Below are 57,671 nucleotides of genomic sequence, written 5' to 3' on the forward strand. Positions count from 1 at the left end.
GAAGTTAAGCCCTCCAGCGCCGATGGTACTGCACCGGGGACGGTGTGGGAGAGTAGGACACCGCCGGACAATCTTTATACCGAAGGCCCCGACCACTTGGTCGGGGCCTTCGACGTTTCCAGGGGGAAATTCTTGAGCCCGGCCGATGACGGCCGGGCTTTCGGCGTTTCACGGGAGAGCTCGCGTGCCGGGGTTCGGTGTTTTTGAGGCCGTGAGTTCAGCTGAGCTTTGGCGCTTCACGGGCAAGTGCCCCGTCTGCCCAGGTGCTGGGCTTTGGCGTTTCGCGGTGAAGTACCAGCCTGCCCACGCGCTGAGCTTTTGATATCTCTCCAGGAGGTATCACGCCCGGCGTCCGTGCCGGGCTTTCGTGTTTCCGGGGGTGGTTCCGGAGCTCTGGTAGCGATGGGCCTGGATTCTCAGGAGCATCTGCCGGACTCGGCCATCGTGCCGGGCCTTTGGCGTTTCGAGGGGTCCTAGGTCCGGCCGTGGGGGACGGGTTTCGTATTTCCCGGGTGGTTTCGGAGGTGTGGTTGCGATGGGCCTGGGCTACTTGGGAGCGTGTGGTGGGCCCGGCTGGGCACCGGGCTTTCGTTTTCTAATGCGGTGACGATCGGCGTTGGCTTGGCAGGGTTCTCGTGTCTGGAGTGTTGCGGGGCCGGTGACTGCGGCTTGGCTTTCCGTAGGTTCCAACGTTGGCTTCCGGGCCTAGGCGTGTCGAGCTTGGCTCGATCAGCCGGGTTCTTCGTGTTGCTGGAGTGGTTGAAGCCCGGCCGGATTGGCCGGGCTTTCGTCGTTTCAGGGACCGTCGGTTCGGCCTGGCCAGCGATGCCTTCTTGCTGATGGTGATCTGGTCGGCCGAGGCTCACTTGCCGAACGGGACCATTGGCGGGATCGCCGTCACGGCCGGTCGTTCGGAGGGCTGTCGGCTTGGTTGCAACCAGAGGGGACCGGCTGGGAGAGCCGGTCAAACGACTCTCTCCGTGTACCCCGCAATCTGTCCAGTTCCCGCCCCCCTCCCGCTACAGAAGTGGCCGGATTGTCTAGGTTGAGCTGCGGATACTTGCTCTTCTGCCGTCCTTCTTGTTGTCATTTGTAGATGTTCGAGGAAGCGCAGTACTTCGCTCCTGTCGCGGCCAACGAGGACGGGTCCGTCACCGTTGAGCTCGCCAAGAGTCACCCGGGGTTCGCCGACCCCGTATATCGGGCGCGGCGGAACGCCATCGCCGGGCACGCCGTCGGTTACAAGCGCGGGGAACCCATCCCGCACGCCGAGTACACCGACGAGGAGCATGAGGTCTGGACTCTCGTGACGCGGGAGCTGGCCGTCAAGCACCGGAAGTACGCCATCACGGAGTTCCTCGACGCCTCCGCGGCGCTCGGGCTGCCGACGGATCGGATCCCCCAGCTCGAAGAGGTCAGCGAGCTGCTCAAGCCCCTCACGGGGTTCCGTTACCTGCCGGCCGCGGGGCTGGTGCCGCTCAGGGAGTTCTACGGCGTCCTGGCCGACTCCTACTTCCACTCGACGCAGTACATCCGCCACCATTCGGTCCCGTTCTACACCCCCGAGCCTGACGTCATCCACGAGGTCATCGGGCACGGCAACACGCTGGCCTCGGAGAGGTTCGCGGCGCTCTACCGGCTCGCCGGGCAGGCCGCCAAGCGGGTCGAGACGCAGGAGGCGCTGGAGTTCGTCTCCAAGGTCTTCTGGTTCACCCTCGAGTTCGGGGTGATGCGGGAGAACCGGGAGCTCAAGGCTTATGGGGCCGGGATCCTCAGCTCGTACGGCGAGATCGAGGAATTCCGGGGGATGGACATCCGGCCTCTGGACGTCACGGCCATGGGCACGACCGCTTACGACATCACGAAATATCAGGATGTCCTCTTCGAGGCGGCCTCGTTCGACCACCTCGAAGACGTCGTCGGTCAGTTCTGGGCGTCCTGTGACGATGACATGATCGCGAAGCTGAAGACTACGGCCTGATCAGCAGCGCGTCGCCGACGGGGCGCTCGGAGCCGTCCGAGGGCCTGTTGACGACCTTGCCCTTGACGACCATGGCGCTGGAGCCGCCGCCGTCGAGGTTGATGGCGTCGCGGGCGCCCAGCCAGCGCATGACGCTGGCGGCCTCGTGGAAGGAGGCGCCGACGGTCTGGCCGGGGGCGCGGCCGTCGACGACGGCCAGGATCAGTTTGCCGTTCTTCGTCACGCCCGCGAGGGTGCGGGGGTGGCGGCGGACGATCATGTTGATGTTGGCCATGCCGTCGGTGGAGGCGGTGATCCAGGTCTTGCCGTTCTTCACCAGGCCGACGCCGCCGCCGACGATGTGGGTGTCGGGCGTCAGCGGAACGGTCCTCCTCTTGCGCAGGTCGGTGACGGTCGTCTTGACCTGCACGGTGCCGCCCTCCTGCGCGTAGGCGGCGAGCCAGTCGGCGGCGGTGCCCGCGCCCTGGAGTACGCGCATGCCCTTCATGATCTTGGCGCCGGGTGAGCGCATCGCCTGGACGACGCCGTTCGCGTCGATGACGACCTCGGTGGCGCCGACCTTCGGGGTGCTGGCGCCGAACTCCTCGGTGTAGAGGACGAGCTCGCCGTCCCTGGCGACCCGGTTGACCCCGGCCACGGGGGCCTGGGCGCCACCGGCGGCCACGGTGACGGAGCTCTTCAGCTCGGTGATGCGGGCGGTGCGGCCCTTCAGGACCACGCCGGTGCGGCCCTCGACGGCCTCGCTCAGCAGTTTGCCGCCGACGACCGAGATGCCCGTCGGGTCGCCCCGGTAGGCGGCGCCGGTGTGGATGTCGAAGAAGCCCCCGTTGACGCCGGCGATCGCGCCCGCGCCCTTGGCCATGTCGCTGACCCGCTCGCGGACGGCGGTCTTCTTGCCGAGGCTGGCGGCGAAGGTGCCCCGGAAGCTCCTCGGGTCGATCATGAGGATCTTCATCGACCACGGGCCGGAGGTGACGAAGCCGTCGTCGCCCGTGTAGTCGGTCTTGGCGCTGACCCCCGCCTTCTTGAGCTCCTTGACGACCTTGTCGGCCTCTTTCCCCTGCTTGAGCGTCCACTGCCCGATGCGGACCATCCAGTAGTCCTGCGTGGGGAAGTCGGCCACGGCGGGGCGGGTGAACTTCACGATCACCGGCTCGAACCCGGCCATCTGCACGGCCAGGGCCTGGTTCTCGGCCGTGCGCTGCGTGTACGCGTCCTTCCCCGCGACCAGCACCGTGACGGTGTAGCCGTCTTTGTTGGTGCCGTGCCGGAGGGTGATGTACTCGATGCCAGGGACGACCATCTTCGACGTCGTCTTCGCTATCCCCGGCACACCCAGCGGAAAGCTCGACGACGGAAGTGCGGTGGTCTTCTGGCTGTCAGCAAAAACCGGCATAACGGGCAAAAGGGTTGCCGCTGCGGTAATTGCGACGGTCAGACGGCCTCTCATATGGTCTCTCCCCAATAGTGGTCGTGAGGGACCATCGTGGCGAGATTGACGCTTTTAGGGGGGGAAACACGCCAATCAGCATGAGATTTATTGGCCGAATTGCCTATTTTGCCTGGTCAATACCCGGTGGTCGCCTGACGGACGAACTCCTGTGCGGAGAGCGCCTCGATGAAGCCGATCCGTCCGTCGTCGAATCGGCGCAGGCCCCAGTAGTGGCCGGTGGCGGAGCCGTACCAGATGCTCCAGTGGGGGAAGCGGGCCGACAGTGCGCGGACGATCGCGCGGTGGTCGGGCGCCGGGAAGGCGCGGGGCGGGGTCTCTGACTCGGTTATCGTCACGTTCCGAGACAACCACATTCCAGAGGGTGAAACCGGTATGCCCGATTCGAGGGGTGGGGCAGGTTTTACACCTGGAGCAAACGCGTCTTATCTGGCCTTGTCGCGGGTTTACACCGCGCCGAGCAGAGCCGCCAGCCGGGCGCCGCCGAGACCCTCGACGGTGAGGCCCCGGAAGCCCGTCATCGTGTCGGCGGCGACGAGCGCGTTGACGATCGCCTCCTCGGTCGCCTCGATGACAGCGTGGTAGAGCGGGTCGAGATGGTCGTCGGCCAGCACGGTGACCGGATAGGTCTTCGGGGTGTCCGCGCCGAGCACGTTCCGCGGCAGGTTCCGGTTGCCGGTGGCGAAGCAGAGGAAGCCGTCGCCGCTGGAGTTCTCGCCCGCGCCGCCGGTCCGCCCGACGCCCAGGGATGCGCGCCGGGCCAGCCGGGCGCACTGGTGGGGCAGCAGCGGCGCGTCGGTGGCGACGATGCCGATGATCGACCCCGCCCCCTCGTGGGGCACCTCCGAGGCGCCCAGGGAACGCCCGACGTTGACGCCGTTCACCGTGAGCCGGTCGCGGTGGCCGTGGTTGGCCTGCACCAGCACCCCGACCGTCAGGCCGTCGACGACACGTGAGGCGGTGCCGATCCCGCCCTTGAAACCGTGACAGATCATCCCGGTCCCGCCGCCGACCGACCCCTCGGCGACCGCTCCGGTTGCGGCCGTCGCCACAGCCTCCTGTACGTGTTCAGCCGTCACATGGCGCCCGGTGATGTCGTTCAGGGAGCCGTCCCAGGTCTCGCCGACCACCGGAAGCGACCAGCCCTGGCCGCCCGGGTCGAGCGAGGCCAGCGTGTCGCGGACCACGCCCACCGAGGCGGTGCTCGTCAGGCCGATCGGTGAGGCGAGCATGCCCAGCTCGCGCAGGTAGGCCATGCCGGTCAGCTCGCCGTTGCCGTTGAGCCAGTGGTATCCGGCGAACACCGGCTCGGCGAAGGGCTCGCCGTCGTGCGGGACGATCACGGTCACGCCGGTCCGTACGGAGTCGCCGGAGATCAGCGTCGTGTGCCCCACCCGGACCCCCGGCACGTCGGTGATCGCGTTGTGCGCGCCGCAGGCGCCCGAGCCGATCACGATCCCGTGGTCGCGTGCCCTCATCGGTTGTTCTCCCGGCGGAACGACTCCAGCGCCAGCAGCGCGACGTGCAGCGACAGGCACGACTCGACGTCGTCGAGGTCGGTCGACAGCACCCGCTCCAGGCGGCGCAGCCGGTCGTAGAAGGCCGGTCGCGACAGGTGGGCGCGCTGGGCGGCGACCGCCTTGTTGCGGCCTGCCTCCAGATAGATGCGCAGGATACGGGTCAGGTCGGAGTTGCGCTGGGCGTCGTGGGCCAGCAGCGCGCCGAGCTCGCGTTCGGCGAAGGTCTGGATCCGGGCGTCGTCGCGCAGCAGCTGGAGCAGACCGCGCAGGCGCAGGTCGGGCAGCCGGTAGAAGGGGCGCCCGTCGGGCTGGCGGACGGCCACGTCGGCGACCTGCTCGGCTTCGAGGAAGCTGCGGCGTACATCACGGAGGGACTCGACCGTCGAACCGGCGGCGAGGACGGCCCCGGCGGCGCGGAGCCGCTCGGCCAGCGTGGTGAGGGCGGTCTCGGCGTTCATCCGGGGCGGGAGGGGCAGCAGCACGCCGACGTGGGTCTGCCCGAGGCTGCCCACCAGGGCGGGGAGGCGGGCGTCGCGGCAGGCGGCGGCGGTGAGGTCGGCCAGGTCGGCGAGCCTGACCTGTTCGTCGAGGGCGCCGTCGCCGGGCGTGGTCGGCCTGATCGCGATGCTGACGAGCTTGCGGCCGGTCAGCGGCACGCCCACCGCTCTGGCGCGGGCGGCGGCCTCGTCGGGGTCGGCGTAGGCGTGGGTGAGGATGCCGGTGAGGATCGTGCCGTGGGCCTGGCGCTCCAGGGAGAGCTGGTGGCGTTCGAGGAGACGTCCAAGAGCGAGAGTGGTCGCGGCCCGTTCGGCCAGCACGATGTCGCGCGGCCCCGGCGGCCGGTCGGCGAGCAGGATCAGCCGGCCCCAGTCCTGACCCCGGGCGCCGACCACGGTGACCAGCCACCCGGCCGCCTCGTCGTAGGCGGTGCGGCCCTCGGGGGAGACGGCCCGCGAGCGGGTCTCCCAGCTGGCCAGCAGTGCGCCGACGTCCTGCCCGGCCGAGTCGCAGGCGAGCACCTGGTGGGCCAGGTTCTCCAGCATCACCGGGCGGCCGGAGAACCGCGCCACCTGGGCGAGCACCTCGGCCGGTGAGGCGCCCTCGACCGAGAGCTCGGTGAAGATCTCGTGGAGCTGCTCGGAGGCGCGCAGCTCCTGGATCTGCGAGTCGATGATCATGTTGTGGACGGACTCGGTGATCTGCACGAACGGCGTCTCGCGGGCCAGTGTGATCAGCGGGAGCCCGTGGTCTTCGGCCGACTTGACCACCGCGGCGGGCAGTTCGCTGACGAACCGGCGGCCCAGTTCGACGACCAGTCCGGAGGCGCCGACCTGGGCCAGGTCGGCCACGTAGTCGGCGAGTTTGTCGGGTTCGGGGGGCAGCGCCACGCCCGTGGTGAGCACCAGTTCGCCGCCGCGCAGCAGGGGCGCGATGTCGGTGATCTCGCCCACGTGCACCCAGCGGACCCGGCCGTTCAGCCGGTCGGCGCCCGCGACCACGGTGGGGTCGCCGCGCCGGACCGTGTCGAGGGAGAGCACGTCCGCGACGGTGGGGAGCATGCCAGCGAGACTAGCCGTTCGATGTGTCAGTTTGTCAGGTGATTTGATGGCATATCTGCACTTCGGGGGAGCCGCCTGGCCAGGCCGTCGAGCATGGAGACCAGTCCGAAGTCGAACGAGAGCTGCCGGTGGGCGAGCGGGTCGATCGTGCTCTCGACCGCCTCCTGGAACCGCGCGTGGATCTCGGGGTGGGCGCGGGCGGCCTCCTCGACCACCGGGGCGAGGTCCTTCTGGGCCTGGGCCATGGTGATGCCCCGGCTCTTGAGCGCCGAGGTGTAGGCGGCCTCGGGCGCGGTGGCCCCGATCGTGTACGACAGCACCGCCGCCCCCGCGTAGTCGATGTCGTGGCCCTGGAACCCCGCGCGGGTCAGGGCGGCGCAGAGGGTGGCCGAGCAGTTCATGGCGTTGGGGCCGAGCGCGGGCAGCGAGCCCAGCACGAACGTGAACCACGGGTGGGCCATGATCGCCGCGCGCAGCCCCCACGCCACGTTGCTGACGACCTCGCGCCAGCTCTCCGACTCGGGGATGCGGACCGCGCCGAAGACCTCGTCCATGGCCAGTTCGAGCAGTTCGTTCTTGTTGGCGACGTGCCAGTAGAGGCTGGTGGCCCCGGCGTCGAGCTTGGCGCCGAGCTTGCGCATGCTGAGCGCCTCCATGCCCTCGGCGTCGAGCAGCTCGACCGTCGCCCGCACGATCTGCTCACGGCTGAGGCCCTGCTGCGCGCGGCGGGGCTTGGCTTCCCGCGTCCACACGCTGGTGAAGCGCTGTTCCGGCATCCGTCCACAGTAATTCGCTCGCACACTGTTCGAGGATCGTCGTACAGTGTGCGAGTGACCTCGAACACTGTACGAGACCCCCGGCGCTGGTGGATTCTCGTCGCCCTCTGTCTGGCCGTGATGGTTCTCGTGGTGGACAACACCGTCCTGAACCTGGCCATCCCGGCCCTCATGCGCGATCTCGGCGCCACGCCCGCCGACGTCCAGTGGATCATCGACGCCTACATCCTGGTCTTCGCCGGGCTGCTGCTCACCGCCGGATCCCTCTCCGACCGCTACGGACGGCGGAGGTTCCTGATCATCGGTCTGGTGATCTTCGGCGCGGCGTCCGCCCTGGCCATGCTCGCGACGGAGCCGTGGCACCTCATCGGGGCCCGGGTGCTCATGGGCGTGGGCGGCTCGTTCATGATGCCGTCGACCCTGTCGATCCTCATCACGGTCTTCGACGAGGACGAACGCCGCACCGCCATCGCCGCCTGGAGCGCGGTCGCCGGCATCGGCGTCATCGCCGGGCCGACGCTGGGCGGGTTCCTCCTCCACAACTACTACTGGGGCTCGGTCTTCCTCCTCAACGTGCCCATCGCGATCATCGCGATCATCGCCGCCGTCGTGCTGATGCCCGAGTCGAAAGGGGAGCCCCGGGGCTTCGACCCCCTCGGCGTGGTGCTCTCGATCGTGGGGCTCAGCTCGGCCGTCTGGGTCGTGATCATGCTGCCGCAGCACGGGTTCAACGTCTTCATGACGGCGGTCGCGGTGCTGGCGATCGGCGGGTTCGTCTGGTGGGAGCGCCGGGCGGCGCATCCGCTGCTGCCGCTGGACCTGTTCCGGAACCGGTCGTTCTCCGGGGCGTCGTTCTCGATCGTGCTGCTGTCGTTCGGCGCGGGCGCGCTCATGCTGGCCCTCACGCTGTACCTGCAGTTCGTGCTCGGGTACGCCGCCCTCCAGGCCGGCCTCGCCCTGGTGCCCTACGTGCTGGCGTCCTTCGTCTTCAGCGGCGTCGGGGCGGCTCTCGGCAAGAAGGCGTCCAACCGGACCCTGATCGTGACGGGCCTGGCCGTCCTCGGCGGGTCCTTCGGCCTGCTGTCCACCCTCGACGTCACCGACGGATACGGCTTCCTCATCGCCTGCCTGATCGTCATGGGCATCGGCGGCGGCCTGGCGGGCCCCGCGGCCTACGCGACCCTGATGGGCGCGGTGCCGCCCGAGCACGCCGGGGTCGGCTCGGCGCTCAACGACACCGTGCAGCAGGTCGGGGCCGCCCTGTCGATCGCGGTGCTGGGGAGCGTGCTGGCGGCGGCGTACACGGCGGGGATGCCTCTGGACGCGCCGGAGGCGGCGCGGGAGTCGGTCGGCGTGGCGGTCAACAGCGGCGTCGCCGAGCTGGTGCGGGCGGGCAAGGAGTCGTTCCTGTCGGCGATGTCGATCGGGTCGTGGGTGGGGGCCGGGTGCTCGCTGCTCGCGGCGGTGGTGGCCCTGGTCGTCCTGCCCAGGAAAGCGCCCGTTCGTGAAGAGGTCACTGTGTAAGGGATGGCGGGGATGGTCCGACATGTTGCGGGTATGGCCAGAAGTTATGAGCCGGGATACTCAAGGCATGTCGGACGACCTTCTTGCCCGCCACCGCGCGGTGATGCCCAACTGGCTGGCCCTCTACTACAACGAGCCCATCGAGATCGTCGGCGGGAAGGGCAACCGCGTCGTGGACGCGAGCGGGAAGTCCTACCTCGACTTCTTCGCCGGGATCCTGACGAACATGATCGGCTACGACGTCGCCGAGGTTCGCGACGCGGTCGAGCGCCAGATCGCCAGCGGGGTCGTGCACACCTCGACGGTCTACCTGCTGCGCGGCCAGGTCGAGCTCGCCGAGAAGATCGCCCGCCTGTCGGGCATCCCCGACGCCAAGGTCTTCTTCACCAACTCGGGCACCGAGGCCAACGAGACCGCCCTGCTGCTGGCCACCTACGCCCGCAAGACCGACCAGATCCTGGCCATGCGCCAGAGCTACCACGGCCGTTCGTTCGGCACGGTCGCGGTCACCTCGAACCGGTCGTGGAAGAACAACTCGCTGTCGCCGCTGAACGTCCACTTCCTGCACGGCGCCGACCGCCACCTGACCCAGTTCCGCGGCATGAACGACGAGCAGTACATCGCCGCCTGCGTCGACGACCTGCGCCACGTGCTGGCCACCGCCACCGGCGGCGACGTCGCGGCCCTGATCGCCGAGCCGATCCAGGGCGTCGGCGGGTTCACCATGGCGCCCGACGGGCTGTTCCGCGCCTACCAGGAGGTCCTCGCCGAGCAGGGCGTGCTGTTCATCTCGGACGAGGTGCAGACGGGCTGGGGGCGTACCGGCTCCGCGTTCTTCGGCATCCAGAACCACGGCGTGACGCCCGACATGATGACCTTCGCCAAGGGCCTCGGCAACGGGTTCGCCGTCGGCGGCGTCGTCGCGCGCGGCGACCTGATGGACAACCTGCACGCCGTCGGCCTGGCCACCTTCGGCGGCAACCCGGTCTCGATGGCCGCCGCCAACGCCACCCTCGACTACGTGCTCGACCACGACCTCCAGGCCAACGCCGCCAGGACCGGCGCGATCATCATCGACGGCCTGCGCGAGGCGGCGCCCCGCCTGCCCGTGGTCGGCGACGTGCGCGGCAAGGGCCTGATGTTCGCCGTGGAACTGGTCGCGGCGGACGGCTCGCCATCGCCGGAACTGGCCGCGAAGTTCATGGAGGAGACCAAGAAGCTCGGCCTCCTGGCGGGCAAGGGCGGCCTCTACGGCCACACGATCCGCATGGCCCCGCCGCTGACCCTGACCGAGGAGGAGGCCCGCGAGGGCCTGGGCATCATCGTGACCGCACTGGAGAACCTGTGACGCTGACGGGAGAAGCCGTGACCGACAAGCGCATCACCCACTGGATCGGCGGTGCCCCCCGGGACTCCGAGCGGTCCGCCGACGTGTTCAACCCGGCGAGTGGCGATGTATCCGCCCAAGTAGCGCTGGCCTCCGTGGCCGACGTCGACGCCGCCGTGGCCGCAGCGAAGGCCGCCTTTCCCGCCTGGCGGGACGCCTCGCTGGTCAAGCGCGCCCACGTGCTCTTCAAATTCAGAGAGCTCCTGTACGCCAACCGCGACGCCCTCGCCGCCCTGATCTCGGCCGAACACGGCAAGGTCCACTCCGACGCCCTCGGTGAGGTAGCCCGCGGCCTGGAGGTCGTCGAGTTCGCCTGCGGCATCCCCCACCTGCTCAAGGGCGGCTTCTCGGAGAACGTCTCGACCAACGTCGACTCGTTCTCGATCCGCCAGTCGCTGGGCGTGGTCGCCGGGATCACCCCGTTCAACTTCCCGGCCATGGTGCCGATGTGGATGTTCCCGGTCGCCATCGCCTGCGGCAACACGTTCATCCTCAAGCCGTCGGAGCGCGACCCCTCGGCCTCGCTGCTGATGGCCGAGCTGTGGAAGCAGGCGGGTCTGCCCGACGGGGTCTTCAACGTCGTCCAGGGGGACAAGGTGGCCGTCGACCGGCTGCTCGACCACCCCGACGTGAAGGCCGTCAGCTTCGTCGGCTCGACGCCCATCGCCCGCTACGTCTACGAGACCGGTACCGCGCGCGGCAAGCGGGTGCAGGCGCTCGGCGGCGCCAAGAACCACATGCTGGTGCTCCCGGACGCCGACCTCGACCTGGTCGCCGACTCGGCCGTCTCGGCGGGCTTCGGCTCGGCGGGCGAGCGCTGCATGGCGATCTCGGTCGTGCTGGCCGTCGACCCGATCGGCGACGAGCTGGTCGAGAAGATCGCTTCGAGGGCCCGCAAGATCAAGGTCGGCCCCGGCGACGACCCGGCGTCGGAGATGGGCGCCCTGGTCACGAAGGTCCACCGCGACAAGGTGGCCTCCTACCTGGACCTCGGCGAAGGCAAGATCGTCGTGGACGGCCGCGAGAACCTCCCCGAGGGCGACGGCTTCTGGCTCGGCCCGACGGTCGTCGACCACGTGCCGCCCGGCTCCCGCACCCACCGCGAGGAGATCTTCGGCCCGGTGCTCTCGATCGTGCGGGTCGCCTCCTACGAGGAGGGCCTGACCCTGATCAACGAGGGCGAATACGGCAACGGCACCGCCATCTTCACCAACGACGGCGGCGCCGCCCGGCGCTTCCAGAACGAGGTCGAGGTCGGCATGGTCGGCGTGAACGTGCCGATCCCGGTGCCGATGGCCTTCTACAGCTTCGGCGGCTGGAAGGCCAGCCTCTTCGGCGACACCCACGTGCACGGTGTCGAGGGCGTCCACTTCTACACCCGTGGGAAGGTCGTCACCTCGCGGTGGCTCGACCCCTCCCACGGGGGAGTGAACCTGGGCTTCCCGACCAACGGCTAACGCGACTTGGGCGCCAGGAAGACCAGCGCCACGACGATGGTGGCGGCCATCAGGCCGGCGCCGACCAGGAAGACCGCGCTGTAACCGGCCGTCGGGGTGGTGAAGGTGGCCGCGACGGTGGCCAGCCCGGCCAGGCCGAGCGAGCCGCCGACCTGCCGGGAGGCCCCCAGCACGCCGGAGACCAGGCCCGACTCCTCACGCCGCACCCCGTTGGTCGCGAGCACGACCAGCGGGGTGAACGCCAGCCCGGCGCCGCCGGCCATCAGGATGCCCGGGATCATGACGCCCAGGACGTAGCCGTCGAGCATGGCCGCCTGGAGCAGCAGCCCGGCGATGGCCACGACGGTCGCGCCGAGCAGGAGCGTGCGCGGGGTCATCCGGCGCAGCAGCAGCGGCGCCAGCCGCCCGGTGGCGATCAGGGTCAGCGCGTGGGGGAAGAACCCCAGACCGGCCTGGAGCGCGGAGTAGCCCAGGTCACCCTGCATGTAGATCGACAGGAAGTACCACATCGCGAAGAAGATGCCGCCGGACAGGACCTGGATGATCGTGGTCCCGGCGACCGTGCGCTGGGTGAGCAGCCGCAGCGGCACCAGCGGGCTCGCCGTCTTCGACTCGACCAGCGTGAACAGCCCCAGCCCGAGCACGCCCAGGATCAGCGGCACCAGGGCGACCGGCGACCCCCAGCCGTGTTCGTGGGTCTCGACCGTGCCGTAGGCGATGGCCGTCAGCGAGCCGGTGACCAGCACCGCACCGGGGAAGTCGAGCCGCGCCGAGCCCTCGGGCCGGTCGCGGGCGATCACCCGCAGGCCCATGACCACGATGGCCAGCCCGATCGGGACGTTGATCAGCAGCGTCCAGCGCCAGGACAGCAGTTCGGTGAGGGTGCCGCCGAGGATGCCGCCCGCCGCGCCCCCGGCCGCGCCGACGGAGTTCCACGCGGAGATGGCGGCGGTGCGCCTCGGGCCCTCGGAGAAGGTCGTGGTGAGGATCGTGAGGGTGGTCGGGGCCAGCACGGCCGCGCCGACACCCTGCAGCACCCGCGCCGCGATCAGCAGCGCCGGGTCGGTCGCCATGCCGCCCAGCAGGCTGGCCAGCGCGAACACCGCCACGCCTGTGAGGAACACGCGCTTGCGGCCGAACAGGTCGGCGGCCCGGCCGCCGAGCAGCATCAGGCCCGCGAAGGTCAGGGCGTAGGCGTTGACCACCCACTGGAGCCCGGTCTCGGTGAACCCCAGGTCGGCGCTCATCGAGGGGAGCGCGACGTTCACGATCGAGACGTCGAGCACCACCATGAACTGGCCCAGACAGGCCAGCACGATGACCGCTATCGCGGCCCGGTCGAGCGGAGGATCGTCGGTGACCCCGGGAGCCGGGGTGACGGCCGCGCTCACGAGGCCCGCCCCGCGAAAGAGATCGCCGAGGTTCGGTGGCCGGGTGAGGGGGAGGAGGTCGGGCTCATGCGGGCGATCCTGGGGTGGTCGGGTCGGTCGGGTCGGTCGGTGTGTCTCGGGTGTCGCCAGGTGCCCGGGAAGGGGTGGAGCTCATGCGCCGACTCTACGGAAGCCCGCCGACAGAACTCACTCGGATATTGGTCCTAGGACCTGCGAGTAGGCTTCCGGGGAGTCGGGTTCCAGGCCGTGGAGGATCGTTGGCGTCACGTCGTCTCACCACTCTCGCCGGGGCCCTCGTCCTCCTGCTGGCCGGGTGCGGTCAGGAGGTCGTCTCCGCGCCTTCTCCGTCGGTTTCGCCCTCGTCCTCGCCGTCCGCGACCCGGTCGCCGTCGGCCTCTCCGTCGCCGACACCCACCCCTTCCGGCACGGGTGAGGGCGCGCTCACGGTCCTGGCGCCGCGGGGGTTCGTCGAGTGGGGTGGCAACGACCGCAAGGTCAACTGGGTCGCGCCGTTCGAGCGGGCGACCGGGTGCCGGGTGACCTACCGGCCGTGGGACTACGTCGCCGGCAACCCCGTCAACGTCGACACCTTCGACGTCGTGGCGGCCGGGCCCGACCTGGCCGGGAAGCTGGTCGCCGAGCAGGGCGCGGCCCGGGTCGACACCGGTGAGGTCGCCGGTTACTCCTCGCTGCCGAAGTGGGTGCGCGAGCTGGTCGGCGACCACGGCGTGCCCTACGTGTGGGACACCACCGTCGTGGCCGTGAAAGACGGCGCCAAGGGCTCGATCTTCGAGACCGACGAGCCCGTGCTGCTCCGCGACTCCCCGCTGACCATCGCCGACGCCGCCCTCGCGCTCGGTTTCGACAACCCCTACCAGCTCAGCCCCGAGCAGCTCGGCGAGGCCGTGGCGCTCCTGGAGAAGAAGAAAGAAGGCCGGGCCTACTGGCGCGACCCGATCCAGGTGATCGAGGGGTTCGCGGGGGGCGCGGCGATGGCCCAGGCCACGCCCTATGTGCTGGGCGGCATGGCGGGCGCCGGGCTCAAGGTGCGCCAGGCCGAGGGCCCCGCCACCGGCTGGGTCATGTCGTGGATGGTCTCGGCCCGCGCCGCCCACCCCGAGTGCGCCAAGAGCTGGCTCGACTACTCGCTGCGGCCCGAGGTACAGCGCGAGGTCGCCTGGTGGACGGGCACCGCCCCGGCCAACACGAAGGCGTGCACGTACAAGACCCCTGAGAAGGAAGCCCTGCCCGACGAGGGCGTCAAGCAGGACCGCATCGCGACGCTGTGCGGCGAGCACCTGAGCAAGGGCGTGGTCTTCGCCACCTTCCCGGCCAAGGACTGCGGCGGCGAAGAGGGCTCGTGCACGGCCTACGAAGACTGGATCAAGGCCTGGGGCGCTCTCAAGGAGCAGTAGCCCCCCAGAGTTCACTGATTGGTGGACCAGTCGAATTCGCCCATCTTATTGAATGGTCGACCAGTCAGCTGTTAGCCTGCATCTCATGCGGATCCTCCTTGTTGGCGCTGGTGGCGTGGGTTCGGCCATGTTGGCCATCGCTTCGCGGCGCAGTTTCTACGACCACATCGTTGTTGCCGACTACGACGTCACCCGGGCCGTTTCCGCATGTGCCCGGATCGAAGACCCCCGGTTCTCGGCGATCGGGCTCGACGCCTCCGACGCCGCCGCGGTCGAGGCGGCCCTGCGGGCCCACGAGTGCGACGTGCTGTTCAACGCCGTCGACCCGCGCTTCGACATGCCCCTCTTCACGGCCGCCCTGAACGCCGGCGCCACCTACCTCGACATGGCGATGTCGCTGAGCGCGCGCCATCCCCAGCGCCCCTTTGAGATCCCCGGTGTGAAGCTCGGCGACGAACAGTTCGCCCTGGCGAAGGAGTGGGAGGACCGCGGCCTGCTGGCGCTCGTCGGCATGGGCGTCGAGCCCGGCCTCGCCGACGTCTTCGCCCGCTACGCCGCCGACCACCTGTTCGAGCGCATCGACGAGATCGGCGTCCGCGACGGGTCGAACCTGTCGGTCGACGGCTACGACTTCGCTCCCACCTTCTCCATCTGGACGACCATCGAGGAGTGCCTGAACCCCCCGATCGTCTGGCAGGACGGCGACTGGCACACCACCGAGCCGTTCAGCGAGCCCGAGATCTTCGACTTCCCCGAGGGCATCGGGCCGGTCGAGTGCGTGAACGTCGAGCACGAAGAGGTCCTGCTGATGCCCCGCTGGGTCGACACCCGCCGGGTCACCTTCAAATACGGCCTGGGCAACGAGTTCATCGAGGTGCTCAAGACCCTCCGCAAGCTCGGCCTCGACTCGCCCGGCACCGTGAAGGTGAAGGGCCTGGACGTCTCACCTCGCGACGTCGTGGCCGCCTCGCTGCCCGACCCGTCGACCCTCGGCGACCGGATGCGCGGCAAGACCTGCGCCGGCACCTGGGTCAAGGGCCTCGGCAAGGACGGCCGGGAGCGCGAGGTCTACCTCTACCACGTGGTCGACAACGAGTGGTCGATGCGCGAGTACGGCTGCCAGGCGGTCGTCTGGCAGACCGCGGTGCACCCGGTCGTCGCGCTGGAACTGCTGGCCGACGGGGTCTGGAAGGGCAAGGGCGTGCTCGGCCCCGAGGCGTTCGACGCGGTGCCGTTCCTCGACCTGCTCACCGACTACGGCTCTCCTTGGGCGCTCCGCGAGCAGTGAGCTGCCGCTCGCCGCGTCTCGGCGCGACCGGGAGAAGGGCTTCGGTGCACTCGTCACAGGCGTGGACGGTGGTGTCGTCGGGCAACCGGCCGACTCGGACGCGGGGGCGGGGCCATTTCTTGTGGCAGACCACACAGGCGTCGCCGTCACGCTGGACGGATGTGAGACCTGCCGGGTCGAACGTCAGCAAACCAGTCCGCCTCCTCGGTCATGTGTCGGAACCGTTATAACGCGACTACCTGGTGTGATCGACTAGCTCGATGCCAAGTCAGGGTTAAATGACTGGCATCTGACAGGTCGTACAACAACAAAACGGGCACCTGGCGACAAGCCGGGTGCCCGTTTTGGGGTAGATCACACCTCGCTGACTACCTTTTCGAGGATGGTCAAGCCCTCGTCCAGCAGGTGGTCCGGAATCACCAACGGCGGGAGGAACCGGAGCACATTGCCGTAGGTCCCTGCGGTCAGCACGACCAGCCCCTCGGCGTGGCACCGCTTGGCGATCTCGGCCGCCGCGGCCGGGTTCGGGTCCTTCGTCCCCGGCACGACCAGCTCGATCGCCGTCATCGCGCCTCTGCCCCGGACGTCCCCGATGATCCCGAAGCGCTCCTGGAGGGCGCGCAGGCGCGGCAGCATGACCTCGCCGATGCCGCGGGCCCGCTCGACCAGCCCGTCTTCCTCGATCGTCTCCAGGACGCCCAGGGCCGCCTCACAGGCCAGGGGGTTCCCGCCGTAGGTCCCGCCCAGGCCGCCGGCGTGTACGGCGTCCATGAGGTCGGCCCGCCCGGTCACGGCGGCCAGGGGGAGACCGCCCGCGATGCCCTTGGCGGTGGTGATGATGTCGGGCACGACGCCCTCGTCCTCGCAGGCGAACATCTGGCCGGTGCGGCCGAATCCGGTCTGGATCTCGTCGGCGATGAACACGATCCCGTTGGCCTTGCAGAACTCGGCGATGCGCGGCAGGAACCCCTTCGCCGGGACGATGAACCCGCCCTCACCGGCGATCGGCTCGATGATCACCGCGGCCACGTTCTCCGCGCCGATCTGCTTGGTGATCATGTCGATGGCCTGCGCGGCGGCCTCCTCGGCCGCGTTCTCGCCCGGCCAGCGGAACGGGTAGGCCAGCGGCATGCGGTAGACCTCGGGGGCGTACGGCCCGAAGCCCTGCTTGTACGGCATGTTCTTCGCCGTCAGGGTCATCGTCAGGAGCGTCCGGCCGTGGTAGCCGTGGTCGAAGGCCACGACCGCCTGGCGGCCGGTCGCCGAGCGGGCCACCTTGACGGCGTTCTCCACGGCCTCGGCGCCGCTGTTGACCAGGAACGTGCGCTTCTCGTGGTCGCCCGGCGTGATCGCGTTGAGCTTCTCGCAGACGGCGACGTACGACTCGTACGGCGTGATCATGAAGCAGGTGTGGGTGAAGTCGGCCACCTGCCGCCGCACGCGCTCGACCACCTTCGGGGCGGCGTTGCCGACGTTGGTGACGGCGATGCCCGAGCCGAAGTCGATCAGGGAGTTGCCGTCGGCGTCGACCAGCACGCCGCCTCCGGCCTTCGTCACGAAGACCGGCAGCGTGGTGCCCACACCGGCGGGCACCGCCGACTGCTTGCGGGCGAACATCTCGCGCGACTTGGGGCCGGGGATCTCGGTGACGAGGCGGCGCTCCTGCGGAAGCCCGGGGCCGCCCTGAGTGGCAGTGGTCATGCCGTTGACGTTACGTCCCCCGGTGCGAAGTCTCGATGCTCCGACGTGGCAGAATCGGGCTTCGCCACGTGCCGGAATGGACAAAGGGGGCCGACGGTGGCGCCGTCTCTGCGCAGGATCACCACGCTGGCCGGGCTCCGGGTCCTGGTCGGGGCGGGCGCGCTCGACCGTCCGGTGCGCTGGGTCGCCGTGAGCGAGCTGGAGGATCCGACGCCGTTCCTCGAAGGCGGGGAACTGGTCCTCACCACCGGGATGCGGACGGCCTCGTGGCGGCCGTACATCAACCGGCTCGTGCACCGGGGTGTCGCGGGCCTCGGCTTCGGCATCGGCCTCAGCCATGAGCGGGTCCCCGGCGAACTGGTCAGAGCCGCCTCGGACGCGGGACTGCCGCTGCTGGAGGTGGCGCAGGAGACCCCCTTCATCGCCATCGGGAAGGCCGTCAGCGACCTGCTGGCCGCCGAGCACTACGAGGAGATCAGATCGGCGTTCGAGGCCCAGGGGCGCCTCACCAGGGCCGCGCTGCGGGGTGACGGCGCGGCGGCGGTGGCCGACCGGCTGGCCAGGGAGATCGGCGGCTGGGTGGTGCTCCTCGACGAGACCGGGACGGTCCGCCACGCCACCCCGCCCGAGGCGGGCGAGCGCGCGGCCGGGCTCCGTGGCGAGTTCGCCCGGCTCAAGAGCGGCGCGGCGGCGGTCGCGCTGGCCGGCCCGGAGGAGAACGTCGTGGTCCAGCCGCTGGGCGGACGCGGCTTCTTCGCCGTCGGCGCGGGTCAGCCCTTCACCCCGATCGGCCACACGATCGTCAACGCGGCGGCGTCGTTGCTGACCTTGGCCCTGGAGCAGGGCACCGCACCCGAGCGGCTGCGCTCGGCGGTGCTACGGCTGCTGATCGCGGGCGAGACCGAGACGGCCCGGGAGGTCCTGGCCGATGTCGGGGTCTCCCTGCCGGATGATCCGGTGGTGGCGCTGGCGGTGGCCGAGAGCGGCCCGGTGCGGGCTTTTCACGCGCCCTACGAGGATCTGACGATCGTGATCTGCGCCGAATCCGAAATTTCGGGATTCGTTGACGCCTTTGACGAGCCGGTCGGGATCAGCCTCCCCGGCCCGCTGACCTGCGTCGCGACCGCTGTCGACCAGGCGGTGCGGGCCTATCGGGCGGGGCGCGGGAAGCTTTCATTCGCCGATCTGGCCGGTCAGGGCCTGCTCGACCTGCTCGATTCGAGCGCAGTCCGCGCCTTCGCCGACGTCTTGCTGGGCCCGCTCGACGCGCAGCGCGGTGACCTGAGGGAATCCCTCCGGGCTTACCTCGCCTGCAACGGGCATTGGGATGCCGCCGCGCAGCGCTTGGGCGTGCACCGGCACACATTGCGTTACCGGATGAAAAAGGCGGCCGAACTGCTCGGCCGAGACCTCGACGACCCAGCGGCGCGGGCCGAGTTGTGGATCGCCCTGAGCGCTCCCAGAGGCATCTGAGCTGAGCATCGAGGGCATGTCGGCGCAGGGGGGGCCGCGGTCGAATCGATCAGGTCGAAGCGGGTGAGATATCGCGCGTGCCGGTGTTCCCGGTGAATCGCGGCCGGTTGGTCGTCGCGCTTGTCAGTGGTCGCGGGTCACCAGGAATTGGTTGATCACGGCGTTGGTGACGACGGTGTAGGTCTGGGCGTCGGGCAGATGACCGGCACGTTCCAGGGAGATGGCGCCCTGGGCCGAGGCCCAGAGGGCGTCGGCTATTCGCCTCGGCTGGGTGGGGATCAGGTAGCCCGCCGAGATGCAGTCGGCGATCACGCGGTCGAAGAGGTTCAGGGCCGCGCGGGCGAGCGTGCGGGCGCGCTCCGACGGGACGAAACCGGGGATCGCCCGCTCGAACATCAGGCTGTAGTAGCCCGGTTCGGCCAGGGCAGCCTCGCGGTAGGCGGGGCAGAGCGACTGGAGGTATTCGTAGGGGTCGGTGCGCTGCGGGACGGCGGCCAGGCGGCGCTGGAAGCGCTCGAACCCCTCGAGGTAGAGGGCTTCGGCGAGGCCCTCTTTGCTGCCGAACATCGTGTAGATGACGGTGGTCGCGCAACCGGCCTCGGCGGCGATGCGCCGCACGGTCAGGCTCTCGGGCCCGGCGGAGATGAGCAGCTCGCTGGCGACGTCGAGGAGTTTGGTGCGCAGCTCGTCGTAGGTACTCCGCTGGCCGAGAGCGTAGGCGCCCTGCAGACCGAGCGGGACCGGCGTGGCCATGAGCGACGAGCCCTTCTCATCAAGGGGCCCTCGCATCGGACCCGAACCTTGACTTAACCACGCCACTCAGTCTTCAAACCGCCCCGCAACGGAAAACATCCTGAAATTGCGGCGCAACCGTGACATGGACTTTGACAACGGACACTTGTCCGCAATGGCCAGGTGATTGCGGCCGATTGTGCGATGCGGAGTAAGGCCCGTCACACGATAGTGGCATAACGTCGGGTCCATGACCGAAGCCATGCCTTTCTGGATCGCCGGCCGTCCCGCGACGGGAGAGGCCGAGCTGACCGTCACCAACTCCCACGACGGGCGGACCGTCGGTGTCACGACCGTGCCGACGGGTGACCAGGTCGAGGAGGCCGTGGCCGCCGCCCACGCCGTGGCGCGCGAGGCCGCGGCGCTGCCGATCCACGTACGCGCCGACGCCCTGGCCCACGTGTCGAGGAGGATCGCCGAGCGGGCCGACGAGATCGCGAAGCTGATCAGCGCCGAGAACGGCAAGCCGATCTTCTGGGCCAGGGGAGAGGTGAACCGGGCGATCTCCACCTTCCGGTTCGCCGCCGAGGAGACCCGCCGGTTCAGCGGCGAGGTGGTGCGGCTCGACACCGAGGCCGCCGCCACCGGCCGGATGGCCTACGTCTCCCGGGTGCCGCGCGGGCCGATCCTGGCGATCTCGCCCTTCAACTTCCCGCTGAACCTGGTGGCCCACAAGGTGGCCCCGGCCATCGCGGTCGGCGCGCCGGTGATCGTCAAGCCCGCGCCCAAGACGCCGCTGTCGGCGCTGGTGCTGGGCGAGATCCTGGCCGAGACCGACCTGCCCGAGGGCATGTTCTCGATCCTGCCGGTGCCCAACGACCGGGCGTCCGCGCTGGTGCAGGACCCGCGCCTGCCGGTGGTGTCCTTCACCGGTTCGGGTCCGGTCGGGTACGCGATCATGGATCAGGTCCCCCGCAAGCACGTCACCCTCGAACTCGGCGGCAACGCCGCGGCCCTGGTGCTGGCCGACGCCGACCTCGACTGGGCCGCCACCCGCATCGCGCTGTTCTCCAACTACCAGGCCGGGCAGAGCTGCATCGCCGTCCAGCGGGTGATCGTCGACGAGAGCGTGGCCGACGCCTTCGAGAGCAAGCTGGTCGCGGCCGTCGGCGCCCTGGTCACCGGCGACCCCGCCGACGAGAAGACCCAGGTCGGGCCGCTGGTCTCGGTGGAGGCGGCCGAGCGCGTCGAGGCCTGGGTGAACGAGGCGGTCGCCTCCGGCGCCACGGTCCTGGCGGGCGGCACCCGCGACGGCGCCACCTACGCCCCGACCGTGCTCACCGGCGTGCGCGGGGACGCCAAGGTCGTCTGCGAGGAGGTCTTCGGGCCGGTCCTCGTGATCTCCCGGGTGTCCGGGCCCGACGCGGCGTTCGCCGAGGCCAACGACTCGGCCTACGGCCTCCAGGCCGGTGTCTTCACCCGCAGCCTCGACCTGGCGTTCCGGGCCAACCGGGAGCTCGAGGTGGGCGGCGTGATCATCGGCGACGTGCCGTCGTACCGGGCCGACCAGATGCCCTACGGCGGCGTGAAGGACTCCGGGGTCGGCCGCGAGGGGCTGCGCTCGGCGATGGACGACTACACGTACGAGAAGGTCATGGTTCTGACCGGTCTGTCGCTCTGACGAATTTTGGGTGACGAAAACGGGCATAGGGGATTGGCCCTCCCTGATTAGGTAAAGGTCCTGGCTATGAAGGCGGACGATGTCGTGGACCTCCTGGGCCGCACCCCAGGGCTCTGGGTCAATGACGAAGACGGCGATGACGATCCCGTGCTGCTGCGTTCGGACGGCAGCCCGGTCGACACCTGGCGTGAGCACTACCCCTACAACCAGCGACTGGAGCGGCCCAGCTACGAGCGGGACAAGCGGCTGCTCCAGATCGAGCTGCTCAAGCTCCAATATTGGCTGAAGGACACCGGTGGCCGCCTGGTCATCCTGTTCGAGGGCCGCGACGCCGCCGGGAAGGGCGGCACGATCAAGCGCTTCATGGAGCACCTCAACCCACGCGGCGCCACCGTGGTCGCGCTGGAGAAGCCCAGCGAGCGCGAGCGTTCCTCGTGGTACTTCCAGCGCTACGTCGCGCACATGCCGGCCGCGGGGGAGATCGTCCTGTTCGACCGGTCCTGGTACAACCGGGCCGGGGTCGAACGGGTCATGGGCTTCTGCACCGACGAGCAGTACGAGGAGTTCATGTTCCAGGCCCCGATGGTCGAGGAACTGCTCGTCCGCGACGGCATCAAGCTGGTGAAGCTCTGGTTCTCGGTGTCGCGCGCCGAGCAGCGCACCCGGTTCGTCATCCGGCAGGTCGACCCGGTGCGCCAGTGGAAGCTCTCCCCGATGGACATCGCGTCCCTCGACAAGTGGGACGAGTACACCCAGGCCAAGGAGCGCATGTTCGTCAGCACCGACACCGAGGACGCCCCCTGGACGGTCATCAAGTCGAACGACAAGAAGCGCGGCCGCGTCGAGGCGATGCGCTACGTGCTGAGCCTGTTCGACTATGACGACAAGGACACCTCGATCGTCGGCACCCCCGACCCCCTGATCGTCAGGAAGGCGGCCGACATCGTCGACGAGGACATGTCCGACGACACGGCCGAGTTCTCCCTCTAAGCCTTCTCGGCCATGTCGAACACCTGCTTGGCGGCGCTGCCGAAGTAGGGGCCGTACATCATCGAGTTGTCGTCGCTGTACTTGAAACTGCTCACCGACGTGACCGTGCCGCGCCCGCTGGCCGCGTCGAACCCCGACAGCCACGGGCCGCCGCTCGCCCCCGCCGTCAGATCACACCGGAGCCCCTGGTCGTGGGTCTGGCTGTGGGGGTCGGGCCTGGCCGCGCCCGCGCAGTACATGAGCCGCTCGCCGTCGTAGGGCGGGTCGGCCGGGTAGCCGAAACCGTGGGTCTGCTGGCCCCGCTTCACCCCGAAACCGATCTCCAGCGCGCCCGCCACGTCGTTGACGTGGCGGCCCAGCTGCTGGTTCAGCGCGACCATGCCCACGTCGTAGCTGTCGTCGGCGGCCCTCGACCACGGTCCGGCGACGAACATGCGGCGGGCCGAGAACGTGCCCAGTGGGCGGGCGCCCTCGTCGTAGCCGGGTACGAACACCCAGTTGCGGGCCCACGCGCCGGTGCCGTCCTTGACGCAGTGCCCCGCGGTGACCACCACGTCGCGGTTGGCCGACCGGACCGACCCCGCCGAGCAGACGAAGTCGACGCCGTCCATGGTCAGGAAGACCCTTCCGGCGGCCCGCCCCACCAGGCCACCGGACTGCCACCGCGCCGACGCCGTCGGCGCCGCCCGGCGGGCCTGCGCGGGCGCCGCCTGCCTGCGCCGTTCCGGGGCGGAACCGGAGGTGAGCTTCTTCACCACTTCGAGGAGCCCGATGGGCAGGGCCTTCGCCATCCGCTGCGGAGTCCAGTAGCCCACCGGCGCGGCCGCCGCCACGTGATGGACGACATCGGGCGGCGACACGGCGGCCGGGCTCAGAGAGGACAGGGCAAGCGTCAGCGCGGTCAGGACGGGGGTCATGGCCCTGAATTCTGGACCACGCAGAGTGTGCAGATGACTACTTTTGGTAAATCAGGTGAGCGAGGTTCGCTGGGCCGCGTTGTAGAGCGCCTGGGCCTCGCCGCCGAAGTAGGGGCCGAACATCCAGAAGCTGGCGAAGTTGTACTTGAAGCTGTTCACCGAGTTCAGCATGCCGGTACCGGTGCGCTCGCTGAAGTTGACGAACCAGGGCCCGCCCGAGGAGCCGCCGGTCATGTCGCAGTCGAGGCCGAGGTCCTCCGACAGCAGGAAGTCGTCGAAGACCCGTCCACTGCAGTAGGTGAGCTTCGAGCCGTTGTACGGCGCCGCCGCCGGGAAGCCGAAGGCGTACATCTGGCGGCCTCGGGGCTGGTTGAAGGCGATGCCCTGGCCGCCGACGACGTCGGTCAGGTACTCACCGTCGAGCGGGGCCACCACGGCCGCCGCGACGTCGTGGTTCATGTCCTCGCTGCGGCTCCACTGCGGGGTGGTGAGCAGGCTGGTGGCCACCCAGGTGCCGAAGGGGCGCTTGCCGTCGTCGTAGCCGGGCACGAAGGCCCAGTTCTTGTGGAACGCTCCAGCCAGGCGCACGCAGTGACCGGCGGTGATGACCACGCTCTTGTTGGCGCTCGTCACGGCGTTGCCCGAGCACGAGGCGTTCTTGCCGGACGCGACGGTGAAGAACACGCGGCCCGTGGTCCTCTCGACGGCGCCGCCGCTCGTCCAGGGGGAGCCGCCGGAGGTGGCCGACGCGGTGGCGGAGTCACCGGCGGCGGCGTCGGCGGTCAGGGTCGGCTTGACCGAGGCGGGCTTGGCGTCCGGCAGGTTCAGGAAGGCGGCGGCGCCACTGGCGAACCGCTGCGCGGAGGCCGGCGGGGCGTCGAGCGGCTTGGCGGCCTCCATCTTGGCCTCGGTCCAGAAGTTCTCCACGGCGCGCTGCTCGCTCTTGCTGTCGGCCGCCGCGACGACCACGGGCTTCGGCTCCGCGCTCTGTGCGACGGCGGGAGCGGACGTCGCGGGCAGCAACGCGGCCACGATCGGGACGGTGACTAAGGGGGCCAGTCGGATCAGGCGGCGGGGCGCCGAGCCTTGCATGCGTACCTCCGGTGACGGATGTCCTGACGGGCGAAATTAGCGACCCAGCTGTCCCTCTTTCTCCTTTATGTACATATGGATATAGCTGGATATGGGCATAGATGGCGGGGAATCACCCTGGGCTCACGCGTACCGTGACGTGGCGCACAATGGTGCGGTGAATCTCCTCCCGCGCTCGATCACCGTGCTCGGCTCGACGGGCTCCATCGGCACCCAGGCTCTCGACGTCATCGCCCGCAACGGTTTCCGGGTGGCCGGGCTCGCCGCCGGCGGGGGCCGTCCCGACCTGCTGGCCCGGCAGGCCGCCGAGTTCGGCGTCCCCGTCGTCGCCGTGGCCGATCCGGCCGCGCTGCCCGCCCTCCGCGAGGCGCTCTCGGCCGCGGGCGTCGCGCCCGAGGTGCTCGCCGGTCCCGACGGGGTGGCCGAGCTGGCGTCGCGGCCGTGTGACATCGTGCTCAACGGGATCACCGGGGCGCTCGGGCTGACGTCCACGCTGGAGACGCTGAAGGCGGGCACGACCCTGGCCCTCGCCAACAAGGAGTCACTGATCATCGGCGGGCCGCTGGTGAAGCGGCTGGCGGCGCCCGGCCAGATCCTGCCGGTCGACTCCGAGCACTCGGCGCTGGCGCAGTGCCTGTGGGCGTCGGGCCCGACCGGCTACCGGCCCGAGGCGGTGCGCAAGCTGGTCGTCACCGCCAGCGGCGGGCCGTTCCGGGGGCGGCGGCGGGCCGACCTGGCCGATGTGACGCCCGAGATGGCGCTCAACCACCCGACCTGGAACATGGGGCCGGTCATCACGATCAACTCGGCGACCCTGGTCAACAAGGGCCTTGAGGTCATCGAGGCCCATCTGCTGTTCGACATCGGGTTCGACCGCATTGAGGTGGTCGTCCACCCGCAGTCGGTGATCCACTCGATGGTCGAGTTCGTCGACGGATCCACCGTCGCGCAGGCCAGCCCGCCCGACATGCGGCTGCCGATCGCGCTCGCCCTGAGCCACCCCGGCCGCTTCCCCGACGTGTCGTCGCCGGTCGACTGGACCCGCGCGAACACGTGGACGTTCGAGCCGCTCGACGTCGAGGCGTTCCCGTCGGTGTCGCTGGCCCGTCACGTGGGGGAGCAGGGGGGCACGGCCCCCGCCGTCTACAACGCGGCCAACGAGGTGTGCGTCGAGGCGTTCCAGAAGGGGGCGCTGCCGTTCCTGGGCATCGTCGACACCGTGGCGAAGGTCGTGGCCGAACACGAGGTCGGCCGGGCCGAGTCGATCGAAGAGGTCCTGGCCGCCGACGCCTGGGCCCGCGTGCGGGCGGCGGAACTGACCGCCTGAGCCTGGCCCCGGTTCTCCGCGGTGCGGGTCGGATCTGGCTTGTTCTCTGCGGCGCAGGCCGGGGCCGGTTCGTTCTCCACAGGGCAGGTCGGGTTCGGCTTGTTCTCCACAGGGCGGCCCGGGGCCGGCGGGAATGTCGGTGCCGGGTGGGACGGTGGTGGCCCCCGGGTGGGAGGGCTGGAAAGCGGGAAAGGCCCGGGGCGGTCAGTGCCCCGGGCCTATCTGATCGCTTTAGATCACGGAGAGGTGCAGGTCAGGGTCGGGATGGGGTTGGTGCCCGACTGGCTGGCCAGGAAGCCGAAGGTCGCGCTGGCGTTCGCCGCCAGGTTCGCGTTGTAGTTCTCCGGTTTCGCGGTCACCTGCCCGCCCGACGTGGTTTGCGTCGCGCCCCACATCTGGCTGATCGTCTGGCCGTTGGCGTAGGTCCACTTGGCGGTCCATCCCTGGATCGCCGCGTTGCCGGCCTTGACCGTCACCGAACCCTGGAATCCGCCCGGCCAGCTACTGGAGATCGTGTAGGTGGCGGTGCAGGCGCCGCCCGGCTGAGGCGTCGGGGTGGGCGTGGGCGTCGGGGTCGGGGTGGGCGTGGGGGTCGGCGTGGGAGTGGGAGTGGGGGTCGGCGTCGGGTTGGGCGACGGGCTGGAGGTGCCGCCGATGCCGGTCACCTGGCCGTTGCCGCCGTCGAAGACGACGTCGGAGCAGCCGTAGAACGTCTCGTTGCTGTCGGAGCGCTGCCACACCGAGTAGATGATGTGACGGCCGCTCTTGCCCGACGGCAGGTTGGCGTTCCAGTAGTAGTAGGCCGACTCGTTGCCCGGCGAGCCGACGCTCGGCGGGTTGGTCGAGGAGTCGAACGGGGTCGACTCGAGGTCGCTCCAGGCCAGCGGACGGGTCGGGCTCCACGAGTCCTTGGTGATGTACAGGCGGAACGTGCCCGGGTGGGCGGCCCACTTGTTGTACCGCATCTGGATGTTGGCGCCCGCCGTCAGGTGGGTCACCGGCCAGTCGTTGCGGGCCAGGTCGAAGCCGCTGAAGTTGTAGACGACCGCCGCGCCGGAGCACAGCGACCCGTCGGGGATGAACCCGGACATCCGGCCCGCGCCGTCGGAGCGCAGCGTCGCGAACCAGTTGTAGAGCGAGTTGGTCCCGCTCTGGTTGACCGCCGCCGCGCAGGCGGCGTTCTTGGGCTGGATGGCGCCGTTCTGGTTCAGGCCGTCCTTCCAGCACAGGTACGTACGGCTGCCCGGCACCATCAGTGCGCCGTGGGCCTGGGCGGGGCTGGAGACCAGGACGGTCACCGCCGTGGCCGCCAGTGCCACCACTGCGGTGGCGATGGCGGTGATCTTGAATCTCAGCGTCGTGCTACGTGGTCCGGCCACGGATGTCCCTTCAGCCTGTTATCGGGCGGCCAAACGCCGCATTGCCGCGGGAGCGCTCACGCGAATCGGAATGTAAACCGGGGATTTCGGGGTGCCCAGGTCACGGCGGTCGAATGCGGCTTTTGCCCAGGTCGGGGATGAACGATTCATCGGAAGCTGGGGCAGCGGGTGGCCGCGCGGGTTTGGGTGATCCGTCGCCTGCCTAGACTGAGGGACGTCAGGGACGACCCTTAGCGCAAGGTGCTGAAATGTCTGTTGATCTCGGGATTCCCTCCCTACCGGTCAAGCCGATCTCCCCCCGGCGCCGCTCGCGTCAGATCATGGTGGGCTCGGTTCCGGTCGGCGGTGACGCCCCGATCTCCGTGCAGTCCATGACCACCACGCTGACCTCCGACGTCAACGCCACGCTCCAGCAGATCGCCGAGCTCACCGCCTCCGGTTGCCAGATCGTCCGCGTCGCCGTCCCGTCGCAGGACGACGCCGACGCGCTTCCGATGATCGCCAGGAAGTCGCAGATCCCCGTCATCGCCGACATCCACTTCCAGCCGAAGTACGTCTTCGCCGCGATCGACGCCGGATGTGCGGCCGTGCGCGTCAACCCGGGCAACATCAAGAAGTTCGACGACAAGGTCGGCGAGATCGCCAAGGCCGCCAAGGCCGCCGGCACTCCGATCCGCATCGGCGTCAACGCCGGCTCCCTCGACCCCCGCCTCCTGGCGAAATACGGCAAGGCCACCCCCGAGGCGCTCGTCGAGTCGGCGCTGTGGGAGTGCTCCCTGTTCGAGGAGCACGACTTCCGCGACATCAAGATCTCGGTCAAGCACAACGACCCGGTCGTCATGATCAAGGCCTACCGGCTGCTGGCCCAGCAGTGCGACTACCCGCTCCACCTGGGCGTGACCGAGGCCGGTCCGGCCTTCCAGGGCACGATCAAGTCGGCGGTGGCGTTCGGCGCCCTGCTCGCCGAGGGCATCGGCGACACCATCCGGGTGTCGCTGTCGGCGCCGCCGGTCGAAGAGGTCAAGGTCGGCAACCAGATCCTCGAGTCGCTCAACCTGAAGAAGCGCGGCCTCGAGATCGTCTCCTGCCCCTCGTGCGGCCGGGCCCAGGTCGACGTCTACACCCTGGCCGACCAGGTCACCGCCGGGCTCGACGGCCTGAAGGTGCCGCTGCGCGTGGCCGTCATGGGCTGCGTCGTCAACGGCCCCGGCGAGGCCCGCGAGGCCGATCTCGGCGTCGCCTCCGGCAACGGCAAGGGCCAGATCTTCGTGAAGGGCGTGGTCGTCAAGACCGTGCCCGAGTCGCAGATCGTCGAGACCCTGATCGAAGAGGCGCTGCGCCTGGCCGAGGAGATGGGCGTCGACGTCGACCTCGACGACGACGACGCTCCCGGTCCGCAGGTCATCGTGAGCTAATGATTCGGTAATCCACCCCGGCGACTCCGTGTAATCGCCCCGTCACCTAGGGGAAGCTGGCCTCTGTCGTGTGAGCAGAGGAGAGAGCGCGTGAAGCGAGTCGTCGGAGTGGTCTCCGGGGTCACGATCCTGTCCACCGGGCTGGTGACAGTACTGATGGCCGAGCCGGAGAAGGCCGATGCCACTCCGGCCGCGCCCGCCATGCGGATCGCCTGGGGGCCGTGCGCCGCAGCCGCACCCAGGCAGGCGCCGCCCGCTACGCTGGCCGAGATCCTGAAGGAGATCACCGGTCCCGGCCTCGGGCAGACCGCCCCGGTGCGCCGCTCGGGGGTCGCCGAGTGCGCCAGCGTCCGGGTGCCGCTCGATCCGGCGCAGCCCGGGGGGCAGCAGATCACCCTCGCGCTCAACCGCATCAAGGGCACCGCGCCGCGTGACGGCAACCACCTGGGGCCGCTGCTGGTCAACCCGGGTGGCCCCGGCGCCTCCGGGCTCGCGCTGGCCCGCCACGTCGCGGCCTCGCTGCCGCCCGAGGTGGCCGCCCGCTACGACGTGATCGGCTTCGACCCGCGTGGCGTCGGCGCCAGCAGGCCGGCGCTGAACTGCGTCGACCCCAAGCGGTTCTACGCGCCGCCGCGGGCCGACAACGTGCCGGCCGACGAGGCCGCCGAGCGGGTGCTGCTGACCCGCGCCGAGACCTACGCCGCGGGCTGCGGCAACAAGTACGCCTGGATGCTGCCGTACATGACCACCGAGAACGCGGCCCGCGACGTCGACGCCCTGCGCCGCGCCCTCGGCGAGGAGAAGATCAGCTGGCTCGGCTACTCCTACGGCACCTACCTGGGTTCGGTGTACGCCACCCTGTTCCCCGACCGGGTGCGCCGCATGGTCCTCGACAGCGTGGTCGACCCCACCAAGGTCTGGTACGACGCCAACCTCGACCAGAACGTCGCCTTCGACGAGCGCCACCGCGACTTCCTGGAGTGGGTGTCGGACAACAACGACCTGTTCCGCCTGGGCCACACCGAGGAGGAGGTCGCCTTCGCCTGGTACGGCATGCGCAAGCGCCTGGCCGAACGCCCGGCGGGCGGCATCGTCGGCCCCAGCGAGCTCGACGACACCTTCACCGTCGGCGGCTACAGCGACGCCGTCTGGGCCACCTTCGCCCGCGCCTTCTCCGACTACGTCCGCAGGGGCGACGTCACCGCCCTGGTGAACGCCTACCGCCAGCACGGCGAGAACGACGCCGCCGACGAGAACGGCTACGCCGTCTACCTCGCCACCCAGTGCCGCGACGCCGCCTGGCCGCGCGACTGGAGCCGCTGGCGCACCGACGCCCGCCGCCTCTACGCCACGTCGCCGTTCATGACCTGGAGCAACACCGTCTACAACCTGCCCTGCGCCTTCTGGCCGCAGGCCGGGGGCACGCCGGTGAACGTCGGCGGGGCCAAGAGCTTCGCGCCGGTGCTGATCCTCCAGTCGCGCCGCGACGCGGCCACGCCGATGCGCGGGGCGCTGGTCGTGCGCGACCGGTTCCCGTCGGCCCGGCTCATGCTGGTCGGCGGCGGCAACCACGGGGTCAGCTTCGGCGGCAACTTCTGCGTCGACCGGCAGGTCGCGGCCTATCTGAAGGACGGCGTGCTGCCCGAGCGGCGGCGCACCGGCGGCGAGGCCGACCTGACCTGTCCGGCCCCCGGGGCCCGGACCGCCACCCGGATGGCCTCGACCGGCGGTGGTAACGATCACGCAAGGCTGACCGAAGTGCTCCTCGGTCGCTGACCAATCGGGGGGTCTGGCGTAGGCTGGGCGGGTGATGCTGCGTACGTCGGCGTCGCGCGTGCTGGACGACAACGATCGTGACGAGGTGCTCCGGATCCTCGACGCCGATCCGGTCGCCAACGTCTTCGTCGCCTCCCGGGTCAGAACGGTCGGTCTGAATCCCTCCCGGTTGGGCGGCCAGATGTGGGGGTTCGGCCCGCGCGGCGGGCTGACCTCCCTCTGCTACGCCGGCGCGAATCTCGTGCCGGTCAACGCCTCCCGTGAGGCCGTCCACGCCTTCGCCGACCGGGCCCGCAAACAGGGCCGCCGCTGCTCCTCGATCGTCGGGCCCTCGCTCGCCGTGGAGCAGCTCTGGGAAAGACTGGAGCCCCACTGGGGCCCGGCGCGGGCGATCCGCTGGGCCCAGCCGGTCATGTCGATCTCCTCCGCGCCGCTCGTCGAACCTGATCGCCTGGTCCGGCGGGTGCGCCCCGAGGAGTTCGGCACCGTCCTCCCGGCGTGCGTGGCGATGTTCACCGAAGAGGTCGGCGTCTCACCCGACAACGGCGACGGCGGCGCGCTCTACCGCTCCCGGGTGGCCGAACTGATCCGCATCGGCCGCTCCTACGCCCGCATCGACGAGGGCCGCGTGGTCTTCAAGGCCGAGGTCGGCGCCGTCACCCCCCAGGCCTGCCAGATCCAGGGCGTCTGGGTCGACCCGCTCTACCGTGGCCGCGGCCACGCGGCGTCGGGCATGGCCACGGTGGTCGAACAGGCCCTCAAGTTCTTCGCCCCCGTCGTCACCCTCTACGTGAACGACTACAACCTCCCGGCCCGCGGCGCCTACCGCCGCGTCGGCTTCCGCGAGGTCGACACGTTCACCTCAGTGCTCTTCTAAGCCCTTTTCTGTACGAATTGAGCGAGCCTGCCTGGCCGTTCCGCTGAGCGTGGCTCGATCGGGCGGCTCCCGCCGCCCGAAATTTCGGCATATCAGCGCCCGGAGATCCTCACCAGTCGGTCGCGTAGCCGATTGAGGGCGGCTTCGGGGTCGTCGGTGAGACCGGCGTGGACTGGACCCGTGCGGATGATCGTCGAGCGGGGGGCGGTGAGCCAGCGGAAGCGGCTGCCGAGTGACTCCCTCTGGAGGGGACCGTCTTCGCCCGTGCAGCTGAGTTCGTAGGCCAGCAGGCCGTGTCTGACCCCCGCCAGGTCGATATCCGGAAACAGCGCGGTAAGGCGGGCGGCGTTCAGCTCGGTGCGGGCGCACAGGTAATCGCGGGGCTGGCAGTAGACGATCACACCGGCGTTGATCAGTTCGCCGCGCTCGATGTCCGGGACGACCTGGATCAGCGCGTACTCGTAGACGTCGCGGGTCATGAGCGCCAGAATCCGCCGATCGTGTTGGTCCGCACGGGAGTCTTCGGTGCCGCGGTCAGGTCGGGGTACCAGGCGGTCGAGGCGGCTCTCGTCAGCAGGTGGTCGACGTAGGCGTCGCGGGGGTCCTCGCCGAGCCACTCGGAGGGGACCTGGGCGACGGCGTGGCGCAGCAGGTCCTCGGTCACGGGCAGCGGGACCAGCTCGGTTGCGAAGCGGGTCATCACGTGGTCGCTCGCGTCGAAGGGGCGCAGCGGGTCGGCGCGGGGCCAGTTGTGGTGGAACCACAGGGCGGCGCCGTGGTCGATCAGCCAGATCGCGTCGTGCCAGACCAGCAGGTTGGGGTTGCGCCACGAGCGGTCGACGTTGTGGATCAGGCCGTCGAACCAGATCAGCCTCCCGGCGAACTCGGGGTCGGGGTTCCAGACCGGCGGGTCGAAGCCCAGCGCGCCCGGCAGGAAGTCGATGGCCAGGTTGTCACCGGCGCTGGCGTTGAGGAGGTCCTGGATCTCCTCGTCGGGCTCGCGGCGGCCCAGCTGCGGGTCGAGGTCGATCACCTTCAGGTCGGGGGTGGCGAAGCCCAGGCCCCGGGCGAGCTCGGCGCAGATGACCTCGGCGACCAGCACCCGGCGGCCCTGCCCGGCGCCCCGGAACTTGACGACGTGGGTGCCGAGGTCGTCGGCCTCCATCACGCCCGGGAGCGAGCCGCCCTCGCGCAGCGGGGTGACGTAACGCGTCGCCGTGATCCGTTCCAGCACGCCGGACAGGGTAGCGGACGGGCGCCCGCAAGGGAGCCGGGCGCCCAGGGGCAGGTCATGCGGGTGGTGCGCCGGGCCGGCCGTGGGGGAGCCGGGCGGCCCGGCGTCTCACCGGTCGGGCTGACGGTCGTGGGCGGGGATCCACCACATGCGGCCGTCGGACACCTCGTGGTAGACGTCGAGCAGGTCGCAGCCGGTCACCTTGCTGCGCGACTCGGCGGCGGCCCAGGCGTAGACCCCCCTGGCCATGGCGCCGCGTTCCTGCTGGACGCGCAGGGCGTACACCCTCGCCCTTATCTCGTGGATCTTGTGGTCGTCGGGCTCCGCCTGGACGGCGAGTTCGGCGAGCTGGCAGGCCAGCCGAAGATCGCCCTCCGCCGCGGCGACCACCGCACGCCCCGCCACGGTTCCGGCCCCCGCCGCCAGGTCGGCGATGGCTCTGGCGAAGACGGCGTCCGGGGCGGGCTTGAGGCTCGCCGGGTTGCCGTCGTGCCAGCCGCCGTGCAGGCGCCAGATGTTGCGCACGATGAACTCGGGCTCGTCGTAGTAGGGCTGCAGATAGGGGCGCTGCGACAACTCCGGCGGTGGCTTCACGGTGTGCAGGATCTCGTCGAGGCGCGCCCCCGCGTTCATCAGGTCGAGCGTCTGCTCGACCAGAGAGTCGAGGTAGTCGGCCGTGTCGATCAGGGCCCGGCGCACCCGCAGGGAACCGGTGATCGGCAGGCCGTGCCCGGGCAGCAGGATCTCCGCGTCGAGGGTGGCCATCGTCCGCAGCGCGACGGCCCACTCGTCGGGGTACCGCTGCACCCGCTGCGGGTTCCCGGCGCTGGGCGTCACCCAGACGAACAGGTCGCCGGTCAGCAGGATGTTCCGTTCGGGGATGTGCGCCCACGTCGCGTCGTCGGTCTCGCCGCGCGCGTGGTGCAGGTCGAAGGTCAGGTCGCCGAGCGTCAGCGTCAGCCGGTCCTGGTAGGTCAGGTCGGGCACCCGGTAGGTGGCCGGCCACTGCATCTGGCCGAACCCGAACTGGCGCTGGTTGATGACCGAGTTGTACCCGGCGGTCCTGGCATAGCGGGCGAACCGGTTCGCCACACCCTCATGTGCGACGACGATGGGCCGCGTCCCTTGCTCGTCATCGAAGCACTCCATTCCCCCCACATGGTCGAAGTGCCCATGAGAAAAGACGGCGTAGCGAACCGGTTCCTCCGACCAGGCCCGGATGGCCTGGTGCATGGCCGGGGCGTCGATGGCGTTGCCCGTGTCGAACAGCGCCAGCCCCGCCTCCCCTTTGATCGCGTAGACGTTGCCGAAGGCCGGCCACATGGCCACGCCCTCGGCGACCTCCTGTACGCCGTCGGCCCGGAGTTCGGCGAGGGGCACCTCGTGCGCCCGCACCGCTCCGCGCCACACCTTGTCGGCGTACTCAAGGATCCCCATGAGGAGGATCCTGGCGTGCTGGCTTCGTTTGTCGCAGTAGGGAGATCCCTACAGCTCCCCGCGCTCCACGGCCAGGGCGACCTCGAGGCGGGAGCGCAGGCCGGTCTTGGCGTACACGCGGCTCAGGTAGACCTCGACGGTCTTGCGGCTGTAGTGCAGCTCGTCGGCGATCTGCGGGTTCGACCTGCCCTCGGCGACGAGTTCGATGACGCGGCGCTCGGCCGGGGTGAGGGTGGCGCTGGGGGTGGGCGCGATGCCGGCCTCGCGCATGTGCTGGAGCGTGCGGTCGCGCCAGGGGGCGGCGCCGAGCGTGCTGAACGCGGTGTGTGCCTTGGCGAGCTGCGCCGGGTCGGCGTACATGCCCAGAAGAAGACGGGCGCGGGCCTCCTCGAAGGGGAGGCCGCGCGCCTTGTCGAGCGCGGCCTGGGCGCGGAGGGGATCGCCGAAGGCCCAGGCCATGCCGAGGTCGGCGGCCATCTTGGTGCGCGGGGTGCCGTTGCGGGCCGCCTCGTCGAGCCGCTCGGCGGCGGGACGGCCGCCGACGGCGTCGCCCGCCACGGCGTGCCAGAGGACCTCCACGGCCAGCGCCCGGTGCACGACCTCGGCGACGCCGGTCGCCTTGGCCCGCTCGATCGAGCGCAGCGAGGCGGCCCGGTCGCCGGTGCCCAGGAACAGCCGGGCGCTGTACATGTGCCGCAGGCCCAGCTGGGTCGCGCTCGCCGGGGGAGGATCGGCCAGGATCGCCCGCGCCTCGTCGTAGCGGCCCTGGTCGAGCAGGATGTCGGCCTCGACGTTGCGCAGCAGCCCGTGGTTCTCCAGCAGGCCCGCCTCGGTCAGCGGCCCGGCCGTGGCGCGGATGTCGGCCAGCGCCTTGTCCCACTCGCCGCTCAGGCGGCGGACCACTGCGGTGGTGCGGGCGTTCTGCCCGGCGATGTCGTGCCAGCCGAGGCCGCGGTGGATGTGCTCGGCCTCCTCCAGCAGCTTCAGCGGCCGGGCCAGCTCGCCGCCGGTGGCCAGCACGTGGGCGGCCGACTCCAGCGCGGCCAGCCGGGCGCCGGGCGGCATCGCGGCGGCGAAGGTCAGCAGGAACGACACGGCCCGTTCGGTCTGCGGCCAGTCGCCCTCGACCAGCGCCCACATGGCGAGCGCTCCGGCGGTGATGACGCGGTCCTCCGGCGGGCAGCTCGGCAGGCCCGCCCAGGCGCGGCGGGCGGAGTCCTCCTGCGGGCGGCCGAGTTCGCCGAGCAGCAGCGCCCGCTGGGCCAGCAGCGCGGTCGGGTCGTCGGCGCGGGGGAGCTGGCGGGCCAGGATGGCGAGCGCGACGTCGTACCAGCCCATCGCGTGGGCGGCGCCGACGGCGACGTAGGAGGTCCGGGTGCTGCGGCGGCCCTGGGGGAGCAGCCCCAGCGCCCGCTGCGCGGAGTTGAGCGCGAACGCCGGGCGGGAGCCCTTCCAGTACGAAAGCGCCTGTAAGGCGAACAGTTCGCCCTTGTCCTCGGTGATCTCGGCGGCCCGGCCGTACCAGTGGGCGGCCGACAGCGGGGCGGTCCAGCGGGTCACCTCGGCGGCCCGCAGCATCGCCGCGCGCGCCTCGTCGGGGGCGCCGCCCTCGGCCATGTGGGTGGCCCATTCGAGCACCCGGCGGGCGCCGCTGAGGCCCTGCCGCTGGAGCATCCCGGCGATCCGGACGTGCAGGCGGCGGCGGTCGCCCGCGTTGAGGTCGGCGTGCAGGGCCTCGGCCACCAGCGGGTGGGCGAAGGCGTAGCCGTCGCCGGTGTCGACCAGCACCTCGTCGCGCAGCAGGGCGACCAGGGCGCGTTCGGCGGCGCGCTTGTCGAGCCCGGCGAGCTCGGCGACCTCCTCGAGCGTGCCGGGGGCGTCGATCGCGGTGGTGTCGCGGGTGCGGCCGAGCGTGGCCAGCACCCGGGCGAGGTCGCGGCCCGCCCGGTCGCGCTGGAAGATGCGGCTCAGGATCGCGCCCCTGCGGGCGCCCGGGTCGGGGGAGCGCACCGCCCCGCCCTGGACGAGCGCGAGCACCGCCTCCTGGACGAACCACGGGTTGCCCTGGCTCTCGGCGAGCACCCGGTCGAGCATGCTGTCGCTGGGCGCCCGGTCGAGCAGCGAGGTGATCAGGTCTCTGACCTCGGCCCGGGACAGCGGGTCGAGCCCCACCGCCAGGTCGACGTCGAGCGCCGGCGGACGGCGCCCGGTCACCACGATCGCGAGGCCCGGACAGGCCCTCGGCAGCGACTTGAGCAGCCGGATCGTGTCGGCGTCCGCGTGGTGGACGTCGTCGATCGCGAGCAGGGTCCGGCCCGGTAGGTCGGCGATGAGCTGGGCGGCCAGCGCGCCCGGCGCGGCCACCGGGTGACCCGACTGGTGGCCCAGCGCGGCCCGGTCGATGGCGTCGTAGAGCTCCCACAGCCGCTGCTGCGCCCGGGGCTCACGGCCGAGCGACTCCAGGGCGTCGACGAGCGGCGCGTAGGCCAGGCCCTCGTCGAGCTCGCGGGCCCGGCCCCTGAGCACGCGAAAACCGGCGGCCTGCGAGGTCAGCTCACCCAGCAAGTGGGTTTTGCCGAGACCCGCGGCACCGGTGATCAGAATGGTGCGCGGCGTTTCCCGCAGAGCCGACTCCAGCTCACGCAGGAGCTGGACACGGCCGAGGCCCCTGTCGACGGGACGTCACCCCCTTCACGTGCGTCACACAACTGACGCGGTGATCCGGTTCAACGTTCACCCGAGGTGTGCAGAAATCGTAGATTGCCACGGCAGTCGTGACCAGAGCGGCAGGCTCACTGTCAGATTCGGCGATTAGTGACATGGCGGACGGGTGCGCCGGAACGTACATGTCGAGTCGTGGCTCACACCGATCTCCAGCTCGGCCTGGCCGCCGTGGTCCGGTCCGCCCTGTCCGCCCCGTCCGCAGCGCCCGAGGCCGGGTGGGAGGCCCTGTGCGGGACGGGTTTCCCCGGCTGCCTGGTGCCCGTCGCCTCCGGCGGGCTGGGGCTGCGGTTCGCCGACACGGTCCCGGCGTTCGCCGAGACCGGCCGCGCCGCGCTGTCGGGGCCGCTGGTGGAGACCTGCGTGCTCGGCCCGCTGCTGCTGCCCGAACGCTTCCACGGCGCGCTCGCCCGCGGCGGGCTGAGGGTGTCCGCACGGATCGGAGACACCGTGTACGCGCCCGACGCCGACTCCGCCGACATCCTCGTCGTGGAGCGCCCCGGCGGCCTCCTGGAGGCCGTTCAGGCCTCTTGTGTACGTCTGACGCCCCGCCCCGGCCTCGATCCCCGGCGCCGCCTGTTCAGCGTGTCGATCGAGACGCCCGGCATCCGCCTGGGAACCCGCGTCGAGGCCCTCCCGGCCCTGCGGCTCGCCACGGTCGCGGTGGCCGCCCAGCTCGTCGGCCTGGCCCGGCACCTGCGCGCGGTGGCCGGCCTGTCTCCCGACGCGGCGGAGTGCGCGGGCGCCCTGGTGGACGAGGCCGCGATCATCGCCGGTGACCATCGCCACCGGCCGGAGAGCGAGGTGGTCAGGGCCGTCAGCGCCGCCAAGGCCGCGGCCGGAGAGGTGGCGGCGGAGGCGGCCCACGCGATCCAGCGGCAGGGAACGCGTGGGCACGACCTCTGGGTGGCACGGGTGTGGTCACTCGGGTCGGCGTACGGAGACACCGGTCTGCACCGGGCGCGGCTGCGGGCCGCGAGCCTGGGGAATCCGGAGCTCTACCGCCGGTGACGGCCTCGATAGTCCTTCGGCGTCGAGGAGAACGCCGGGCGCCGGTGGCTGATGATGAAGGCCACCGCCAGGAGCACCACCAGCAGAGGCGCCACGAGTCCCTGCGCGCTCAGGGCGAGCAGGCCGGCGTGGTGCGTCGGCTGGGACGCGGCCATCGGGAGGGTGCTGATCTCCGAGGCCGGGTTGGACCTACCGATGAGAGGCGACGACGCCGCCATCTCCTTGAGAAGGATCACTTTGGGTGTGGGTGGCTTGTGCACCTCGGCCGGTGCGTCGGTGGCCACGAGCGGACGGCTGGCGGGACAGCCCTCGGTGCACGCCTGTTCGGAACGTTCCCACGGTCTGACGCCGTCCCAGGGGCCGTCGTCGGAGCCGATGCCGGGCCGGTGTTCCGAGCCGCCGCCCGACCTGGTGTCGGACCAGGGCCGGGGTCCCGTGTCGGATCCGGTGCCGGAGCGGGAAAAGGGACCCGTCCCGGTCTCGTTGTCGGATCCGGTGTCGGATCGCAGCCTGGGCCCGATGTCGGCGCCGTCGCCGGTGCCGGATCGGGTGTAGGGCCCGTCGCCGGTCCCGAATCCCGGCCTGGTGCCCTGGCCGGTGTCGGAACGTTCCCAGGGCTTGGGGCCCGGTCGGGGGCCGGGAACGCCGTCGGAGCCGATGCCCGGTCGCGGTCCCTGACCGTGGTCGGAGCCGATGCCCGGCCTGTCGTCCGATCCGCCGCCCGACCTGGTGTCGGAGGGGCCGTCGGAGCTCGTACCGGATCTGGAGTTCTCTTCGTCGGCGGGCGGCGCCGGGGCCGGAGCGGGTTCGGTGCGGCTGAGGATCTTCTCCGGATAGCCGAACCCGACGACCGTCCCCGTGTCGTGAGATCGCTCCGCCACCATGTTGCTCGTGTTGCCCTCGATCGAGGTGAACTCGTCGCCGTCCACCTTGGTCACGAGTCCTACGTGGTCGATGCCATCGACGCTCCCTCCGCCATTCCAGTCGAAGAAGACGACCGCCCCCGGTTCCGGTTCGCGGCCCCAGGCCCCCTGTGCCTGGAACCACTCAGCGTGCGCGACCGTGTAGCTGAACTTCCCGAACCAGTCGCTGTAGCCCAAGTGGTCGGCCCCCCATGAGAGGAACATGTCGCACCAGGGCTGATCCGAGTAGTCACTGTCAGTTTCGACGGCGTTGTACCAGTCCCCGAACTTGGTGTAGCCGCCGGATTGCTCTTGGTAGCCGATCTCCTTCCTCAGCAATGTGATGAGCTTCTGCATCTCTGGGGTCATAGGTGACATCCATTACGCTTCGGGGTAAATCTGCGTGAATGGGATGTTCAAGGACCTTTAAGGCACAGGTCAACTCACTTTACTCAAACATGACCAAACCGGACATGTGAGTGATCGCGCAGGTCAGAGGGCTCGACCGGGCTCCGAGTCCGACGGCGCCGGGGTTTCCGACTCCTCTTCCGTGGGGCAGGGGGCCGAGTTGATCGTGACCGAACCGGAGGCCGAATCTCCCCCGGGCGAGGCCGTCACGCTCACCTCTCGGACGTCCCTCGTCCCACACGGAGCGGCCCGGTAGCCGGTGGAGAACTCCCGGGTGTAGTCCTTCGCACCGCTCACTTCGGCCGACGACTCGGTGACGATCGGCTTCGTCTGCCGGTCGCCGACCCAGATCGTGCGGGTGAACGTCACTCTCAGTGTCACCGGCGCCGTGCTCCCCGAGGTGACCCCGACCGTCGCGGACGTGCCGTTCCAGCCCTGGAGGCTGATCTTCGGCGGGGCGCACTCGGGCCCGGTGATCCGCTTGTGGCTCGACGCGACGCCGTTGGCCGCCTTCGGTTCGGTGGTGATCTGGACCGAGTAGGTCGACGTCTCGCCGCAGGGCGGCTCGCCCAGGTCGGTGCGGGCGGTGAAGGAGTAGTCCTGGTGCCCGGAGAGGGTCGTCGTGGACGTCTTCTCGAACTTCCCGTCCCGCCCGAACCTGGCGATCACCTTGACCGGCCCGGTGCCGGTGGTCTTCAGCCGCACCCCGGCCGCCTTGCCGTCCCAGGTCGGGATCGTGACCTCGTCGACCGCCGGGGGCGGGCACGGGCCGCCCTTGACCGAGACGGTCTTCATCGCCGGCTTGCCCGCCGACGGTGAGGTCTCGGCGGTGATGCGCCGGAAGGAGGTCGTACCGCAGGCGGGAGGGTTGAAGGCCTGCTGCACGACGGGGGCGTAGGCGGTCGCGCCCGCGAGCGGGACCACCTGCGGCGGCAGCGTGTTCAGCGACGAGGCCGAGGGACCCTCGGCGAAGCGGACCGTCAGGGTCACCTGCGCCGGGGTGTTCGCCACGACCCGGACCGTGGCCGACTGCCCGTCGAACGAGTGGACGCCCAGGCTGGACACCTTGAGCGGCGGCGGGGGAGCGGTCGTCGTCGCGGTCGCGGTGACCGTGGGGGTGACGATCGGCGGCGGCTGGACCGTCGAGGGCTGCTCGGTGCCGCTCTCCTCCGCCGACGGCTCCTCTTCGGGGGTGGCGGGGGCGGTCTCTGTCGGTACGTCCGTCGGCGTCTCCTCGGCCGGAGTCTGGCCGGGAACCTGCTCCTGCACCGGAGTCTGGGTGGGCGGCCGCAACGTGGTGCCGCCCGCGACCGGCGTCTGGCCGTTGGCCGCCACCACGATCGCGATCACCACCGCCGCCACCAGCGACCCGGCGATGGCGAACCTCGGCGCGAACCGGGTCACCCGCTGACGCAGGATCGTGCGCGCCAGCGAGGTGTTCACCTGCGGCGTCGGCGTCGACTTGGCCAGCGGGAACAGCAGCGCCATCAGCGTGGCCAGCTCGGCCAGGTGCCGCCTGCCGCGCTCCTCCCAGTCGCGCCCGTAGGCGTTCAGCGCCGCGAGCTCCAGGTCGGCGACGAACTGGTCGGCGGTCGGCGGCCGGGACATCGGGTCCTTGGCCATGCCCCGCCCGACGAGCGCCCGGACCGAGGCCGGCACCTCCATCGTCGGGATCGGCGCGCCCTGGTGCGCCCGCCGCAGCACGCCCACGTCCATCGCGGTGAACGGCCGGTGGCCGGTCAGGCACTCGAAGAACACGCAGGTCGCGGCGTAGACGTCGGTCGCCGGGCTGGCCGGGTTCCCGGCCCACTGCTCCGGGGCCATGTACGACGGCGTGCCCGTCGCCTGCCCCGCCTCGCCGACGTGGCTGGCGATGCCGAAGTCGGCCAGCTTGCTCGTGCCGTCGGCCTGGACGAGCACGTTCTCCGGCTTGTAGTCGCGGTGCACCACGCCGTGGGCGTGGGCCGCGGACAGGCCCAGCAGCGACCCCTTCAGCACGACCAGCGCCGCCTCGGGCGAGGTGTTGCCGTGCTCGGCCAGGATGCGCCGAAGCGACACGCCGTCGACCAGCTCCATCACGATGGCGGCGTCGCCTCTGGGGGACTGCACGTATTCGTACAGCCGCACCACGTTGTCGTTCTCCAGCTCGACCATGAGCCGGGCCTCGCGCTGGAAGCTGGCCAGGAAGCCAGGGTCCCGTCGCAGCGTCTCGCTCAGATACTTGATCGCGACGTAGGCTCCCGTTGTCTCATACGTCGCCAGCACGACCCGGCCGCCGCCCCCGGCACCGAGTTCGCGTACCTCCCGGTAGCCCGGAACCGTCCACGTGCTCAACTGCGAAGCCCCCTCCATCGGGCACCCGGCGCTAAAAGTCACCTAACGCCGCGTACTCATACGAAGGTCTCACCCGGTCGCCAGCTTGTCACCGGACTAGAAATGTCACCTTGTCGCTGCAAACCCGTTGGGCATGACACGTAACCGACTGTGCTTGGCTGTCTGACCTGGGACTTTGGCGCGAAGTTGACGAACGCGGCCCAAGCATTGATGTCCCATGGTGATACTGGAAGGCGTGAGTGACCGGTATGCCCGGTCCGTGTCATGGACACGCGTAAATAGCCGAAAAAGTTCGTCCGGATATCCCCTTGTCGAGGGCCGTATCACGTGTCCAGAATCTAATTTTGGGGGTGGGACACCATGATCAGAGTCGCCGTTGCCGATGATCACCCGCACGCACAGGCCGGGATCCGCCGCCTGCTGAGCCGGATGCCCGAGGTGGGGCCCGTCATCGGCGCCCCGTCCGCCGAGGCCCTGGCCCGCACCGGTGCCGAGGTAGACGTCCTCCTCCTGGCCCTCTACCGGGAAGACCGCCGACCGGCCCTCACCGACATCGAAGAGTGGACGCCCCGCGCCCGCGTCATCGTCTTCTCCCACCCGCTCGGCATGACCGGCGACCCCTCCGACGTCGTCGCGGCCCTCCAGGCCGGCGCGTCGGGCTACCTCCTCAAGAACACCAGCCCCGAAGAGTTCCGCGACGCGGTGCTCCACGTGGCCGCCGGAGGCTTCGTCCTGGGACAAGGCCTGGCGACGGTCCTGCGCGGCCAGTTCGCCCTCGCGACCTCCCTCCTCTGCCTGCGCCCCGCGCTGTCCCCGCGCGAGGCCGAGGTCCTGCGCTTGATCTCCAAGGGGTGTACGCATCCCGAGGCCGCCAAGTCGATGAACATCGACGAGCTCTCCGTCGACCAGCTGGTGGCCCGCATCCAGGTGAAACTCGGCTTCGGCCACCCGAGGGACCTGCGCCGGGTCACGGAAGACTTGGGGCTCCAGAAGCTCTGAGGGTTGCAAGTGGCCTGGGGTCGGAAGACGCTGGGACACAGTGAATTCGAACGAGTACGAGGAGCAGGCCCGCCTGCACCTCGCGGCAATCGCACGTGGAGCGGCCGGCGCCGAGGTGGTTGACGCTCTGCTCGCCCACGCCCGCGTGGCCCGCTCCCCGGCGTCCGTCGACGGAGCCGTCCGCGCCGCCCGAACTCTGTCCGATCCCGGAACGCTGGTGCGGGCCCTGCGCTCCGGAGCCGACACGCTGATCCGGCGGCCGGGCATGGCGCTGCCTCTCGCCGAGGAGGCCGTGTCCCTGGCCCGCGACCTGGGCGGCCCGCCGTTGATCGTGTCGCTGGCGACGCTGTCGCGGGTGCTGCGGGCGGCGGGGAGAGTGGCCGACGCGAAGGCGGCGGAAGCCGAGGCGGAGTCGCTATCGTGACGCGATGACCGTTTCGCTGACCGACCACGTGTTCACTGTGCCGCTCGACCATGGCGATCCTTCGGCGGGGTTGATCGAGGTGTTCGCGCGGGAGGCGTGCGACCCTCGGCGGGTGGGCGAGGACCTGCCGTGGCTCGTCTTCCTGCAGGGCGGTCCTGGCGGGAAGTCGCCCCGGCCGCTGGGGGGTGACGGGTGGCTCGGCTACGCGTTGCGGACCCACCGGATCCTGCTGCTCGACCAGCGGGGGACCGGCCGGAGCAGCCCGGTGACGGCGAAGTCCCTGCCTCGGCCTGATGGCCCTGAGCTGGCTGCTTACCTGCGGCACTTCCGCGCCGATTCGATCGTGGACGACGCCGAGCACATCCGGCGGGCTCTGGGCGTCGAGCGGTGGTCGACGCTGGGTCAGTCCTACGGCGGCTTCGTGACGCTGACCTATTTGTCGAAAGCGCCCGAGTCGCTGTCGGCCTGTTACGTGACCGGTGGGTTGGCGGGCCTGCACGCCGACGCTGACGAGGTCTACTCGCGCACCTATCGCCGCGTGGAAGACAAACTCCGGCGCTATTTCGCGCGCTATCCGGATGACCGTGCCCGTCTCGATGGGCTGCTCGCCTTCCTGGACTCGAACGACATCCGGCTTCCCGATGGTGACCGACTGACGCCGCATCGCTTCAAGTTCCTGGGCATCGAGCTGGGGACCGGGTCCGGGGCGGAGTCCCTGCACTGGCTGTTGACGGAGGCGTGGGTCGGGGGCGAGCTCTCGGATGAGTTCCTGTACCAGGTGATGGCCGACACCTCTTTCGCCGGCAATCCCCTGTACGCGGTCATGCACGAATCCATCTACTCCCAGGGCGCCCCAACGAACTGGTCGGCCGCTCGCCTGGCCCCGGACCTTCCTCTGACGGGGGAGATGATCTACCCCTGGATGTTCGACGAGATCAGGTCGCTGCGGCCGTTCAAAGAAACGGCGGAGTGTCTGGCGCAGATGACGTGGCCCGCACTGTATGACCCCGCCCGCCTGGCTCGGAACGAAGTGCCGGTCGGTGCGGTCGTCTACTACGACGACATGTATGTGGACGAAGGCTTGTCAGCCCAGACGGCACGCGAGGTCGCCAACGTGACGACCTGGGTGACCAACGAATGGGAACACGACGGATTGCGGGTCTCGGGCGAGACGGTCATTCGGAAGGTGCTGGGCTCGATCCAGGCCAGGTGAGCCGATAGCGACTGCCTTCAGCGCGGATGATGCGCCGGGCCCGGTTGTAGAGATGCGGATCGGATGCGGCGATTTTCTCGAAGTCGTTGGCGTGCATCCCGCGTACCAAGCCGAAAGCAACCATTGGAACGGCCGAGGGGTCGATGTCGAGTTCCATCAAGGTCACAGCCGTCAGTAGCGATTCAGCTGGCGTGACATTGAGGGCGTGAAGTAGTTCGTCGATCAAATCTAGGTAATCCTGCGTTCGGGTGGCCAAATATAAAAAGCAGTCGAGCAGCAGGTCCGGTGGATTGGAGCCCGCCCGCAGAGTTCCCTTGCAGATGTGCGCGATGACTTCGGTGGATAGGCGATGTCGCTCGCTCCATACCAGTTCGAGGAAACGACGCTGCATCCATGGATTGCTCGGCTGAGCGAGTTGGAGGGACTCGCTGTCCGAATTGGACGCCAGCCACGCCTTGAGCGGCAGACCTAGGAGCGGGTCTGTGGGCCTATTCTGGTCCTTCCTGAAGGTTGTCGCCGGTTCTGGCTGCTGAGATGCCACTACGTCGGCTGGTGCTCGCAGCGGGTAGCGTTCGTTTCCGGTGTTCCGTGATTTCACGGGCTGCGATCCCCAGATACGCGAGAATTCGCGGCGCTCGTGAGTCCACTCGGTGATCTCGCCGGGGTCGACGATAAGACCGGGAGTCGATTCGTCAAGATGGGTGACGGTGATCTCGTGCTCGAGATTCTCCTCGGTGCGGGTGATGATCAGCCAGTCGTCGACGGCCAGCCCTTCTTCGCTGCTCCAGTTCGCGCGCCATAGGTCGACCAGATTTTGCCATAGAGATACGACGTCTGGGCGCCCACCGAACAATTCTGTAGCCCGGATCGGACCCGTGAGGATAGTGAGCAACAGCAACATATTGGCTGTTTGGCAGGCCGCATTTCTGGCCGCTGAAACCGAGGTGGGCCGGTAGTCTCCTCTATCTGTAGAAGTGCCGAAGTAGGCTACTTGGAACAAGCGTACGAGCAACGGCCGCACATGAGGGTTGTCTTTACGCATCTCGCTGAGAAACCGCAGGATCGGCTCCCGGGTGGCGAGCACTGCGAACGATAATAGTTCGGCCAGGGGTTGGTGGGATTTTGTTTGAAAGTGCCTACGGGGGCTTTCTCCTTCGGTGACTGGCCAGACCAGGTTTCTGATCAGGCGCGCAATCAGATATTCGCCAAAGGTGGCGTGCAGAAATTCATAAGTGCTGACCGCCGCAGAGTCCTGCAACGCCTGCGCCTGGTGGACGAAGAAGAAGCGTCCGAGAACCTTCTGCGCGGTGGTTAACGGTCGCTGGAAGCCGGTGGCGACCGATGTTGGGGTGGGCAGAAGCGCGGAGAGGTCGTGGTTCAGTTCGCTGTGTGTGACCCACTGCTGACCACGGTTGAGCATCGCAAAGGCGGCGACGGAGAGCCGCAGCAGCTCGAATTCGATCGATTCGGTGAGTTCGCGGTCGTTCAGGTCTCTCTGGTGTCTGCGGATCTCCCGGGCGGCGAATCGGCTGAGTAGACGTTCGTACAACTCCGATTGGAGCAGGTGTCCGGTGAAGGCGGTACCGTCGGCGTCGTAGAGGGCGAGCATCAGCAGGAGCAGTGGCTGCCGGGCCAGGTCTGGGTAGCCGAGCACGCTTTGCAGCGACAGGCCGGCTCCGGTGCTTCGGTTCCACGTTTCGACCCAGATGGCGACCTGTGCGTCGGAGAAGGGCTCCAGGCGGAGGGCCACAGATCCGAAGGGCACCCGGAAGCGGTCCGCCACGGCGGTCCGGGTGGTGATGACCACAGCGAGTGGACGGCCCAGTGACGCCTCGCGCTCTTGGAATTCCATCGCTTGACGTAGGTAGTCGGTCCGGTTGACGCCCGTCGCCTGGAGTAACTCGTCGAGTCCGTCGAGGAGGACGACCGGAAGCGCGCCTTCCGCTGAGCGGGCCAAATCAGGCCAGGAGATCGTCTCGCCGGTCGTAACATGGACGCCCGTTTCGATCTGTTCCTGGATGCCGGCGTCGGCGGGTACCTGCCTCAACGGCACTCGAATCGGCAGGAAGTCGCTGCGTGGCAGTCGGGCGGCGAGCATCTGGGTCAACACCGACTTGCCCGCGCCGGGCTGGCCGAAGATGAGCAAGGGCGCCTGTAGCGCTTCGGCCGACGTTAGATGTCCGGCCAGTGTCTGTCCCAGACTGCTACGGATCTCTTCCGCCGCCCACACCGACTCAAGACTCAAATCGCTGCGGCTCGGGTCGGCAATTAGGCGAAAAAGGGGCACCACGTAGCTCTCGCCGAGACTAGGCATTCGCAGGCCGAATTCTTCGTCGCTTTGGCTGATAGGCCGGGTCAGGGCCGCCGCGTTGAGCGCGTGGATGCTTGCCGACTTCGGCGGGGGAACCCGTCCGGCCGTCACCTCCATCAGCATCGCCTGTAGCCCGGCGAGCCCCACCTGTGAGGGCTCGTGAGTGCGCATGTGGGCTCAGAAGGCAAATTCGGGGAAGTCCGAGGCCAACCGGTGATAGAGGTCTTGGTAGCGGCGGACCGCCGCCTTCGGGAGTTCGCCGGAGAGCACGGTCATCAGCGTCTCCCACCGGTCGCGGGAGATGCTTCGGGGGTGGAGACGGTCGATGAGGATGGCGAGTCGGTGGGCCGCAAGCGTGTAGTTTTGCAGCAACTCGTCGAGGTGAAGGGACGTCGGGGTCATCGGGTCGCGCCCGACCAGAGTGGACCGCAACTGCGTGACGCTGGATATCAGCGACTCACCGGCCGGTTCCTCAAGGTGCAGATCCTCAAGCGAGACAGGCAGCTCCAGATCGTCCAAGGCTTCGAAGAACGCCGTGGTAATGATGATCTCGTGGGCGGCGACCAGCCGTTCGGTTCGGGTCGCGCGGGGGAGTTTGCCCAGCTTCTCGCGGAGGCTCCCCAGTAACTGGTTGGCCAGGCGGATCGCCTCGGTTTTCGCGTCGAACAGGCTCAGCGTCAGCGGGCCGCCTGCGAAGAGCGCTACCCCAAGCGCGTTGTCCAGGGCTTTGATCAGTTTCGAGTCGCCGCCGAGTAACTCGACCGCGTCGGCGTAGGTCACGCGCTTGGCCATTCCCTGATCCTAGGGAGCTGTGATTCGGTGGGGGCTATGGCGCGAAATTTGATTCTTTCCGGAGGGGTCGCGCACGACTTTGCGGCCACGTCACAAACCCTGGCCGAGGTGCTCCTCGAAGCGGGGATCGAGTCGGAGATCACCGAGGACATCGCGGGCGCCCTCTCCGAACCCCCTCAGGTCGACCTGATCACCATCAACGCCTTACGGTGGCGCAACCAAACGGGTCACTTCGAGAGCGAGCGCGACTCCTGGTATCTGAACCTCACCCAGGACGCCCGCGCGGTCCTGCTCGACCATCTCAACAAGGGCGGCGGCGTGCTCGCCATGCACAGCGCCTCGATCTGCTTCGACGACTGGCAGGGGTGGCCGAGGGTTCTGGGCGCCTCCTGGAAGTGGGGCAAGTCGCACCACCCCGCCATCGGCTGGACGACCGTCCACGTCAACCGCGACCACGTCATCACCGACGGCCTCCGCGACTTCGACGTCGTCGACGAGGTCTACAGCGACCTCGACGTCCTCCCGGACGTCGCCCCGCTGGCCACCTCACTGGGGCAGCCGGTGCTGTGGGCCCGGAACGTCAGACGCGGCCGGCTCGTGTACGACGCCCTGGGCCACGACACCCGCTCCTACGATTCCCCCGTCCACAGAACTCTGCTGTGCCGCGCCGCGCAGTGGTTGCTACGGCAGCCCGTCGGGATCTGCGAGTAGCCGCGCCGACTCCGACTCCTCGGCCAGGCGACGCACCACGTCCAAGACCCGGCCGTAGAGCACCGTGCCGATCACGTGGGCCTCGACCGCCGTCTCCCGGGGGCCGTCGAAGGGGACCCGGGCCATCTCGTGGTCGCGGACCAGGCCGCCGACGGCCGCCGCGTAGGGGCGCAGGTCGGGCAGGGTCACGTCCTGGCCGAGGCGGCGCAGGGTGACGATGGTCTGGGCGAGTTCGTCGCGGCCGGGGGCGGCGGTGGCGACGCGCCAGCCGCGCTCGCGGATCAGCTCGTCGACCATGGCGCGGGCCTGGGCCCACTCCTCGGTCTCCTCGGGTTCGGTCTTGGGGGACAGCGCGTAGTGGGCGGTGCCGAGCATCTCGTGGACGCCCATCGACTCGTCGTCCACGGCCTCGATGACGGCCCGGATCGCCGAGATGGGCAGTTTGCCCACCTCCAGGAGGGCGCGGATGAGCCGGAGCCGGCGCACGTGCGACTGGGCGTACACGGACCTGGTCGCGGAGACCTGCTCGCCCGAGGGCAGCAGGCCTTCGCGCAGGTAGTACTTGATCGTCGGGATGGGTACCCCGGTGGCGTCGCTGAGCTGTGAGATCCGCACGCTGGATATGCTAGCTATCCAAGCGGGCCACTCCGGCCAGCCCGATCGCCCCGCTCGATGATGTGGTCAATGCCCGCGCCACCGGGTCGTCGGGGCGCCAGTCGGCGATCTGCACCACGCCGGGCTCGTCGAGGGTGAAGCCGTCGAAGAGCGACAGGACCTCGTCGTGGGTGCGGAAGGCGATGCCTCCGGCCGAGCTCTTGGAGTAGACCTGCTGACCCGCGGCCAGGTCGTCGCCGACGGCCTCGCCGGGGCTCATGTGGGAGATGACCAGGTGGCTGCCGGGGACGACCGCGTCGCGGAACTCGGCGACCAGGCGGCGGGCCTCCTCGTCGTCGGTGATGAAGTGCAGGACGGCCACCATGAGGATGGCGATCGGCTGCGAGAAGTCGAGGTGGGCGCGCACTTCCGGGTGGCCGATGATCCAGCCGGGTTCGCGCAGGTCGCCGTCGGTGACGATGGTGCGGCGGTTGTCGGCGAGGATCGCGCGGGCGTGCACCAGGACCATGGGGTCGTTGTCGACGTACACGACCCTGGCTTCCGGGGCGTGGCGCAGGGCCACCTCGTGGACGTTCTCCCGGGTCGGCAGGCCCGCGCCGATGTCGAGGAACTGGGTCACGCCCTGGTCGATCAGGTGGCGGACGGCCCGGCCGAGGAACTCACGGTTGGCCCTGGCGAGTTCCTTCGCGTCGGGCGAGATGGCGTTGATCGCCTCCGCGGCCTCACGGTCCACCGCGAAATGGTCTTTGCCGCCCAGGAAGTAGTCGTACATCCGGGCCACGCTCGGCGTGAGAGGGTCGACGCCGGGAGGTGCCTTTTCGAGGGTCACGCGGCGATCTTAAGCTGGAACAGATCCACCGGTATGGGGAAATCCAGGTAAAAATCGAGCGTCTTGAGCGCGAAATCGTCCCTCAGTTAATTGGTGCGGAATGTCACTGTTGAGGCACTTATGGCCCGGACGACTCCGGAACACCGGTAGCTTTCCTACCCGTGCGCCCACCACGACGCGGCGACCAGCTCGGCCACGAGCGTTTCCGTGAGGAGCGCGACGCCGGGATCTTCGTCGTGCCTGTAACGCACGCCTCCGGCCTGTCCGGCCACCTCGCCGCCGACGGTGACGACCGTCGAGCCGCGCTCGCGCACCCATTCCATCGCCTGCCCGTCGTAGGGCGAGCCGGGGAACAGCAGGGCGCGGTAGTCGTAGGTCTTGGTGAGGTAGACGTCGACATGGGCCCAGTCGCCGGTCTCGCAGGCGGTGGCCTGGCGGCGCGGGCCCTCGCGGACCATCAGCGCCGACTGGTCGGCCGACGACAGGCGCTCGGCGGGGGCGATCGTGTAGACGCCGTGGGGGCCGTCGAGCAGCTCCAGCACCCCGGGCAGCCAGTCGTTCCTGCGGTCGAGCAGGTCCTGTGTGGCCTCGGCGGCGCGTCTGACCAGGGCGGCGTCCACTCCCTGACCGAACATCGCCAGCAGCAGGGCGAGGGTGTGCTGGAAGGTCCGGCACGCCACCCCGCCCTCCTCGGGGCCGGCCAGCATCGGGATCACGTGGTCGGCGCCCTTGGTGACGGCCGAATCGGCCTTGTTGGTGAGCGCGGCCACGTAGGAGACGCCGTGGTGGCGGGCGACCGCGTCGAGCGTCTCGCGGCTGCCCCCGGTGGCGGAGATCGCCACCACCAGGGTCGCCGGGTCGGGCGGGTAGCCCAGGCTCGTCGAGGCGTAGTCGGCGGCGGCGTCGATCCCGGCGGCGCGCAGGCGCAGGGCCGCGACGCGGGCGGCGTACCGGGAACTGCCCATGCCGAGGAACAGCACCCGCCGCACGGTGGTGGGCAGGCCGTCGAACAGGCCGCCCGCGTCGAGCGCGGCGGCCAGCCTCTCCAGCGACTCGGGCTTCTTCAGCAGGTCGTCGAGGAATTTTCCGGCGTCCACCTTGTCAGCCTTTCAGAACCAGGTGCGCAGCACGCCCATGGGGGCGTAGCGCCAGCGGGCCAGGAACCGGCCCGCGTAGATGAGCTCCCGGCAGATCTGCTCGACCTCGAACGGGCGGAGCAGCGAACGGTCGAGCAGGTCTCCCCGCCCGGCTTCGTCGAGCCGTTTCGTGTACGCGTTCTCCAGGCCCTCCCGCGCGCCCCACACCCAGGCCGAGATCGCCTGGGGATCGGCGCCGCGCCGCTTGATCGCGACCTGCCCGGCGTTCTCGACGCTGATGCAGAGCTGGGCCAGGTCGCGGGCCGCCGGCTGGTAGGGCGAGGCGCCGGTCACGGTCGGGTTGCCGTCGAAGTCGATCAGCGCGAAGCCTTCGTCCCATTCGAGGATCTGGCCCACGTGGAGGTCGCCGTGGACGCGCATCACCGAGGTCTCACCGGCCACCTGCAGCGGCGCGAGCTCTCGTCGCAGGTCGGCGACGTGGTCGGCGAGCCAGCGGGCGTCGGTCTCGTCGGTCGTCAGGGCCAGCGCCTCGCCGAGGGCGTGCTCGGCCCTTTCCGACCAGTCGTCGGTGGCGGGCACGACCCGCACCGGATCGGTGACGACGCCCGACGGCGTGGCCATCGCCAGGTGCAGATCGGCGGCAAGGGTGCCGATCTCCGTCGCGAAGGCGGTCCGCCCGGCCACGGCCTCGTCGGCGCACCACTCCCAGCCGTCGCGGGCCCCCGGCAGGTACGCCGTGGCCAGCCCGGCCAGGGCGGTGCCGCAGAAGATCGCCGCGTAGGGCTCCGCCGTGCGGGTGAACCCCGTGTCGGACAGGTGGGTCAGCATCTCCAGACCGGGATGCGGCCCCTCCGCCGGATGGGGGAACCACTTCACGATCACCTTCTCGCCCACGACGACCGAACGGTAGGTCTGGTCGACGGTGATCGGCCGTTCTCCGGCCGGGAAGTCGGGCAGCGGGCGCAGTTCGCGCACCGTGAAGGGCGCCGGTGCGGCACCCAGATTCCGGAGGACCTGCTCGGTCACTCCGGGACCCGCCTCAAGCTCGTCGCCAAGGCGGAGGACGACGTTCCCCGGCAACGTCCAGTCTGCGGTAGCCACCGCTCGCTCCTGAATGTCGATTCAACAGGAAGTACAAACTCCGTGCTCACCCCGTGCGGCACAGTCTTGTCTAATTTGATGTCTCCTGCAACACTCGCCAAACATCAGAAGGGGGGCCCGGTATGTCGCGTGGGCGAGGTTCGATCCTCGCGCGGTTGATCTTCCTCGGACCTGGGCTGATCATGCTGACGCTGCTGGCCGTGGTGCCGATGCTGCTCATGCTCAGCACCATGTTCTTCCAGCGAGGCCGATTCGGTGGGGTGGTCTACGAATTCACCACCGACAACTTCAGCAGGCTGTTCCAGCCGCTCTACCTGAACGTGATCCAGGACAGCCTGGTCGTCGCGGGCGTGGTGACGGTCCTGGCCCTGCTGATCGGCTATCCGACGGCGTACGCCATCGCGCTGCTGCCGTCGAAGTGGAAGACGATCGCGCTGCTGGCCATCATGCTGCCGTTCTGGACGAACTTCCTGATCAGGATGTACGCCTGGACGATCCTGCTGAGCGGCCCGGGTCTGGTCAACGAGGCGCTCACGGGCATCGGTCTGATCGACAAACCGCTCGAACTGCTCTACAACCGGGGCACGGTCGTCGTCGGCCTGCTCTACGGATACCTTTCGCTCATGATCCTGCCGATCTACTCGGCGGTGGAGCGGCTCGACCCGCGCCTGCGGGAGGCCAGCGCCAACCTCGGCGCCTCCCCGGTCCGCACGTTCTTCAGCGTCACGCTGCCGTTGACGCTGCCGTCCGCGCTGATCGGGTCCGTGCTGGTGTTCGTGCCCAGCTTCGGCAACTTCGTGGTGCCCGAGATCCTGGGCGGCGGTAAGGCGATCATGATCGGCAACCTGATCCGCGACCAGTTCCTCAAGGCCCGCGACTGGCCCTTCGGCGCCACGATCGCGCTGGTCATGGTGGCGGTCACGGTGATCCTGCTGCTGGCCCAGGCCGCCGTCTCGCGGAGGACCCGCAGTGTCTAATCACACGGGGCGTAAGAAGTCGTCGCGTCTGGTCTTCCTGCCCCTGTGGCTGGTCTACCTGTTCTTCTACGTGCCCATCGTGGTCGTGGTCTTCATGTCGTTCAACGCGGGCGACAATCCCTACGTCTTCAAGGGCTTCAGCCTCGACTGGTACGGCAAGCTAGCCGGTGACGAGACCATCCTCCAGGGCCTCGGCAACACCCTCGTCGTGGCGGTCGGCACCTGCCTGATCTCGACGGTCGTCGGCACCCTCATGGCGGTGGGCATCGCCCGGCACACCCGCTCGAAGGTGATCGAGGCCATCGCCACGGCGCCGGCCATCCTGCCCGAGCTGATGCTGGCCATCGGCCTGCTCATCTTCTACACCGCGATCAACTTCACGCTGGGCCTGACCTCGATCCTGCTGGCCCACCTGACCTTCGGCATCCCGCTGGTCGCCGTGGTGGTCAGGGTGCGGCTGGCGTCGATGGACACCACGCTCGAAGAGGCCTCGACCGACCTCGGCGCGAGCCCCGTCCAGACGTTCTTCCGCATCACGCTGCCGGGTCTCGCCCCCGGCATCGCGGCCGGCGCGCTGCTGGCGTTCACCTTCTCGCTCGACGAGTTCGTGCTGGCCTTCTTCTCGGCCGGACCGACCGAGCCGACGCTGCCCATCGTCATCTACTCGATGGTCAGGTTCGGCGTGACCCCCGACATCAACGCCCTGGCGACCATCCTGCTGACCGTCAGCGTGGTCGCGGTGCTCGCAGTCCAGCGCATGACCCGACTCACGGAGTCCCTCAAATGACACTGCTTTCCATCGAGGGGGTATCCCGTAAGTTCGGGAACGTCACGGCCCTCGCGGACGTCTCGATCGACATCCAGCAGGGAGAGTTCTTCGCCCTGCTCGGCCCGTCGGGCTGCGGCAAGACGACACTGCTGCGCATCCTGGCCGGCTTCGAGACGCCCGACCAGGGCGCGGTCCGCCTCGACGGCGCCGACCTGCTGAAGTTCGCGCCGCACAAGCGGCCGGTCAACCTGATGTTCCAGTCGTACGCGCTGTTCCCCCACATGACCGTGGCCAAGAACGTGGCGTACGGCCTGGAGCGCGAGAACCTCCCCCGCGCCGAGATCAAGACCCGGGTCGGCGAGGTCCTGGAGAAGGTCGGCCTCAGCGAACTGGCCGGCCGGCGCCCCGCGCAGATGTCCGGCGGCCAGCAGCAGCGCGTCGCGCTGGCCCGCGCCATCGTGAAGCGCCCCCGCCTGCTCCTCCTGGACGAGCCCCTCTCGGCCCTGGACAAGAAGGTCCGCGCGGAGATGCAGCTCGAACTGAAGCGCCTTCAGAACGAGGTCGGCATCACCTTCGTCGTGGTCACCCACGACCAGGAGGAGGCCATGTCCCTGGCCGACCGCATCGCGGTCATGGACCAGGGCCGCGTCGAGCAGATCGACGCCCCCGTGACCCTCTACGACCGCCCGCGCACCTACTTCGTGGCCGACTTCATCGGCGCGAACAACCTGTTCACGGGCGCGATCCGCGGCGGCGTCTTCAACGCCGAGGGCCTCGGCCCGCTGCCCGCCAAGGCGACCACGGCCGACGCCCCGGCGGCGCTGGCGATCCGCCCCGAGCGGGTGCGCCTCACCGAGCCCGCCCCCGGCATGGTGCAGGGCGTGGTCGTCGACGTGAGCTTCTACGGCGGTGTGTCCCACATCGCGGTCGAGGTGCGTGGCCTGGGCCGCAAGGTCCTGGCGGCGACGCAGGGCTCGGCCAGGATCACCCCGGGGACCGTGGTGGGCGTGACGTGGCGCCCGGAGGACGCGGTCCTGATCCCGAACTAGCGGCGCACGTTGAATCCGGCACCGCGCCCTGTGACGCTCCCCAGGGCGCGGTGCCGGCCTGTTTAGGGCTCTGTGTACGTTTTGCGGCGCGGGTCGTTTCGGCCCGTCATCCGGCGTCCAGAGGGCTTGAGGGCGTGTCGCCGGTGGTCTTCCGAGGGCGGGGAGTCCGGGGCGTGCGCGTGGTCTTCGGGCGGGCCGCCGGGGTCTCCTTCAGCGGGTGGCCGGTGGCCATGCGGGCGAAGTCGAGGATGAGGCCCACCGCCTCGTCGGGGCCGATCGAGTGGTGGCGGGCGATGATGCGGTAGCCGTAGGCGTCTTCGAGGGCGACCAGGTTGCGGGCGATCTGCTCGGAGTCGCCCATCAGCTTGAAGACCCCCTGAGCCGCGCCGACCTCCAGGATCGTCTGGTACATCGCCACCTGGCGGTCGTAGAGCGTGGTCAGCAGGGTGCCGTAGACACGGTTGCGCCCGGCCGCGCCGCCGAGCTCGCACAGCAGGCGCACGCCCGCGTCGTCGGGGCTCTCGGGCAGGCCCGACCGGATCGTCGTGATGAGCTTCTGGGCCGGGTCGGCCATGCCGCTGATCTTCTTGACCCGTTGCTCGTAGAACCGTTCCATGCCGGCGTGGTGCGCCTCGATCAGCAGGTCGCGCAGATCGGGATAGTGATAGAGCACGGCGCCCGACGTGAGCCCCGCCTCTTCTGCGATCTGGTTCAGATGAACGCCCTCGGCGCCGTGTTGGATCATCGCGCGCCTGGCCGCGTCGATCAGCTCGACCCGTCGATCTGCCCTGCTCTTTCGCTGAGTCACCGCACCCCGCCCCGTATGGAGGATCTCACAACAAGTGTCGCAGGTCTTGACGTGGTTGCTCGATAAGTATTTGAATCACGATTCAACAAATATCGGTCGGAGGGGATCGTGATTACGGACGCACTGCCGAGGGTCTTCTGGACCGACCGGCCCGGTCCGGCCGCGTATCCGGCGCTCACAGAGGTGACGACGGCCGACCTGCTGATCGTGGGCGGCGGCTTCACCGGCCTCTGGGCTGCTGTGCTGGCCAAACAAGAAAACCCCGCCTGCGACGTCGTTCTGGTGGAAGCCGAACGTATCGCGTTCGGCGCCACGGGCCGCAACGGGGGCTTCATCGCCGACTCGATCACCCACGGCCTGACCCACGGCGCACACCGCTGGCCTGGGGAAATCGATCTTCTGCTGGCGATCGGCCGCGAGAACCTGGCCGCCATCGCCGATTTCGTGACCGAAAACGACATCGACGCCGATCTCCGGCTCTGCGGCAAGACCACGGCGGCCGTTGCACCCCATCAGGTGGCCGAATTGCGGGCCGCCGAAAAGCGCCACCGGGACCATGGCGAAGACGCCACATTCTTGGACGCCGACGAGATGCGGGCCGACGTCCACTCGCCGACCTACCTCGCGGGCCTGCGGCTGCGCGGCACCGGCGGCCTCGTCGACCCGGTGAAGCTGGCGTGGGGGATGCTCCGCGTCGCGGAGAACCTCGGCGTGCGGTTCTACGAGCACACCCGCGTCACCGGCATGGAACGCTCCGGATCTTCCGTACGAGTTGCGTCGGCCCACGGGGCGGTCGACGCCGGCCAGGTCCTCATCGCGACCAACGCGTTCCCGTCGCCGCTGCGGCGCCTGAACAACTACGTCCTGCCCGTGTGGGACTACGTGCTGGTCACCGAGCCGCTCGACGCCGCGCGCCGGGCGTCGCTGGGCTGGGCCGAGGCGCAGGGCATCACCGACGCGGGGAACCAGTTCCACTACTACCGGCTGACCGCCGACGACCGCCTGCTGTTCGGCGGCTACGACGCCGTCTACAACTTCAAGGGCGGCGGCAGCGACCAGCGCCCCGAATCCCACGCCCTGCTGGCCCGCCACCTGCTGGAGACGTTCCCGCAGCTCGAAGGGGTCAGGGCGACCCACAGGTGGGGCGGGCTGATCGACTCGACGAGCCGCTTCACCCCGTTCTTCGGCACCGCCATGGGCGGCCGGGTCGCCTACGCCCTCGGTTACACGGGCCTCGGGGTGGGCGCCTCGCGCTTCGGCGCCCTGGCCGGGCTCGACCTGCTGGCACGGCGGGAGACCAGACGTACCGGACTGAAGATGGTGCGCCGCCGCCCGGTGCCGTTCCCACCCGAGCCCATCCGCTGGCCGGTGGTCGAGTTCACCCGCCGGGCCCTGGCCCGCGCCGACGCGAACGAGGGCAGACGCGGGCCGTGGCTCCGCGTGCTCGACCGCTTCGGCATCGGTTTCGACAGTTAGAAGACGTACATGACGACTTTGATCAACCCCGCGACCGGCCAGGTCATCGACGACGTGGCCGACAGCTCGCTGAGCGACGTGGCCACGAAAGTGGCCGCCGCGCGGGCGGCCTTCGAGCAGTGGCGCGAGGCGACGCCCTCGGAGCGCGCCCGCGTCCTGCTCCGCCTGGCCGACCTGGTCGAACGCGACGCCGACGAACTGACCCGCCTGGAAGTCGAAGAAACGGGGAAGCCCGCGGCGGTCTTCCGCGACGGCGAACTGCCCTTCGCCGCCGACAACCTGCGCTTCTTCGCCGGAGGCGCGCGGTCCCTGGACGGAACCGGCGCCGGACTGCTGAGCAGCGGCTACACGTCGATGCTGATCCGGCGCCCGCTCGGCGTGGTGGGCTCGATCGCACCGTGGAACTTCCCGTTCATCATGGCGATCTGGAAGGTCGGCCCCGCGCTCGCGGCCGGGAACGGCGTCGTCATCAAGCCCGCCCCCCGCACCCCTCGCACCACCCTGCGCCTGGCCGAACTGATGGCCGAGGCCGGAGCCCCCGCGGGCCTGCTGGGCGTGGTGACCGGAGGCGGCGACGTCGGCCAGGCGCTGGTGACCGACCCGGGCGTCGACATGGTCAGCGTCACCGGCTCGACCGCGACCGGCAAGGCCGTGATGCGGGGAGCCGTCGACGGCCTGAAGCGCGTCCACCTGGAACTGGGCGGCAAGGCCCCCGCCCTGGTCTTCGCCGACGCCGACATCGAGGCCATGGCCTTCGGCGTCACGATGGGCGCCACCTACAACACGGGCCAGGACTGCACCGCCGCCACCCGCGTCTACATCGAACGTTCCCGCTACGCCGAGGGTGTCGAGGCACTCGCGGCGGCGCTGGAGAAGGTACGTCCAGGCGACCCCTGGGCCGACGGGACCGACATCGGCCCGTTGATCTCCGCCGAGCACCGGGACAGGGTGCACGGCTACGTCGCGCGCGCGTCGGGCCGGATCGTCCGTGGGGGCGATCCGCTCGACGCGCCCGGCTACTACTACGCGCCGACACTGGTGGCGGACGCGGAACAGGGCAGCGAGATCGTCCAGGGCGAGGTCTTCGGCCCCGTCCTGGTGGCGCTGCCTTTTGACGGGGAGGACGAGGGAGTGCGGTTGGCCAACGACACTCCTTACGGGCTGGCGTCTTCGGTGTGGTCGTCGGACGTGTCGCGGGCGCTGCGCGTGTCACACCGGCTCGACGTGGGGGTGACGTGGGTGAACGACCACCTGCCGATCGCGTCGGAGGCCCCGCACGGCGGGGTGAAGGGAAGCGGCTTCGGCAAGGACATGAGCCAGGAGGCGGTCGGCGAGTATTCGGTGA

General features: G+C 69.7%; 47 protein-coding genes and 1 rRNA gene (1 of these 48 running past the window's edge). 24 read left to right on the top strand and 24 right to left on the bottom strand.

All coding sequences use genetic code 11. The annotated features are described in order from the left end of the window. A 5S ribosomal RNA gene (gene rrf, locus ACYQ78_RS38200) occupies positions 1–69 on the top strand; the annotation flags it as partial. Positions 70–1,096: 1,027 nt separating this feature from the next. Further along, the gene (locus ACYQ78_RS38205; protein ID WP_459805880.1) at positions 1,097–1,981 is read left to right on the top strand and encodes a phenylalanine 4-monooxygenase; all 885 of its coding nucleotides are present in this window, start codon (positions 1,097–1,099) and stop codon (positions 1,979–1,981) included. Here ACYQ78_RS38205 and ACYQ78_RS38210 read toward each other — a convergent pair. From ACYQ78_RS38210 to ACYQ78_RS38230, 5 genes are all read right to left on the bottom strand, one after another. Next, positions 1,971–3,284, bottom strand: coding sequence for a phosphodiester glycosidase family protein (locus ACYQ78_RS38210; protein ID WP_459805881.1), 1,314 nt, complete (start codon positions 3,282–3,284; stop codon positions 1,971–1,973). The two genes, ACYQ78_RS38205 and ACYQ78_RS38210, sit on opposite strands and share 11 nt — an antisense overlap. 263 nt (positions 3,285–3,547) lie before the next feature. Further along, on the bottom strand, positions 3,548–3,769 hold the full coding sequence (locus tag ACYQ78_RS38215) for a hypothetical protein (RefSeq protein WP_459805882.1): 222 nt from the start codon (positions 3,767–3,769) through the stop codon (positions 3,548–3,550). 108 nt (positions 3,770–3,877) lie between these two features. Further along, positions 3,878–4,909 carry a DmpA family aminopeptidase gene (locus ACYQ78_RS38220; protein WP_459805883.1) on the bottom strand — a complete coding sequence of 344 codons (1,032 nt, stop codon included), beginning with the start codon at positions 4,907–4,909 and terminating at the stop codon, positions 3,878–3,880. After that, a complete protein-coding gene (locus ACYQ78_RS38225; RefSeq protein ID WP_459805884.1) occupies positions 4,906–6,510 on the bottom strand; it encodes a PucR family transcriptional regulator in 1,605 nt (534 codons plus the stop codon). The genes ACYQ78_RS38220 and ACYQ78_RS38225 overlap by 4 nt, the downstream gene beginning before the upstream one ends. 26 nt (positions 6,511–6,536) lie before the next feature. Continuing rightward, positions 6,537–7,286 carry a TetR/AcrR family transcriptional regulator C-terminal domain-containing protein gene (locus ACYQ78_RS38230; RefSeq protein ID WP_459805885.1) on the bottom strand — a complete coding sequence of 250 codons (750 nt, stop codon included), beginning with the start codon at positions 7,284–7,286 and terminating at the stop codon, positions 6,537–6,539. 54 nt (positions 7,287–7,340) lie between these two features. On the opposite strand from ACYQ78_RS38230, the gene ACYQ78_RS38235 reads away from it, so the two are divergent. The 3 genes from ACYQ78_RS38235 to ACYQ78_RS38245 all read left to right on the top strand — a co-directional run bounded on the left by ACYQ78_RS38235 (position 7,341) and on the right by ACYQ78_RS38245 (position 11,654). Beyond that, a complete protein-coding gene (locus ACYQ78_RS38235; RefSeq protein WP_459805886.1) occupies positions 7,341–8,810 on the top strand; it encodes an MFS transporter in 1,470 nt (489 codons plus the stop codon). A 67-nt stretch (positions 8,811–8,877) separates the two neighbouring features. Further along, positions 8,878–10,158: an aspartate aminotransferase family protein gene (locus ACYQ78_RS38240; protein WP_459805887.1), complete on the top strand. Its 1,281-nt coding sequence runs from the start codon at positions 8,878–8,880 to the stop codon at positions 10,156–10,158. Between the two features lie 17 nt (positions 10,159–10,175). Continuing rightward, complete coding sequence (locus ACYQ78_RS38245; RefSeq protein ID WP_459805888.1) at positions 10,176–11,654, top strand: CoA-acylating methylmalonate-semialdehyde dehydrogenase; 1,479 nt, start codon at positions 10,176–10,178, stop codon at positions 11,652–11,654. Here the strand turns inward: ACYQ78_RS38245 and ACYQ78_RS38250 are convergent. Next, a complete protein-coding gene (locus tag ACYQ78_RS38250) occupies positions 11,651–13,045 on the bottom strand; it encodes an MFS transporter (protein WP_459805889.1) in 1,395 nt (464 codons plus the stop codon). The genes ACYQ78_RS38245 and ACYQ78_RS38250 overlap by 4 nt on opposite strands. A gap of 257 nt (positions 13,046–13,302) precedes the next feature. On the opposite strand from ACYQ78_RS38250, the gene ACYQ78_RS38255 reads away from it, so the two are divergent. Together ACYQ78_RS38255 and ACYQ78_RS38260 are read left to right on the top strand one after the other, a co-directional pair. Continuing rightward, positions 13,303–14,460: a type 2 periplasmic-binding domain-containing protein gene (locus ACYQ78_RS38255; RefSeq protein ID WP_459805890.1), complete on the top strand. Its 1,158-nt coding sequence runs from the start codon at positions 13,303–13,305 to the stop codon at positions 14,458–14,460. 85 nt (positions 14,461–14,545) lie between these two features. Then, positions 14,546–15,748: a saccharopine dehydrogenase family protein gene (locus ACYQ78_RS38260; RefSeq protein ID WP_459805891.1), complete on the top strand. Its 1,203-nt coding sequence runs from the start codon at positions 14,546–14,548 to the stop codon at positions 15,746–15,748. A 354-nt stretch (positions 15,749–16,102) separates the two neighbouring features. Here ACYQ78_RS38260 and gabT read toward each other — a convergent pair whose 3' ends face one another. Beyond that, positions 16,103–17,449 carry a 4-aminobutyrate--2-oxoglutarate transaminase gene (gene gabT, locus ACYQ78_RS38265; RefSeq protein WP_459805892.1) on the bottom strand — a complete coding sequence of 449 codons (1,347 nt, stop codon included), beginning with the start codon at positions 17,447–17,449 and terminating at the stop codon, positions 16,103–16,105. 96 nt (positions 17,450–17,545) lie between these two features. Between gabT and ACYQ78_RS38270 the strand changes: the two genes are divergently transcribed. Beyond that, entirely contained in the window at positions 17,546–18,922 is a 1,377-nt protein-coding gene (locus ACYQ78_RS38270) for a PucR family transcriptional regulator (protein ID WP_459805893.1), read from the top strand. A 123-nt stretch (positions 18,923–19,045) separates the two neighbouring features. On the opposite strand, the gene ACYQ78_RS38275 is transcribed toward ACYQ78_RS38270, so the two are convergent. Beyond that, the gene (locus ACYQ78_RS38275; protein ID WP_459805894.1) at positions 19,046–19,711 is read right to left on the bottom strand and encodes a TetR/AcrR family transcriptional regulator; all 666 of its coding nucleotides are present in this window, start codon (positions 19,709–19,711) and stop codon (positions 19,046–19,048) included. 193 nt (positions 19,712–19,904) lie between these two features. On the opposite strand from ACYQ78_RS38275, the gene ACYQ78_RS38280 reads away from it, so the two are divergent. Then, entirely contained in the window at positions 19,905–21,335 is a 1,431-nt protein-coding gene (locus ACYQ78_RS38280; RefSeq protein ID WP_459805895.1) for an aldehyde dehydrogenase family protein, read from the top strand. 66 nt (positions 21,336–21,401) lie between these two features. Next, on the top strand, positions 21,402–22,325 hold the full coding sequence (gene ppk2 / locus ACYQ78_RS38285) for a polyphosphate kinase 2 (protein ID WP_459805896.1): 924 nt from the start codon (positions 21,402–21,404) through the stop codon (positions 22,323–22,325). On the opposite strand, the gene ACYQ78_RS38290 is transcribed toward ppk2, so the two are convergent. Together ACYQ78_RS38290 and ACYQ78_RS38295 are read right to left on the bottom strand one after the other, a co-directional pair. Next, positions 22,322–23,242, bottom strand: coding sequence for a trypsin-like serine peptidase (locus ACYQ78_RS38290; protein ID WP_459805897.1), 921 nt, complete (start codon positions 23,240–23,242; stop codon positions 22,322–22,324). The two genes, ppk2 and ACYQ78_RS38290, sit on opposite strands and share 4 nt — an antisense overlap. Before the next feature lie 51 nt (positions 23,243–23,293). Then, a complete protein-coding gene (locus ACYQ78_RS38295) occupies positions 23,294–24,334 on the bottom strand; it encodes a trypsin-like serine peptidase (RefSeq protein WP_459805898.1) in 1,041 nt (346 codons plus the stop codon). A 157-nt stretch (positions 24,335–24,491) separates the two neighbouring features. Here ACYQ78_RS38295 and dxr point away from each other — a divergent pair, with 157 nt between their 5' ends. Further along, positions 24,492–25,661 (top strand): 1-deoxy-D-xylulose-5-phosphate reductoisomerase, encoded by a 1,170-nt coding sequence (gene dxr, locus ACYQ78_RS38300; RefSeq protein WP_459805899.1) that lies wholly within the window; start codon positions 24,492–24,494, stop codon positions 25,659–25,661. A 236-nt stretch (positions 25,662–25,897) separates the two neighbouring features. Here the strand turns inward: dxr and ACYQ78_RS38305 are convergent, their stop codons facing one another. Continuing rightward, positions 25,898–27,040, bottom strand: a complete 1,143-nt coding sequence (locus ACYQ78_RS38305) for a lytic polysaccharide monooxygenase auxiliary activity family 9 protein (RefSeq protein WP_459805900.1) — start codon at positions 27,038–27,040, stop codon at positions 25,898–25,900. Between the two features lie 248 nt (positions 27,041–27,288). On the opposite strand from ACYQ78_RS38305, the gene ispG reads away from it, so the two are divergent. The 3 genes from ispG to ACYQ78_RS38320 all read left to right on the top strand — a co-directional run bounded on the left by ispG (position 27,289) and on the right by ACYQ78_RS38320 (position 31,108). Then, the gene (ispG, locus tag ACYQ78_RS38310) at positions 27,289–28,455 is read left to right on the top strand and encodes a flavodoxin-dependent (E)-4-hydroxy-3-methylbut-2-enyl-diphosphate synthase (RefSeq protein WP_459805901.1); all 1,167 of its coding nucleotides are present in this window, start codon (positions 27,289–27,291) and stop codon (positions 28,453–28,455) included. 90 nt (positions 28,456–28,545) lie between these two features. Continuing rightward, positions 28,546–30,231, top strand: a complete 1,686-nt coding sequence (locus ACYQ78_RS38315) for an alpha/beta hydrolase (RefSeq protein ID WP_459805902.1) — start codon at positions 28,546–28,548, stop codon at positions 30,229–30,231. 34 nt (positions 30,232–30,265) lie between these two features. Continuing rightward, on the top strand, positions 30,266–31,108 hold the full coding sequence (locus ACYQ78_RS38320) for a GNAT family N-acetyltransferase (RefSeq protein ID WP_459805952.1): 843 nt from the start codon (positions 30,266–30,268) through the stop codon (positions 31,106–31,108). A 92-nt stretch (positions 31,109–31,200) separates the two neighbouring features. Here the strand turns inward: ACYQ78_RS38320 and ACYQ78_RS38325 are convergent, their stop codons facing one another. From ACYQ78_RS38325 to ACYQ78_RS38340, 4 genes are all read right to left on the bottom strand, one after another. After that, on the bottom strand, positions 31,201–31,587 hold the full coding sequence (locus ACYQ78_RS38325; RefSeq protein WP_459805903.1) for a DUF3037 domain-containing protein: 387 nt from the start codon (positions 31,585–31,587) through the stop codon (positions 31,201–31,203). Beyond that, positions 31,584–32,342 carry a HipA family kinase gene (locus ACYQ78_RS38330; RefSeq protein ID WP_459805904.1) on the bottom strand — a complete coding sequence of 253 codons (759 nt, stop codon included), beginning with the start codon at positions 32,340–32,342 and terminating at the stop codon, positions 31,584–31,586. The genes ACYQ78_RS38325 and ACYQ78_RS38330 overlap by 4 nt, the downstream gene beginning before the upstream one ends. Before the next feature lie 108 nt (positions 32,343–32,450). Next, positions 32,451–33,779: an alkyl sulfatase dimerization domain-containing protein gene (locus tag ACYQ78_RS38335; protein ID WP_459805905.1), complete on the bottom strand. Its 1,329-nt coding sequence runs from the start codon at positions 33,777–33,779 to the stop codon at positions 32,451–32,453. A gap of 48 nt (positions 33,780–33,827) precedes the next feature. Further along, positions 33,828–36,425 carry a LuxR C-terminal-related transcriptional regulator gene (locus ACYQ78_RS38340; protein ID WP_459805953.1) on the bottom strand — a complete coding sequence of 866 codons (2,598 nt, stop codon included), beginning with the start codon at positions 36,423–36,425 and terminating at the stop codon, positions 33,828–33,830. 210 nt (positions 36,426–36,635) lie between these two features. Here ACYQ78_RS38340 and ACYQ78_RS38345 point away from each other — a divergent pair, with 210 nt between their 5' ends. Further along, positions 36,636–37,511, top strand: a complete 876-nt coding sequence (locus ACYQ78_RS38345) for a hypothetical protein (protein WP_459805906.1) — start codon at positions 36,636–36,638, stop codon at positions 37,509–37,511. On the opposite strand, the gene ACYQ78_RS38350 is transcribed toward ACYQ78_RS38345, so the two are convergent. Together ACYQ78_RS38350 and ACYQ78_RS38355 are read right to left on the bottom strand one after the other, a co-directional pair. Beyond that, the gene (locus tag ACYQ78_RS38350) at positions 37,499–38,782 is read right to left on the bottom strand and encodes a CHAP domain-containing protein (protein WP_459805907.1); all 1,284 of its coding nucleotides are present in this window, start codon (positions 38,780–38,782) and stop codon (positions 37,499–37,501) included. The genes ACYQ78_RS38345 and ACYQ78_RS38350 overlap by 13 nt on opposite strands. Positions 38,783–38,905: 123 nt before the next feature. Further along, the gene (locus ACYQ78_RS38355) at positions 38,906–41,155 is read right to left on the bottom strand and encodes a serine/threonine-protein kinase (RefSeq protein ID WP_459805908.1); all 2,250 of its coding nucleotides are present in this window, start codon (positions 41,153–41,155) and stop codon (positions 38,906–38,908) included. Positions 41,156–41,515: 360 nt separating this feature from the next. Between ACYQ78_RS38355 and ACYQ78_RS38360 the strand changes: the two genes are divergently transcribed. From ACYQ78_RS38360 to ACYQ78_RS38370, 3 genes are read left to right on the top strand one after another with little or no spacing between them, the layout of a single operon-like run. Continuing rightward, positions 41,516–42,154: a response regulator gene (locus tag ACYQ78_RS38360; RefSeq protein WP_459805909.1), complete on the top strand. Its 639-nt coding sequence runs from the start codon at positions 41,516–41,518 to the stop codon at positions 42,152–42,154. A gap of 40 nt (positions 42,155–42,194) precedes the next feature. Next, on the top strand, positions 42,195–42,578 hold the full coding sequence (locus ACYQ78_RS38365) for a hypothetical protein (protein ID WP_459805910.1): 384 nt from the start codon (positions 42,195–42,197) through the stop codon (positions 42,576–42,578). Positions 42,579–42,582: 4 nt separating this feature from the next. Then, positions 42,583–43,791, top strand: coding sequence for an alpha/beta fold hydrolase (locus ACYQ78_RS38370; RefSeq protein WP_459805911.1), 1,209 nt, complete (start codon positions 42,583–42,585; stop codon positions 43,789–43,791). Here the strand turns inward: ACYQ78_RS38370 and ACYQ78_RS38375 are convergent. Together ACYQ78_RS38375 and ACYQ78_RS38380 are read right to left on the bottom strand one after the other, a co-directional pair. Next, the gene (locus tag ACYQ78_RS38375) at positions 43,754–46,273 is read right to left on the bottom strand and encodes an NACHT domain-containing protein (protein ID WP_459805912.1); all 2,520 of its coding nucleotides are present in this window, start codon (positions 46,271–46,273) and stop codon (positions 43,754–43,756) included. The genes ACYQ78_RS38370 and ACYQ78_RS38375 overlap by 38 nt on opposite strands. A 6-nt stretch (positions 46,274–46,279) precedes the next feature. Further along, a complete protein-coding gene (locus tag ACYQ78_RS38380) occupies positions 46,280–46,894 on the bottom strand; it encodes an NACHT N-terminal helical domain 7-containing protein (protein WP_459805913.1) in 615 nt (204 codons plus the stop codon). Positions 46,895–46,930: 36 nt separating this feature from the next. Between ACYQ78_RS38380 and ACYQ78_RS38385 the strand changes: the two genes are divergently transcribed. Then, entirely contained in the window at positions 46,931–47,605 is a 675-nt protein-coding gene (locus tag ACYQ78_RS38385) for a ThuA domain-containing protein (RefSeq protein WP_459805914.1), read from the top strand. On the opposite strand, the gene ACYQ78_RS38390 is transcribed toward ACYQ78_RS38385, so the two are convergent. The 4 genes from ACYQ78_RS38390 to ACYQ78_RS38405 form a co-directional block, all read right to left on the bottom strand. Beyond that, positions 47,576–48,220, bottom strand: a complete 645-nt coding sequence (locus tag ACYQ78_RS38390; protein ID WP_459805915.1) for a MerR family transcriptional regulator — start codon at positions 48,218–48,220, stop codon at positions 47,576–47,578. The genes ACYQ78_RS38385 and ACYQ78_RS38390 overlap by 30 nt on opposite strands. Positions 48,221–48,230: 10 nt before the next feature. After that, on the bottom strand, positions 48,231–49,049 hold the full coding sequence (locus tag ACYQ78_RS38395; protein WP_459805916.1) for an SAM-dependent methyltransferase: 819 nt from the start codon (positions 49,047–49,049) through the stop codon (positions 48,231–48,233). 155 nt (positions 49,050–49,204) lie between these two features. Further along, on the bottom strand, positions 49,205–50,146 hold the full coding sequence (locus ACYQ78_RS38400; RefSeq protein ID WP_459805917.1) for an SIS domain-containing protein: 942 nt from the start codon (positions 50,144–50,146) through the stop codon (positions 49,205–49,207). A gap of 12 nt (positions 50,147–50,158) precedes the next feature. After that, on the bottom strand, positions 50,159–51,247 hold the full coding sequence (locus ACYQ78_RS38405; RefSeq protein ID WP_459805918.1) for a hypothetical protein: 1,089 nt from the start codon (positions 51,245–51,247) through the stop codon (positions 50,159–50,161). A gap of 122 nt (positions 51,248–51,369) precedes the next feature. Between ACYQ78_RS38405 and ACYQ78_RS38410 the strand changes: the two genes are divergently transcribed. The 3 genes from ACYQ78_RS38410 to ACYQ78_RS38420 are packed head-to-tail and all read left to right on the top strand — an operon-like array spanning position 51,370 to position 54,042. Then, positions 51,370–52,224, top strand: a complete 855-nt coding sequence (locus tag ACYQ78_RS38410; protein WP_459805919.1) for an ABC transporter permease — start codon at positions 51,370–51,372, stop codon at positions 52,222–52,224. Beyond that, positions 52,217–53,011, top strand: coding sequence for an ABC transporter permease (locus ACYQ78_RS38415; protein WP_459805920.1), 795 nt, complete (start codon positions 52,217–52,219; stop codon positions 53,009–53,011). Before ACYQ78_RS38410 ends, ACYQ78_RS38415 begins: the two co-directional genes overlap by 8 nt. After that, a complete protein-coding gene (locus tag ACYQ78_RS38420; protein WP_459805921.1) occupies positions 53,008–54,042 on the top strand; it encodes an ABC transporter ATP-binding protein in 1,035 nt (344 codons plus the stop codon). The genes ACYQ78_RS38415 and ACYQ78_RS38420 overlap by 4 nt, the downstream gene beginning before the upstream one ends. A gap of 106 nt (positions 54,043–54,148) precedes the next feature. Here the strand turns inward: ACYQ78_RS38420 and ACYQ78_RS38425 are convergent, their stop codons facing one another. Beyond that, positions 54,149–54,850, bottom strand: coding sequence for a TetR/AcrR family transcriptional regulator (locus ACYQ78_RS38425; RefSeq protein WP_459805922.1), 702 nt, complete (start codon positions 54,848–54,850; stop codon positions 54,149–54,151). Between the two features lie 108 nt (positions 54,851–54,958). Here ACYQ78_RS38425 and ACYQ78_RS38430 point away from each other — a divergent pair, with 108 nt between their 5' ends. Together ACYQ78_RS38430 and ACYQ78_RS38435 are read left to right on the top strand one after the other, a co-directional pair. Beyond that, positions 54,959–56,326: an NAD(P)/FAD-dependent oxidoreductase gene (locus ACYQ78_RS38430; protein ID WP_459805923.1), complete on the top strand. Its 1,368-nt coding sequence runs from the start codon at positions 54,959–54,961 to the stop codon at positions 56,324–56,326. Between the two features lie 9 nt (positions 56,327–56,335). Beyond that, positions 56,336–57,671, top strand: partial view of an aminobutyraldehyde dehydrogenase gene (locus ACYQ78_RS38435; RefSeq protein WP_459805924.1) — the 5' portion only. The gene runs 62 nt beyond the window's last position; only the first 1,336 of its 1,398 coding nucleotides appear in the window; its start codon is at positions 56,336–56,338; its stop codon lies off the right edge, out of view.

Source organism: Herbidospora sp. RD11066 (genome assembly GCF_054661255.1).

Bases quoted from the DNA above. Each gene is read 5' to 3' on its own strand.
- ACYQ78_RS38385 (WP_459805914.1), top strand. From the start codon at position 46,931: ATGGCGCGAAATTTGATTCTTTCCGGAGGGGTCGCGCACGACTTTGCG.
- ppk2 (WP_459805896.1), top strand. From the start codon at position 21,402: ATGAAGGCGGACGATGTCGTGGACCTCCTGGGCCGCACCCCAGGGCTC.
- ACYQ78_RS38420 (WP_459805921.1), top strand. From the start codon at position 53,008: ATGACACTGCTTTCCATCGAGGGGGTATCCCGTAAGTTCGGGAACGTC.
- ACYQ78_RS38230 (WP_459805885.1), bottom strand. From the start codon at position 7,286: ATGCCGGAACAGCGCTTCACCAGCGTGTGGACGCGGGAAGCCAAGCCC.
- ACYQ78_RS38240 (WP_459805887.1), top strand. From the start codon at position 8,878: ATGTCGGACGACCTTCTTGCCCGCCACCGCGCGGTGATGCCCAACTGG.
- ACYQ78_RS38225 (WP_459805884.1), bottom strand. From the start codon at position 6,510: ATGCTCCCCACCGTCGCGGACGTGCTCTCCCTCGACACGGTCCGGCGC.
- ACYQ78_RS38325 (WP_459805903.1), bottom strand. From the start codon at position 31,587: ATGACCCGCGACGTCTACGAGTACGCGCTGATCCAGGTCGTCCCGGAC.
- gabT (WP_459805892.1), bottom strand. From the start codon at position 17,449: ATGACCACTGCCACTCAGGGCGGCCCCGGGCTTCCGCAGGAGCGCCGC.
- ACYQ78_RS38210 (WP_459805881.1), bottom strand. From the start codon at position 3,284: ATGGTCGTCCCTGGCATCGAGTACATCACCCTCCGGCACGGCACCAAC.
- ACYQ78_RS38220 (WP_459805883.1), bottom strand. From the start codon at position 4,909: ATGAGGGCACGCGACCACGGGATCGTGATCGGCTCGGGCGCCTGCGGC.
- ACYQ78_RS38295 (WP_459805898.1), bottom strand. From the start codon at position 24,334: ATGCAAGGCTCGGCGCCCCGCCGCCTGATCCGACTGGCCCCCTTAGTC.
- ACYQ78_RS38350 (WP_459805907.1), bottom strand. From the start codon at position 38,782: ATGACCCCAGAGATGCAGAAGCTCATCACATTGCTGAGGAAGGAGATC.
- ACYQ78_RS38335 (WP_459805905.1), bottom strand. From the start codon at position 33,779: ATGGGGATCCTTGAGTACGCCGACAAGGTGTGGCGCGGAGCGGTGCGG.
- ispG (WP_459805901.1), top strand. From the start codon at position 27,289: ATGTCTGTTGATCTCGGGATTCCCTCCCTACCGGTCAAGCCGATCTCC.
- ACYQ78_RS38380 (WP_459805913.1), bottom strand. From the start codon at position 46,894: ATGGCCAAGCGCGTGACCTACGCCGACGCGGTCGAGTTACTCGGCGGC.
- ACYQ78_RS38410 (WP_459805919.1), top strand. From the start codon at position 51,370: ATGTCGCGTGGGCGAGGTTCGATCCTCGCGCGGTTGATCTTCCTCGGA.
- ACYQ78_RS38290 (WP_459805897.1), bottom strand. From the start codon at position 23,242: ATGACCCCCGTCCTGACCGCGCTGACGCTTGCCCTGTCCTCTCTGAGC.
- ACYQ78_RS38275 (WP_459805894.1), bottom strand. From the start codon at position 19,711: ATGCGAGGGCCCCTTGATGAGAAGGGCTCGTCGCTCATGGCCACGCCG.
- ACYQ78_RS38375 (WP_459805912.1), bottom strand. From the start codon at position 46,273: ATGCGCACTCACGAGCCCTCACAGGTGGGGCTCGCCGGGCTACAGGCG.
- ACYQ78_RS38360 (WP_459805909.1), top strand. From the start codon at position 41,516: ATGATCAGAGTCGCCGTTGCCGATGATCACCCGCACGCACAGGCCGGG.
- ACYQ78_RS38260 (WP_459805891.1), top strand. From the start codon at position 14,546: ATGCGGATCCTCCTTGTTGGCGCTGGTGGCGTGGGTTCGGCCATGTTG.
- ACYQ78_RS38320 (WP_459805952.1), top strand. From the start codon at position 30,266: ATGCTGCGTACGTCGGCGTCGCGCGTGCTGGACGACAACGATCGTGAC.
- ACYQ78_RS38205 (WP_459805880.1), top strand. From the start codon at position 1,097: ATGTTCGAGGAAGCGCAGTACTTCGCTCCTGTCGCGGCCAACGAGGAC.
- ACYQ78_RS38280 (WP_459805895.1), top strand. From the start codon at position 19,905: ATGACCGAAGCCATGCCTTTCTGGATCGCCGGCCGTCCCGCGACGGGA.
- ACYQ78_RS38370 (WP_459805911.1), top strand. From the start codon at position 42,583: ATGACCGTTTCGCTGACCGACCACGTGTTCACTGTGCCGCTCGACCAT.